Here is a 57,020-nt window from a genome sequence, read left to right on the forward strand (position 1 = left end):
ACGCTGACGTACACCAAGGGCAGCGATCCAGCGCACGGCACGGTGACCGTCAACGCCGATGGCACCTACACCTACGTCCCCGGCGCGAACTTCAACGGTACCGACAGCTTCACGGTCACGGTGAGCGATGGCCACGGTGGCACGACCACCAGCACGGTGAACCTGACCGTCAACCCGGTCAACGACGCACCGACGGCGCCCAACTACACCGAGACCACGAACGAAGACACGCCGGTCAGTGGCCAGGTCGTCGGCAGCGACGTCGACGGCGATACGTTGACCTACACGAAGGGCAGCGACCCGGCACATGGCACCGTCACGGTCAACGCCGATGGCACATACACCTACGTCCCCGGCGCCAACTTCAACGGCACCGACACGTTCACCGTCACAGTGAGCGACGGCCACGGCGGCACGACCACCAGCACCGTGACGGTCACGATAGACCCGGTGAACGACGCCCCCACGGTGCCCAACTACGCTCAGACCACGGACGAAGACACCCCCGTCAGCGGCCAAGTGATCGGCAGCGACGTGGACGGCGACGCGCTGACGTATGCACTGGGCAACGGCCCTGCGCATGGCAGCGTCACGGTCAACGCCGACGGCACCTACACCTACGTCCCCAGCGCGAACTTCAACGGCACCGACACGTTCACCGTCACCGTGAGCGACGGCCATGGCGGCACGACCACCAGCACCGTGACGGTCACGATCGACCCGGTGAACGACGCGCCCACGGTGCCCAACTACGCCCAAACGACGGACGAAGACACACCCGTCAGCGGGCAGATCGTCGGCAGCGACGTCGATGGCGACACGCTGACCTACGTGAAGGGAAGCGATCCCGCGAACGGCACGGTCACGGTCAACGCGGACGGCACCTATACCTACACCCCGAATGCCAACTTCAACGGCACCGACAGCTTCACCGTCACGGTCAGCGACGGCCACGGCGGCACCACCACCAGCACGGTGAACGTGACCATCAACCCCGTCAACGACGCCCCCGTGTTCGTCGACGGCGGCGGCACGCCGGTCGACACGGCCGCCGGCTACGTCTTCGGCTACGACGAGAACCGCCCCGCAGGCACCGTGCTCGGCACAGTCCAGGCCACCGACATCGACAGCGCAACCGTCACCTACAGCATCCTCTCGGGCAACGACCAGGGCTACTTCGCCATCGACCCGGTCACCGGCGAGATCAGCCTCACGCCGGCAGGCGCAGCAGCCTTCGTCAACGACTACGAAGCAGGCGCCAACGCGCACGCGCTGGTGATCGGTGCGACCGATGGCACGGCCACGACCACCATCCCCGTCACGCTCAACGAGCAGAACATCAACGACGCACCGACGGTGCCCGACTACGCCAAGACCACGGACGAAGACACACCCGTCAGTGGCAGCGTGGTCGGCAGCGACGTCGACGGCGACACGCTGACCTACGCCAAAGGCAGCGACCCATCGCACGGCACGGTCACCGTCAACGCCGACGGCACCTACACCTACACGCCCAGCGCCGACTTCAACGGCACCGACAGCTTCACCGTCACGGTGAGCGACGGCCACGGCGGCACCACCACCAGCACCGTCACCGTGACCATCAACCCCGTCAACGACGCCCCGGTGTTCGTCGACGGCGGCGGCACGCCGGTCGACAGTGCCACCGGCTACGTCTTCGGCTACGACGAGAACCGCACTGCGGGCACCGTGCTCGGCACGGTCCACGCCACCGACATCGACAGCGCGAACGTCACCTACAGCATCCTCTCGGGCAACGACAACGGCTACTTCGCCATCGATCCGCTCACGGGCGCGATCAGCCTCACGCCGGCAGGCGCAGCAGCCTTCGTCAACGACTACGAAGCAGGCGCCAACGCGCACTCGCTGGTGGTCGGTGCGAGCGACGGCACCATCACGACAAACATCCCCGTCACGCTCAACGAGCAGAACGTCAACGAGGCGCCAGAGGCTCCCGACGACACCAAGACCACGGACGAAGACACGCCGGTCAGCGGCCAGATCGTCGGCAGCGACGTCGACGGCGACACGCTCACCTACGTGAAGGGCAGCAACCCGTCGAACGGCACGGTGACGGTGAACCCCAACGGCACCTACACCTACGTTCCCAACGCCAACTTCAACGGCACCGACAGCTTCACCGTCACGGTGAGCGACGGCCATGGCGGCACGACCACCAGCACGGTGACCGTGACCGTCAACCCGGTGAACGACGCGCCGACGGCCACGGCGACCGACGCCGGCATCGTCTCCGAAGGCAGCCTGCCCGGCGGCATTGCGGCGGCGGACGAGCCGTCGGTGCAATCGACCGGCAAGATCTCCATCGCGGACCCCGACAGCCTGGCGGGCGACCTGTCGGTGTCGCTCAGCGGCCCGACCGGCGTCACCTCCGGCGGCCAGCCGGTGTCGTGGACCTGGGACGCGGGCACGCACACGCTCACGGGCAGCGTCACCGTCGACGGCGTCACCACCCAGGTGATGACCGTGGCCGTGGGCAATGTCAGCGCCACCGGCGCGGGGCAGTTCGAGGCGGGCTACACCGTCACGCTGAAGGCGCCGATCGACCACCCGGCGGGCAACGGCGAGGGCGTGTCGAACCTGCACTTCGAGGCCGTGGTGAGCGATGGCCAGCTCAGCGGCGCGCCGGTGGGCTTCAACGTGCCGGTCAAGGACGATGTGCCGGCGCTCGTGAACGGCGAGCAGGCGGTCGACGTGGCACCGATCAACACGAACCTGATGGTGATCCTGGACCTCTCCGGGAGCATGGGCGAGGAGAACCCGACGCGGCTCTCGCGTGCGAAGGAGGCCATCAAGAACCTGATCGACGGCTACGACATGTACGGCGATGTGCGGGTGCAACTCGTCACCTTCAGCACGACCGGGCAGGCACAACAGGCCTGGATGACGGCGGCCCAAGCCAAGACGCTGGTGCAGAGCCTGGAGGACGGGGGCAGCACCAACTACGACGCCGCCCTGGCTACGGCGATGACCGGCTTCGAGGCCAATGGCAAGCTGCAGGGCGCCCAAAACGTGTCCTACTTCCTCACGGACGGCGAGCCGACCCGGGGGGACGGCAACACCGGCCAGCTCGGGAACAACAGCAACGGCAGCAACGCGGCCGACTTCGGCATCCAGGCGGCGGAAGAAGCGCTCTGGAAGACCTTCCTCACCAACAACAAGATCAACTCGTTCGCACTGGGCCTAGGTTCCAGCCTGGGCCCGACGGAGCAGGCCTACATCGACCCCATCGCCTACAACGGCAACACCGGCACGAACACCAACGGCAAGATCGTCACCGACACGAGCCAGCTGAACGACATGCTGCAAGGCACGATCAGCGTGCCGCCCACCGTCAGCAACCTGCTGACCGGCGGCCTCGGCGGCTCGTCGGGCTTCGGTGCCGACGGTGGCCATGTGTCCACGCTGACCATCGACGGCACCACCTACGCCTTCAACAGCGTCACGGGCTTGATGACGAAGACTGGCCCGGCCACCAGCAGCGACTACAGCTACAACCAGGCGACGCACCAGGTCACCATTGCCACCGACAAGGGCGGCAAGCTGGTCGTGGACTTCGACTCGGGCGAATTCAGCTACCAGGTGGCACCGCGTACCACCACCTCGCAAAACTACGACGAGACCATCAGCTACCAGGTGGTCGACCGCGACGGCGATGCGAGCAACGCGGCCACGCAGACGCTGCACGTCAACTACACGCCAGCAGCGGGGGCGGCAGCGCTCTTCACCTCGGCCGACTCGCTGGGCCTGGCCGGCGTCGACGAAGTGACGGTGTCGATCGAGCAGCAACAGCAACCGCACGATGCGCCGCATTTCCCCTTCGGCGACGGTCCGGCATGGGGAGGGCTGCAGCTGTCCGACATGCTGCAGGGCTTCGGCGCCGCCGAGTCGCTGCATGCGCTGCTGCAGGCCGCGTTCCCGCCGGCCTTCGGTGGCACGCAGGCGTCTCCCACGGTGCTGTCGCTGGCGTCCTCGGCCGATTCGCTCGCGGCCTACGCACCGCCGGTGGCGCCTTCGCTCGACGACGAGCTTCACATGGGCCTCGCGCTTCACCACTGACCGACCGGCGTGCCGGCGCCGCTTGCGGCGTCGGCACCTGGTGGTCTGCACGTCTTCACGCATGCTTGCTTCCCGTCATCTTTCGTCTGCTGCCGCGGGCCTTTTTTTCCTGCTCGCCGGATCGGCGGCGCTTGCGCAAGCGAGCACCGCCGCCCCGTTGGGCATGGCCGAGGCCGTGCGCCTGGCCGCCACCTCGCACCCGACCGTGCGCAACGCCGTCGGCCAGGCGCTGCAGGCGGGCGAGGGCATTGCGGCCGCGCGCTCGGGCTACTACCCGCAGGTCAGCGCCGGCGTCAGCGCACGCACGGGCAACCGCCAGCTGCAGGCCGACGGTCGCCGCCAGGTGCACCAGGCCTCGTTGTCGGTGACCCAGCTGCTGTACGACTTCGGCAAGGTGTCGAGCGCCGTGAGCGAGGCCGAAGCCTCGGCCACGGCCGCGCGCGCCAAGCTGCTCGTGGCGGTCGACGACGTGGTGCGCGACACCGCGCAGGCATGGATCGAAGTGCATCGCCAGCAGGCGCTCGGCGAGATCGCGCAGGCCCAGGTGAAGGGCGTGCAGTCGCTGGCCGGCCTCGTGGGCGAGCGCCAGGCCAAGGGCGCCACCAGCCAGTCCGACGTGGCGCAGGCCCAGTCGCGCCTGGAGGCCGCGCGCGCCCAGCAACTCAACACCGCGTCGCAGGCCGAGCGCTGGCGCCTCAACCTCATGCACCTGACCCAGGGCCGCGCGCCGGCCGACATCGCCGGCGAAGCGCCTGCGCCGCTCGCGAGCGCCTGCGCCGCGTTGCCGCAGACAGCCTTGCCCGCACCGACCGTGCAGATGGCGCAGGCCGAGCGCGACATGGCGCAGGCCGCGCTGCGCGGTGCCGATGCGCAGCTGCTGCCCACGCTGTCGCTCAACGCCGCCGTCAACCGGGGGCTCGAATCGGGCGCGCGGCCTGCCGGCCAGTCGGCCAACGAAAGCACGTTCACCGTCAACTTCACCGCGCCGCTGTACGAAGGCGGGCGCAGCCAGGCCCGCCAGCGCGCCGCCGCGCACGCCGTCGAGGCGGCCGAGGCCGCGCTGGGTTATGCCGAACTCAGCGTGCGCCAGCGCCTCGAAGACGCGCGCGTGCAGTCGCAAGGCCACGCGCTGCGCCTGCCCGTGCTTGCCGCGCGCGTGCACAGCACGCAGCGCACGCGCGACCTGTACCGCGAGCAGTACCTGCAGCTGGGCACGCGCTCGCTGCTCGACCTGCTCAATGCCGAGCAGGAGTTCCACGGCGCGCGCTTCGAGCAGGCCGAGAGTGCGCACGAAGTGCAGCGGCTCGCGGTCGAGTGCCTGTACCAGTCGGGCCGCCTGCGCGAGGCCTTCGGGCTGGTCGATGCGGGCGAGCTCGTCGCCGGAGGCCAGCCATGACCGCCACCACCCTGCCCGAACTGTCCGCCGCGCGCGGCCCCGAGCTGCTCGCCGGCTGGGTCGATGCCGTGCTGGCCGTGGCCGCCCACTACCACCTCGACACCTCGCGCGAGCGCATCCGCGGCGCCGCCGCGTGGAGCGACCACGAAGACATCGGCGAGCGCGTGCGCCAGATGGCCCGCCAGGCCGGGCTCACCGTGCGCCAGGTCGCGCCGCGCCTGGACACCTTGAGCCCCTGGCGCCTGCCCGTGGTGCTGCAACTGCGCGACGGGCAGGTGGCCGTGGTCACCGCCATCTCGGCGCAGGGCCTGCGCGTGATGCTCGGTGGCGACCAGGGCGCGGAAACCGTCTGCACCGTGGACGAGCTGCAACCCGCGCTCGAAGCCATGGCCGTACTGCGGCCCGCGCAATCGGCGCCCGACTCGCGCGTCGACGCCTACATCCGCCCGGTGGAGCCGCACTGGCTGCGCCAGATCGTGCTGGCCGACTGGCGGCCCTACGCGCACATCCTCGTTGCGTCGCTGGCCTACAACCTCATGGCGCTGGCCGGCACGCTGTTCTCGATGCAGGTGTACGACCGCGTCGTGCCCGCGCAGTCGCTGCCCACGCTGCATGTGCTGTTCGGCGGCGTGCTGCTGTCGATCGCGTTCAGCTGGGTCATGCGCGGCGCGCGCATGCGCATCACCGACGTGGTGGGCAAGCGCGCCGACCTGCGCATTTCGGACCGCGTGTTCGGCCACGCGCTGCGCGTGCGCGGCTCGGCGCGCCCGCGCGCCACCGGCACCTTCATCTCGCAGCTGCGCGAGCTGGAGCCCGTGCGCGAAATGCTCACGTCGACCACCGTGGCGGCCGTGGCCGACCTGCCGTTCTTCTTCGTGTTCTGCGTGCTCTTCTGGTTCATTGCCGGCTGGCTCGTGCTCGTGCCGCTGGTCGCGTGCGTGCTGCTGATCGTGCCCAGCCTGCTGGCGCAACCGCGCCTGCGCGCGCTGGCCCAGACGGGCATGCGCGAGTCGTCGCTGCGCAACGCCATGCTGGTCGAGGCCGTGCAGGGCATCGACGACATCAAGGGGCTGCAGGCCGAGCCGCGCTTCCAGAACCAGTGGAACCACTACAACGCCGTCAACGCCGACTCGGGCCTGCAACTGCGCGCGCTGCTCAACACCCTGAGCAACTGGACCCAGACCGTGCAGGGCGCCGCCTTCGCCTTCGTCGTGTTCTTCGGCGCGCCGCTCGTCATGGACGGCCACATGAGCACCGGCGTGCTCGTGGCCGCATCGATCCTGTCGACCCGCATGCTCACGCCGCTGGCCGGCGTGACGCAGGTGCTCAACCGCTGGCAGCAGGCCAAGGTGGCCGGCGAAGCGCTCGACCAGCTCATGAAGCTCCCGGTCGACCATCCGCCCCACGAAACCCGCGTGCACAGGCCCGCCGTGCAGGGCGACTACACGCTGCGCGACGCCGTCTTCAGCCACGACGGCCAGACCACCGCGCTGCACGTGAAGGCGCTGCACATCGGCGCCGGCGAACGCATTGCCGTGCTCGGGCGCAACGGCGCGGGCAAGTCGACGCTGCTGCAGGCGCTGTCGGGCCTCATCGAGCCGCGCGCGGGCAGCGTGCTGCTCGACGGCGTGTCGATGGCCCACATCGACCCCGCCGATGTGCGCCGCGACGTCGGCCTGCTCGCGCAGGACGCGCGCCTGTTCCACGGCACCCTGCGCGAGAACCTGCAGATGGGCACGCCCCACGCCACCGACGCCGAACTGGTGGCGGCCCTGCAGGTCACCGGCGCCTGGGCCTTCGTGCGCCGCCTGCCCACCGGGCTGGACCATCCACTGCTCGAAGGCGGGCGCGGCCTTTCGGGCGGACAGCGCCAGAGCCTGCTGCTCGCGCGGCTCCTGCTGCGCCGCCCCGGCGTGCTGCTGCTCGACGAGCCCACCGCCTCGCTCGACGAAGTGGCCGAGCGCGAAGTGATCGAACACCTGCGTGCGCTGCCCGCCGGCCGCACGCTGGTGGTGGCCACGCACCGCCCGGCCGTGCTCGAGGCGGTCGACCGCATCCTCGTGGTGGACGGCGGCGCCGTCGTGCTCGACGGGCCGCGCGACCAGGTGATGGCGCGGCTGCGCCAGGGCGCGGTCGCCTCGCGCGAGGCGATGGCCTCCGCAGGCCGCAGCAAGGAGGGGCAGGCATGAACGCCGTGACATTGACCAAGGCGCAGGTGCAAGCACAGGCACAGACACAAGCGCAGGCACCGGCCGTCTCCACCGCCACCGTGTGGGGCCCCGGCGGCGCCGACGATTTCGACGAAGCCCGCGCCAGCGGCTCCGCGCGCGTCGTGTGGTTCATCGCGCTCTTTCTGCTCGCCTTCTTCGTGTGGGCCTGGGTCTTCGAGATCGACGAGGTGTCCAGCGGCATGGGCAAGGTGATTCCCAGCTCGCGCGAGCAGCGCATCCAGTCGCTCGAAGGCGGCATCCTCGCCGAGCTGCGCGTGCAAGAAGGCCAGATCGTCGAGAAGGGCCAGGTGCTCGCGCAGCTCGACCCCACGCGCGGCGAATCGAACGTGGAAGAAACCGCCGCGCGCTACCGCGCCGCGCTGGCCAGCAGCGTGCGCCTGCGCGCCGAGGTGCAAGGGCAGGGCAGCCTGCAGTTCCCCGCCGAGCTGAAGGCCTACGCCCAACTGGTCGATTCCGAAAGCGCGCTCTTCCGTTCGCGCCAGGGCAGCCTGCGCGACACCGTGTCCGGCCTGGGCCAGGCGCTTTCGCTCGTGCGCAAAGAGCTCGACATCACCCGCTCGCTGCAGGTGAGCGGCGCGGCCAGCAACGTCGAGCTCATCCGCCTGCAACGCCAGGCCGCCGACCTGGAGCTGAAGATTGCCGAGGCGCGCGCCAACTACATGGTGCGCAGCCGCGAAGAGCTGGCCAAGGCCGATGCCGAGGTGAAGTCGTTGTCGTCCGTGGTGCGCGGGCGCGCCGACTCGCTCGAGCGGCTCACCCTGAACTCGCCCGTGCGCGGCATCGTCAAGAGCCTGCAGGTCACCACCATCGGCGGCGTCGTGCCGCCCAACGGGTCGCTGCTGACGCTCGTGCCGCTGGACGACCAGTTGCTGGTCGAGGCGCGCATCTCGCCGCGCGACATCGCCTTCATGCGGCCCGGGCAGGAGGCGCAGATCAAGATCACCGCCTACGACTACGCCGTGTACGGCGGCCTCAAGGGCCGCGTGGTGACCATCGCGCCCGACACCCAGCGCGACGAGGTCAAGCCCGAGATCGTGTACTACCCCGTGCTCGTGCGCACCGACTCCGACGCACTCACCGACAAGGCCGGCCGCCGCATGCCCATCGTGCCCGGCATGGTGACCACCGCCGACATCCGCACCGGCCGCAAGACCGTGTGGGACTACCTGACCAAGCCGCTGAACAAGGCGCGCGAAGCCATGCGCGAGCGCTGACCCGCGCGCGCTCATTTCCCCACGAAACCCATCCGACACCCATCCGACCCAAGAGGACGCTAGCCATGAAAACCACCCCGCACGCATCCCCCGCCGCTGCCGCCTTCGTGCTCGCCGCCGCGCTGCTCGGCGCCGCCGCTCCTGCGGTGGCCCGCGACAACCCCGTGGACCCCGTGAGCAACCCCGACAAGCTGGATTACCGCGACGTCGAGGCGCGCCGCCCCGACTTCAAGGAGCCCTTTCTGCGCGATGGCGTCGTGTCGCGGCCCGAGCGCTTTCGCGAGATCAAGCCCGGCCTCAACCAGGCCCAGGTGCTCGCCGTGCTCGGACAGGCCCTGAAGCAACAGCGCGGCGCACTCGGCACCGAGTGGGACTACCACTTCAAGTTCCAGATGCCCCAGTCGGCCAACTACCTCGTGTGCCAGTACAAGGTCGTGTTCGACGACAGCCAGGCCGTGCGCAGCGCCGTGTGGCGCCGCCGCCAATGCCTGGACCTGCTGCCGCGCTGAGCCGCGACGCCGGCCCGCAGCCCATGCCTCGCGATTCCACGCGCGCGCCCCGTCCCTACGAGGCCTTCGTGTACGGCAACTCCGCCGACGAGCCCACGCGGCTGGCCGAGCGTTGCCTGGAGGTGATCGAGGGCACGCTGAAAAGCGTCGACCGCGTCGTGGCCTGCCTGCGCGCGGCCGAACTGGAACACGGCATCGGCATCGCGGCCATGACCCGCGCGCAGATCGCCGACGCCGCCGAGTGGCACCGCGCCAAGCTGCAGGGCCTGCTGGCCGTGAAGCTGCAGCTCACCAACCGCGGTGGCGACCTCCATCTGGTGGACGACCTGCACCTGGTCGTGCGGCTCAAGTCGCGCCTCACCGCGCCCGGCGGGTTTCTGCCGGAGCTGTACCACCTCATGCCCCATGGCTGAGGTGGACGACGCGGCCCTCGCGGTGGATGCGGTCCGCTGCATGGGGCTTTGCCTTCTTCCGGCGTTGAACGACGACGCCTGCGCGGTCGTCCTAGGAGCCGCGCCGTGATCCGCCGCACCAAGCGCTTTCGCAAGACCCTCTACCGGTTGAGCGACGTGGCGCTGTGGCTGCTCCTTGCGCTCTTCCTTGCGCTGGCGGCCGACGCGCTGCCGGCGCGAGGCGTCAGCCAGGACCACCACGACAGCGAAGCCGAGCGCGCCACGCACGCGCACTAGCTAGCGGCCGGCTCCGAGCCCTCCTTCGCCTCCGGCGAAGCAGAAAAACCGGGGCACCTCAGATATCTCGTCGATTCGAGAAATCGTCGACGAATTCTTTTCTCTTGCGCGGCTTCGCTTCTCTACAGTGAATGCCCCCGCGACAAGACGGCCCGCTGTAGCGGCCGACGAACCCCGTGAAAGGAACGCCTTCTTCCCAGACATTCACTGATTGATCGAGCGATTGATTCGTGCGAGCGAATGAACCGCCTTGCCTCACGGCGGGTGTCGATGCCTCTTTGTGAAGCGGCGACACGAATGTGAGGCACAAAAGGCGACGGCCAGGGTGCGTGAACACCCTGACCGTCTGACCAAGAGACGTGCTGAACTTTTGAAAGGGCACACCAAATGGCTGATCGAATTATGGCCGGGCGTTCCACGCCCAAATCTGCCCGTCGCACACGCGGCGCGACCCCTTCGTCCACCCCCACAGGCGAAGACGCCCGAGACCTCCTCGAAATCAAACTGGCCCAGCTGAACTCCCTGCTGTGGTGCTGCTACGGCGACGGCAATGGGTGGTTCGAGGAAGCCGGGGAGAAACACCGGGATCACATGTTGTGGATTGCTGCGGATCTGGCTAGGGAGGCGGAGAGGTTGTTGGGGGAGAGTGGGAGGGGGTAGTAGAGATTGGTGCTCGGCCGCCGTGTCTTTGTGACCGGCGGCGGTTCACTTTCCTGCCTCCGCCAATGTGGCAAGGGGTGGGTGTCGTCGGTTCTTCGATCGAGGGTTGCCCGCTTTGCAGCGATCGCTGCTGTCGTCGCTGCGCGATCGGTCGATCGATCGATTTTCGCCATTGAACGGCCGCTGGCGAGTGGCTGCTCTGTACTCAGCTGCAGCCTCAGTAACGGTCTTTTCTAAATGGATACTAGGGGTACGCCGGAACTCAATCGCATCAGCGATCTGAACTCCAAGAAGACCTGAAGCAGCGCCAAGCGAGGGAGAAGATATGCCGCTTAAATTTATTTCCGCCGTCAACCACCGCGACGAGGCGGTTGCGTTCGGGCCAATGACCGTGCTCGTTGGTCCAAACAATAGCGGCAAGTCACAAACCCTGCGAGACCTGCGAGACTTCGCTTTAGGAGGTCCAGAGAGCGCTCTCACGCTTTTCAAGAGCATTGACGTGACGATGCCCTCCAAGGAGGACTTTCGGAATCACTTCCACATCCTGCCTTCCAAGCACTCGCCGACGAACGAGAACGTCGTCGGCATAAGCGAGAGCCTTGTCAAGATTCACAGCGTCGAGAGTCATGTCGGCTGGTCGAAAACCGTGACCGAACACACCGACCTGAAGCATCAGCGTCAGTCACTGGGGAGGTTCTTGATCAGCCATCTCCATGCGGGCACGCGGTTCGAGTTGACCGCTCCGCAAGAGGCCTACGATCTAGAGACAGAGGGACCCACACACGCGTTGCAAGAGTTCTTCCGTCGGCGCCTTGAGGTGCAACCACAGCTGCGGCGAGCGTTCTCGGAAGCCTTTGGACGCGACATTGCGCTCGATTGGACGGCCATGAAGCGCTGGTACTTCAAGGTCGGCGACGCATTCGGCGACCTTTCCGAATCGCTGGATGACCTGAAACAACAACTTCGTATTGGGCGGCTGCTCAAAGAACAAGGCGACGGGTACCAGTCGTTTACTGGGATCCTCATGGCTGCGATCGTCTTCCCAGATCGCCCCCTGCTGCTGGATGAGCCCGAAGCATTCCTTCATCCCAAGCAGGCGCGCGTGCTGGGCGGATTGTTGGGGCGACTGAGCATTGATCGCCCTGCACAGATCATTGTTTCGACCCATAGCTCCGCATTCATGTGGGGCGTTGTGAGCGGGAACAACAATGCCAACGTCTTGCGACTCAATCGCACGGCCGATACGACGCGCTACACCCAGGTTCCAGCCTCAACAGTGACAGCTCTGACGCGCACACCTTTGCTCTCAAGCCAGCCGGTCCTCGACTCGCTCTTCCATCAAGGCGTGGTCGTCTGCGAAGGCGATCCCGACCGTGCGGTCTACCAGTTCGTTGCGCACCGAACGCTCATCGGCAAGGGAGGCGAAGACCTGCTTTTCATCCATACGAATGGAAAGGGCGCCGCGGACACGCCTGTCCAGTTGCTGAAAAGCGCCGGCGCTCCAGTCGCCGTCATCGTAGACATCGACATCCTCAACGCGAGCGGCCCGTTGGACAAGATCGTCAAGGCATTGACGGGCGCCGAGATTACGGCGGAGCTTGAAGAGCGACGCGCCGAAATCGGCAAATGGGTGCTCCAGATGCCGGAAGATCAGTTCCTGAAAAAGCTGCTCGACGGCGTCAACGCATGGATCACGTCTCCTCATACTGATGCTCGCTCATCCCGCAAGCGGCTCGAGAACACGCTCAAGGCGACGACGTCTAAGTGGGAAGTCGTGAAGGAGGTGGGCACTTCCTATTTCACTGGCGACCAGTTGGCTGCCGTCGAGAGCCTCATCGAAGACCTGGCCAAGATCGGTGTGTTCGTCGTTCCCTGTGGAGAGCTCGAGCAATGGATCGATACCGGCGTGAGCAAGGGCAGAGAGTGGAACCGCAAGGCGCTTGAGAAGCTTCAGACGGAAGACTGCCCAACGGAGCTCGAAGCCTTCGTGCAGCGGGTGATCGACTTTTTACCGGGTTCCGTCGCCGCAGCTGCCAGCACCTGACGCCGGTAAGCGCGGCGCGACACCTTCATCCAATCACCACAGGCGAAGACGCCCGAGATCTCATCGAAATCAAACTGGCCCAGCTGAACTCCTTGCGTTGGTGCTGCTACGGCGACGGTAACGACAACGGCTGGTTTGAGGAAGCCGGAGAGAAACACCAGGATCACATGCGGTGGATCGCGGCTGATCTGGCGAGGGACGCGAAGAGGTTGTTGGGGAGGAGTCGAAGGTAGAGGCCCCCCCTTCCTATGCCTTTGAGCGCACACAAGAGGCGGGCGCCGGTTCGTACGGACGGCACGATGTCGAATCGGATCGCTGACGCGCCGTCTCATCTGAACGCAGTTTGCGGCCGCCTTGTTTCACCAAGGATTGAGCCGCATCCGTTGGATGTTGGGCGTGGCAGGAAATCTTTGCGTTTTTCAAAGGTCGCATTGAGTCCTGTCTATGCATGGCGGGAAATATCCTCTCCTAGTTCCTGAACTTCAGCTAACGTGCCGTGTCCGCTACCTCGGGTGAAACCGAAGATACTGAGGACGTGGCGCACAAATTGCGGAATCGATATCGTGAAACGATTCATCGACCACTTCTAAAAGAGCGGTCTTTGCGCTGAAAACCCGTCACCCTGAGAAGAAAATTGGCTGGACGCAAGCAACACTACCTGCCGCAGCATCTGCTTCGAGGCTTTGAAGCTTCGAAAGTCGGAAAGAAGACCCAAGTGGTCGTCTACAAAAAGGGCGCACGCCCGTACGTTACCTCTACCGAAGGGGTCGCATCCCAACGCGATTTCTATTCAAAACCGGGCGATGGAGTCACAGATACGTTGGACGACTTGATCACTGCTTTTGAAGGCAGCACGTTCAACCCGTTTCTCGATCAAGCCAGATTAGTGACGCCCGATGAGTTACTTAGTGCGGAGAGTGCAGCCACTGCCGTCGTTCACTTAACCGTCAGAGCCTCGCATCTGCGGGGGGCCTTTGCCCTTCTCATGCAGAAGATGCTTACACAGCTTGATGATCTCCTGAGTGATCCAGAAGTTGTCCGGAAGCTTGTAGATATTGACTCTACAAACCCTCAGTCACCTTTGTCCGAGGAAATTAAGAAGGTGTTTGATGCGCTGCCCATCGAGGTATTCCCCGAGAAGGAGAGGGCAATCCTCGAGAAGATGGCGCGCTTCAAGGCTCGTGAGAAGTTCGATGTACAGATGCGGGAGTTCACCCCAGTACTGCGCGAGCAGCTGTCAATTCTTGGGGGCGAGCTTCCAAGGATGGTCGTACGGGGTCACACCAAAGTTTTGGAGCAGTCCTTGGTGCCCGCCCCGCGACTAGAGGCGCTGCGAAGATTGCATTGGAGAGTCTTTTCCGCGGAGTCGCCGAGTCATTTCGTTCTGCCTGATTGCGCCGCCATCGCTTCCACCGTTTCGGGTCGAATTCAACCTGTTGCAATGAGTTCGGATGAGGAAATTTCTTGGGTTGCGATGCCCATCAGTGCGAGGCAGGTGCTGATCGGATACACGGGAAGTGAGCCGCCGGTGGTGTCGAATCTGAACGAGCATTTCGTCAAGTGCTCACTCGAGTTTTTTGTGAGTTCGATCTTCCATGCCGATCTGGAAGTAGCCACCTCGCATATGGGCGAACTACTGGAAGCTCTGACAGTTGATCTCATGGAAGAGAGTTTTGTCTCCGCCCGTCTCGGATACGGAGAATCGGCCACTGAGGCCAGTACCTCCAGCATTCGGATCGTTCCCGTGATCATCCATTCGAACGAGGGCAAGTCGACGGATATCAGTCAATTGATCCAGCGAATAGTCGCGCAGCAGTGTGATGTACGTGAAGCCAATCGTCTCGAGTCGATCGTTGTTACTGACGATGTCTGTATTGAGGTCGCGCGGCTCTATGGTCGGGAGCTGTCTCCATACGAAGAAGCCGTGAAAATGGGCGGAACAATCGAGCTTGTCCCCGACACGGTTCCCTCCTCATTTCGAATGTTCTTGCCGGAGCGGGTCGTGCGGACTATGGGCGCTGCGGATGTGCGAATGAGCCAATGGGCCACCGTGCTAGTCACGCATCTCTTGGGTCAGATGAGCTACTTCATCTATTGGTTTGAGCATATCGTCCCGATGAGCGAGGGGCGCGTTTTCACGCTAAGGCAACGCATTGCGTTGGAACTAACGCACCGGTTTTCTTCGCACTATTGCGGCTCCGTCAAAACCGCCCAAGCGGCGAATGAAAGCGAACTGCGGGAGGAAGACGAGCATCTGTCAGTCCATGCTGTTACCGCCGCCTTGGGGGCAATTGAAGTGGCGCGCCAGCAGTTCATCGCGCACCAGAGCGTGGATGCACTGTTGCCCGATGTAGTTCCAGCCCTTGATATTTTGTTGGGGACGCTTGCTAAGTACTGTGGACGTTACTTGTCTGACGCAGAAAGTCGGCGGCTCTCGCGGACCACTCCAACCGCCGAGTATCTTGTCCGAGTCGGACTATGGGAATGGTTGAACCTCTTCGGACCGGAACTCCACAGACACCGCAAGTCGATGGAAAGAAAATCGTCATCGATTGAGCAGGTACTGGCCCTCTCGGAGCACGTGGAGCGTGTGCTTTGGCAGTACGGCATATTCCTGTCGGACGTCGAGGATGGCAGGCTATGGGTTGATGCGTGCGATGAGGAGCACCTGGGGGCAGTCAGATCGGTTCTGAATTCATAGCTGTCGTGTCTACGCGGCCCAAAGGGATTGGGCGCGAGCGAAATTTTGTTAGTGCGCAGGCGATATGGCGGGCAGGCAAGGCGACACCGCATTGGGGCTGCCTCCTTGAGGATTTTGTTTTATCCGATTTATCGTAGTCACACTACAACAAATCGAACAAATCAAAGCCTTGCATTGTCTTGAAATTATTCGAATAATCGTAGTGTGACTACGACAAGTCGTTCAAAACTAAACTCCCTCCTGACTCGGGTCCCCGGAGGCGCGCCCGTGACCAGCGAAGACCTGGCACTCGAGGGCATCTCTGCCGATCTGGCCGTTCACTACGTGCGAGCAGGGTGGCTCCAGCGCTTGGCGCGTGGGGTGTACTGTCGGCCAGACACTCCGTTGCAGCGTGACCCGAGCCTGCTGCTGCTTCAGCGCCAGGTCCCCGGTCTTCATGTGGGCGGCAAATCCGCGCTGGACTGGCATGGCATACGCCACTACGTCTCGCAGGCACCCAAGCTTCACCTCTACGGTCTGAAGTCAGCAAAGCTGCCGGGCTGGTTCACCGACGTTTTCCCCTCGGAGTACCACCGCAAGCAGCTCTTCAGCAGTGACGCGACAGGTATGCGATACACCGGCCCCTTCGAGGGGCGTGCAGACGCGCCGAACGTTTCTGCCCCTGAGCGTGCCTTTCTGGAAATGCTGAGCGAAGTGGGCGTGCGCCAGCCGCTGGCAGAGGCACGCGAACTGGCGGAGAGCACGTATGGGTTGCGGTCTTCGGTCCTTGGTGAACTGCTGCGCCAATGCACCAACGTGAAAACGGTGCGGCTGTGCCTTCAACTCGGGCGCGATCTGTCATTGCCGTGGGCGAAGAAGCTCGACCCGGCCGACCTGCCCACGGGTGGCAATCGCCCATGGGTGGCCAAAACCAACGAGGGTCTGCTGATCCTCAAGTCATGAACAACAACTATCTCAAGACAGCGCGTCTGCTGACCCAGGTCGCTCCTTTCGTCTTTGCGGACGAAACCTTCGCGCTCAAGGGTGGCACAGCCATCAACCTTTTCGTGCGGGACATGCCGCGCCTGTCGGTCGATCTCGATCTGGTTTTTCCGGATCACACGCTGTCGCGCGATGCGGCGCTTGACCAGATCAAAGTGGCACTCGGCAAAACCGCCGATGCGCTTGGGCGCATGGGATTCCAGACGCATCTCGCAGGCGTGCCTGCAGCGGGAGAAACCAAGCTCTTTGTGAGGCGCGAGGATGCTGAGGTCAAGATCGAAGTCAACTACGTGATGCGCGGTACCGTGCGGCCGGTCGTCATGGCGGGGCTCTCGCCCAAAGCGCAGGAAGTGCTCCAGGCGGAGCTGGAGATCCCAGTGGTGTCGGTCGAGGACGTGTATGGCGGCAAGCTCGTCGCGGCCATGGACCGGCAGCACCCGCGCGATCTGTTCGACGTGATGCAACTGCTCGCAAATGAAGGCATCACAGCCGGCATCCGGCGCGCGTTCGTGGTCTACCTCGCCAGCCACAACAGGCCGATTCACGAGGTGTTGTTCCCACCGCTGCGCGACGTGACCACCGAGTTCGAAGCCAACTTTCAAGGCATGACAGCCGAGCCCGTCGAGTTGGGCGCGCTGCTCGTAGCGCGAGATCAGATGATTGCCACGCTGCACAAGGAACTCGACGCGGACGAGCGCGCCTTTCTCATGACCCTTGCGAACGGCGCTCCCGATTGGGACCGCATGGGCATCGCGCATCTCAGCGCGATGCCGGCGATTCAATGGAAGCTGAGGAACCTGGCTTCTCTGAAAGAAAAGAACCCGGCCAAGTTCGAGGAGCAGTCGCGAATGCTGGCCGAAAGATTCTCAGATCTGGCTGGCTGAGAAATCTTCGATCCAGCGCGAAGCTCAGCGCTGCGGCATATCTTTCACCGAATACCCAAGGCTCACAGTCGCATCCTCCGGAATCCCCGGCATCGTCGAATTCCAAGCCTGCCACTGCGCCCGCATCGCCTCCAGCCGCTGCGGCTCCTTCTTCCCCAGGTTCGCGCGTTCGCGCTCATCGGCCGGAATGTTGAACAGGTACTCGTTGCCGTCGACCTTCAGGTACTTCCAGTCGCCGTCGCGCATGGCTTCCTGGCCGCGGTGGTTCATGCGCCAGTGCAGAGGGCGGCGGAAGGTGTGGGTGGCGTCTTTCAGCACGGGCATGAGCGACACGCCATCGAGCGGGTACGCCGCGTCGGCCTTCACGCCGGCGGCGTCGAGCATGGTGGCCGACCAGTCCATGGTCATGCACAGCTGGGTGCTCTCGCCGCCCTTGGCGATCACCTTGGGCCAGTGCGCAATCCATGGCACGCGGATGCCGCCTTCGGTCAGGTCCATCTTGCCGCCGACGAGCGGCCAGTTGTCCGAGAAGCGCTCGCCGCCGTTGTCGCTGGTGAACACGACGAGGGTGTTGTCGGCCATGCCGTGCTTTTCGAGCGCGGCCATGATCCAGCCGATGCCCTCGTCCATGTGATGGATCATGCGGCGGTACACGTGGATGTTGCCGCCCGACAGGTCGAACAGGTTGTCCTTCACGAGCGGCGCCTTGTCGGCGTCGTCGCGGGTTTCCCACGGCCAGTGGGGGGCGGTGTAGTGCAGGCTCAGGAAGAAGGGCGCCTCTTGCGTGGCCATGCGTTCGACGTAGTCGACGGCGCGCTTGGACAGTACGTCGGTCAGGTAGCCCTCGTCGTCCTTGTGCTCTTCTTCGCCGTACCAGAGGTCGTGGCGGCCGGCCGAGTCGCAGTGGGTGAAGTAGTCGACACCGCCCGACATGGGGCCGAAGAATTCTTCATACCCCGAGCGCAGCGGGCCGAAGCTGGGCGGGTAGCCCAGGTGCCACTTGCCGATGAGCGCGGTCTTGTAGCCGCTGTCTTTCAGCAGCGAGGGCAGGGTGGGGTGCTCGGTCGGCAGGCCCAGCGTGGTGCTGCCGCGGCTGCGGCTGTTGATGGGCTCTTCGGCCGCGCCGCGCAGGCGGTACTGATACCGCGCGGTGATCATCGCGAAGCGCGTGGGCGAGCACACGGGCGAGTTCGAGTAGCCCTGCGTTAGCTTCAAACCGTTGGCGGCCAGGCCGTCGAGCACGGGCGACACGCGGCCAAAAGGCGCCTCGCGGCCACCGTAGCAGCCGAGGTCGGCATAGCCGAGGTCGTCGGCCACGATGAAGATGATGTTGGGGCGGGTGCTGCGTGTCGTCATAGATCGCTGGAGGATTTCAATCAGGGTTGGTAGCCGGACTTCTGCACGACCGGGGCCCATTGCGCCTTGTAGGCCTTGAGCATCGCGGCGGTCTGCGCCTGGGTGCTCACCACCGGCGTCATGCCGGCGTCCTTGAACTTGCGTTGGGTGTCGGGGTCTTGCATCACGGCGTGGATGGTGGTGGCCAGGCGTTCGACTTTCTCCTTGGGCATGCTGGCCGGCGCGAAGAAGGTGTTCCAGCCGGTGGCGGCGAGGTCGAGGCCGGCTTCCTTGAAGGTGGGAATATTCGGTGCGAAGGGCGAGCGCTTTTCGCCCGACAGCGCCAGGATGCGCAGCTTGCCGGCGGTGTGCTGCGGCAGCACGACGTCTTCGGTGTCGACGGCAATGGGCACCTGGCCGCCGATCAAGTCGTTCAGCAGCGGGGCGGAGCCGCGGTAGCCAATCACCTGGGTCTGCACCTTGGCCTTCTCGCCCACCATGAGGCCGAAGAAGTGCGGCAGGCTGCCGGTGGCGGGCACGCCCACGTTGGCCTGCTGCGGGTTGGCGCGCATCCATGCAAGCAAATGGTTCAGCTCGCGCACGGGCAGGGTGGGCGACACGGCCAGCGCAAAGTCGTAAGCGTTGACGTGCGACACGGGCACGAAGTCGCGCTCGGCGTCGTAGCCGTTGTCCTTGAAGACGAGGGGCGCCACCACCATCACGGCGGGGTTGGCGAGCATCAGCACGTTCTGGTTGGCGGGCGTGGCCTTGGCCTGCTGCGCGGCCAGGCGGCCGCCCGCGCCGGGCTTGTTGTCGACGATCACGGGCACGCCGAGCTGGGCCGCGAGCTTGTCGCCCACGATGCGCGCCACGCGGTCGGTGGCGCCGCCGGGCGCGTAGCCGACGACGATGCGCAGCGGGCTGTCGAGTGCGGCTTGGGCGGCCTGTGCGCGCGCGAGCGTGGGGGCGGCGATGGCCGCCACGAGGCCGGCCATGGCCAGCACGGTGGCGAGACGGCGGCGGGCCGGGTTGAAGGAAGAAGCGAAAGCGGGGAGGGCGCGCGGGGTCATGAAGGGTGTGTCCTTGGTGTCGATCGGTCGGTCAGTCATTGGCCTGGAAGTTCACGGCCTTCATGATGCCGGCCCAGCGGGCAATGTCTTCGCGCATGGTCTTCACGAGCGCCTCGGGGCCGTCGGCCACGGGGTACATGCCGTTCTGCAGCAGCAGCTGGCGCACGTCGCGGCTGTTCACGGCGCGGATGATTTCGGTGCGCAGTTTCTCGGCGGTGGCGGGCGGCGTTTTCAGCGGCGCGTAGTAGGCGAACCAGGCGGTGGCCACCACGTCCTTGTAGCCGCTCTCGACGAAGCTGGGCAGTTGCGGCATGAGCGGCGAGCGCTTGTCGCCGCTGGTGGCCAGCACCTTCACGCGGCCGGTGGGCAGCATCTGCTGCGCACCGCCGATGGTGTCGAAGTACACGGGCACGGTGCCGCCCATGACGTCCTGGCGCGCGGGTGTGGAGCCGCGGTAGGGCACGTGCACCATCTTCAGGCCGGCCGCGCGGTTGAGCATTTCGCCCAGGAAGTGCGAGGGCGTGCCGGCGCCGTACGAGCCGAAGCTCACCTTGTCGCCCTGCGCCTTGGCCCAGGTGATGAACTCGGCCAGCGTGTTGGCGGGCACGTCCTTGTGCACGGTGAGCGCCAGCTCGAAGCGCGCGGCGTTCACCAGCGGCACGAAGTCCTTGATGGGGTCGTACGACAGGTTGCGGTAGGCGCTGGGGAACATGGTCATCATGCTCGCGGTGCCCAGCAGCAGGGTGTGGCCGTCGGGCGGCGCGGTCTTCACGGCGTCCACGGCAATGCGGCCGGCCGCGCCCGAGCGGTTGTCGATGATGAGCGGGCCGAGCGAATCGCGCACCTGGTGGGCAATGGCGCGGGTCAGCACGTCCTGCGTGCCGCCGGCGGGCACGCCGATGAGCACCTTGATCGGCTGGCCGGGGGTGAAGGGAGCGGGCTGCTGCTGCGCGAACGCAAGCGGTGCGAAGGATGCAAGGGGGGCAAGGGCCAGCCCGCCAAGGGTGGTCAGGGTGCGGCGGCGGGTCGGGTCGGGAAGCTGGGGCATCGTCAATCTCTCCGGGGTCTCGTTCGGCGTTCGGCAGGGTCTGTGCGTGGCCGGGGCGGGTGGCCGCGGCTGCGGACGATTCTGGAGACGCTACATTCGATTGATCAAATCAACCATCGCCCGGATTTACCCGGCCTTTCGAGACCCCGCCCCATGACTGCCGAAGACGCCGCCACCCCGCCGCGCCGCCCGCTGGACGACCTGCTGCTGTACCGGCTGTCGCGCCTGCTCGCGGTGGCGGGCAGCATGGTCATCCGGCTGTGCGAGGGCCGCTTCGGCATCACGCGGCGCGAGTGGCGGCTGATCGCGGTGCTGGCCAGTCGGGGCGAGCTGGGTTCGTCGCAACTGGCCGAGGCTGCCCAGCTCGACCGGGCGCGCACCTCGAAGGCGGTGGGTTCGCTGGTGGCCAAGCGGCTGGTGTCGCGCACGGCGCTGGCGGGCGACCGGCGGCAGGTGCGGCTGGGCCTCACGGCGGCGGGGCAGGCGCTGTACGACGAACTCTTTCCGCTGGTGACGCGCATCAACGCCGAGCTGATGGGCACGCTCGACGCAGACGATGCCGCGCGCTTCGACGACGCGCTGCACCGGCTGCAGGCGCACGCCGAAACCATGGTGGCGCAGGCGGTGCTGCCCAAGGCCGACCGGGGGCGCCACGCGGCGGCGGCTGCGGCAGCTGCTGCAGGCAACGGCAAGAAGAACAGCACGGCGCGCAGCGGCAAGGCCGTCAGTCCACCTTCATCCCGGTCGCCTTGACGATGCGGCCGTAGCGCGCCTGCGCCGTGGCCAGGCGCGTGGTGGCGGCGGCATCGGTTTCGGCCAGCGGCACCATGTCGAGCGAGGCCAGGCGGGCCTTCAGTTCGGGCAGGGCCAGCGCCTTGTGCAGCGCCTGGCGCAGGGTCTGCATCACGGGCTCGGGCGTGGCGGCCGGCACCATGGCGAGGTAGAGCACTTCGAACTCCAGGTCTTTCAGGCCCAGCTCGCCCACGGTGGGCACCTCGGGCAGCAGCGGCGCGCGCTGGCGGCCGGTGACGGCCAGGGCCCGCAGCTTGCCGCCCTGAATCTGCGGCAGCACGCCGGGCGTGGCGACGATGCCGGCCTGCACCTCGTTGCCGAGCATGGCCATCACGGCCGGGGCGTTGCCCTTGTAGGGCACATGCACGATCTTCGCGCCCGTTGCGCTCGCGAAGATCTCGGCGGCAATGTGGCCCGGGCTGCCGTTGCCGGCCGAGCTGAAGGTGGCGGGCTCGGCCTTGGCCTGCGCGATGAAGTCGGGCAGCGTCTTGGCCTTCACCGAGGCGGCGGTGGTGAAACTCAGGCCCGACGAGCTGAAGATCATCAGCGGCTTGAGGTCCTTGGCCGCGAAGGGCATCGAGGCGTACAGGTGCGGGTTGACGGTGAAGGTGCTGTCGATGCCCAGCAGCACGGTGTAGCCGTCGGCCGCGCTCTTGGCCACGGCGTCGGCGCCGATGTTGCCGCCCGCGCCGGGGCGGTTGTCGACCACGAAGGGCTGCTTCAGGTCTTTCTGCAGCGCGTCGGCCAGCGCGCGCCCGAGGATGTCGATGGGGCCGCCGGCCGGGAAGTTGACGAGGAACTTCACGGGCTTGGCGGGGTAGCTCGCCTGGGCCTGCGCGGCCGGGGCGGCGAGGCCGAGGGTCAGCGCGGCGCAGGCGGCGGCGAGCGTGAGGCGGCGGCGCGTGCCAAAGGAAGAGGAAGGCTTCGAGGAAAAGGTCGTGGTCATGGGCTGCTTTGTCTGTCTCCGTATCCACGGCACTCTAGAAGGCTGCGCGGCGCGGCACAACTGAAGTCTCTTCCGCCAGCTATTCCCTCTGGTTATATTTGAAAGCGCGTCGCCCCAATGGCTTCGAGGAGAACCGCATGTCAGCCATGAACTTTGAGCGCCTGAAGATGCGCCACCTGCAATGCCTGGTCATGGTGGCGCAGGAGCGCAACCTGGTGCGCGCGGCCGAGGCGCTGTCGCTCACGCAGCCGGCGGTGTCGAAGACGGTGGCCGAGCTGGAAGAGATCGTGGGCCGCCAGTTGCTGCTGCGCCGCCGCCGCGGCGTGGAGCTCACACCGGCCGCCGAGGTGCTGGTGCGCCACGCGGTGTCGGCGCTGCGCGGCCTGCGCGAAGGCCTGGGCCTGGCGATGGACCAGCCCGAGGCCGACCAGCTGCGCGTGGCGGTCGGCGCCTTGCCCAACATGGCGGCGCACCTGCTGCCCGAGGCGGTCGCGCGGCTGCATGCGGCGCACCCGGCGATGCGCGTGCGCGTGGTGAGCGGCACCAATGCGCAGCTCATGACGCAGCTGCGCCAGGGCGAAATCGACCTCGTGCTCGGCCGGCTGGCGCAGGCCTCGGCCATGGCCGACCTGGCCTTCGAGCAGCTGTACAGCGAAGTGCTGCTGCTGGTGGTGCGCCCCGGCCATCCACTGGCGTCGCGGCGCAAGCCCACGCTCGACGCGCTGGCCGCCTACCCGCTGGTGCTGCCGGTGTCGGGCACGCTGATTCGGCACACGGCCGACGCCTTTCTCATCGCGCAGGGGCTGGCGCTGCCGGCCCGGCTGGTGGAGGCGACCGACACCAGCTTTGCGGTGGGCCTGCTGCAGCGCTCCGACGCGGTGTGGTTTGCGCCGCAGGGCGCGGTGGAAGGCTTCGTGGCACGCGGCGAACTCAAGCGCGTGGCCATCGACACGGCGAGCACCGAAGGCCCGGTGGGCGTGACCGTGCGGCGCGGCAGCGAGACGGGCGAGGGCGCGCGCCTGCTGCTGGACACTATCCGGGGCATTGCGGCCACACGCGCTGCCTGAAGGGTTTCTTCAGGCTTCCTTCAGAATAGATCGAGCGCTCGGTCTAATAATTTGGGCATGACCGAATTCCGCGAGAACCACCGTGCGCAAAGTTGACCCCGAACGCCAGCAGGCCAAGCGCCGCCAGATCCTGGAGGCCGCGGGCGACTGCTTTGCGCGGCGCGGCTTTCATGCCACCACCACCGCCGAGATCTGCGCCGCCGCGGGCATGAGCCCGGGCAATCTCTTTCATTACTTTCCCAGCAAGAACGCGATCATCGAGGCCCTGGCCGAAGAGGAGTGGCGCGACACGGCCGCGTACTTCGCCGCGATCGACGACGACCCGGCCGACCCGCTGGAGGTGGTGCTGTCTTTCCTCGACGTGGTGATGGTCTTTGCCTCCGACCGCAGCTACTCGCGGCTGGCGCTGGAGGTGGCCGCCGAGACCCTGCGCAACCCCGTGGTCTGCGCCAGCGTGGCCGCGGGCGACACCGAAATGCGCGACGGCCTCGCGGCCCTGCTGCGCAAGGCCGCCGCGCGCGGGCAGATCGACCCCGAGCTCGACCCCGTGCAATCGGCCAACTGGATCGCCGCGCTCATCGACGGCGTGTTCTCGCGCCTGGCACTCGACACGGGCTTCGACCCCGCGCGCGAGGCACCGATGCTGCGGCGCGTGGTGGGCCGCTTTCTCGCGAAACCGGGGCGGGGCGCATGAACCCCACTCCAGTAGCGGGCGAGCGCCAGTCGCTCGTCGATGCATTGCGCGGCTTTGCGCTCTTGGGCATCCTGGTCGTGAACATCGCGGCCTTTGCCTCGCCGTACTACGGCCAGCCGCTGCCCGATCCGATGATGCGATCGGGGCTGGACCGCGTGGCGGCCTTTGCCGTTGCCTTCCTGTTCGAGACCAAGTTCTACCTGCTGTTCTCGTTCCTGTTCGGCTACAGCTTCACGCTGCAGATGCAGTCGGCGCAGCGCAGCGGCAAGCCCTTCGTGCCGCGCCTGGCGCGCCGGCTGGTGGCGCTGTGGTGCATCGGCGCGCTGCATGCGGTGCTGCTGTTCCATGGCGACATCCTCACGACCTACGCGGTGCTCGGCGCCGTGCTGCTGGCGCTGCGCCACCAGAGCGACACCGTGCTCGCTCGGTGGGCGCTGCGGCTGGTGCTGGCGACCGCGCTGGTGTGGGGCGCCATCGGCATGCTCGCGATGCTGGGCGGCCCGGCGACCGAAGACGTTCTTCGCACCGCGAGGGCCGACGCGGCCTCGGCGCTCGCGGCCTACCGCGGCACGGCGGCGACGGTCATCCGCCAGCACCTGCGCGAGCTGTCGCAGGTGTGGATCGTGCTCGGGCTGGTGCAGGCGCCGATGGCGCTGGCGATGTTCTTCGCGGGCGTCATCGAGGGCCGCCGCAACCTGTTCGCACGGGCCGACCGCTACCGCCCGCTGTTCAAGCGCCTGCTGGTACCCGGGCTGGTGCTGGGGCTGCCGGGCGCGGCCGTGTATGCGTGGACCGCGTCCGTCGTGCCGGGCTCGCGCTGGGACGTGCTCGGCCTGGCGGTCGGCGTCTTCACCTCGCCGCTGCTCACGGCGACGTACGTGGGCGCGATGATGCTGCTGTTCCAGTCGCGCTGGGGCGGCTGGCTGGCGCAGGCGCTCGCACCGGCGGGGCGCATGGCGCTGTCGAACTACCTGCTGCAGTCGGCGGTGTGTGCGTGGCTCTTCCTGGCGTACGGGCTGCGGCTCATCGGCGAGCTCGGGCCGTTCATGAGCCTGCTGGTCGCCTTCGGCATTTTCGGCGCGCAGATGCTGGTCAGCCGCTGGTGGCTGGCACGCTTTGCGTACGGACCGGTGGAATGGGTGCTGCGCGCCTTCACCAACCTCGAATGGCCCGCCCTGCGGCGTATGCAAGGGTCACGTTGAGCGACGAGAATGCCCTCGTTCCAACGAGGAGGATGCGCCGATGAGTTCCATGGAAGACGTGTGGGCCTACCGCGAGGAGACGCTCTACCCGCGCCTGTTCGGCCCCGAGCGCACCGGCATCTACGTGCTGGATTTCGACGACTTCAAGGCGCTGGGCGCCGAAGACGTCGACCCGCGCTGGCTGCACCTGGGCGTGTTCGAGTTCGCGCCCACGCCCGTGCGCAACACCTGGCTGTACGTGACCTCGGGCGGCTCCACGCCGTGGGAAACGGAGCCGGCCGACTACGACCCCGAGGACTATTCGTGGATCGGCTCCGAACTGGTCATCGAAGTGCCCTCGCAGCCGCAGGACCAATGGGCCATCAAGCTCCTGCGCCGCCTGCTCGCCTACAACGTGCTGCTCGCGCACTCGCACTTCGGTGAAGACAAGCAGCCCTTCGACTACGGCGACCGCATTCCCGTCGGTGAAGCGATCCGCGAGAAGGGCACCGTGGCCCTGCGCCATGTGGTGCTGATGGAGCCCAAGCACTACCCCGCGACGGCGCAGCTCGATTCGGGCCGCTTCGACTTCCTGCACCTCGTCGGCATCAACGATTCCGAACGCGACTGGGCCAAGGCCCACAGCTCCGAGGCGCTGCTGCGCCTGCTCGAAGTGCATGGCGGCGCGCCTGTGACCGACGCGCGGCGCAAGGCGGTCGCTTGAGCCGCGCGAAAGGTGCGGCCACCGCCGGCGGTGCCGAGCGTTCGCACGGGCGAGCGCTCGAGCTGGCCGAGTCGCTCGGCGCGATGGGCCCCATCGAGGTCAAGCGCTTCTTCGGCGGCTTCGGCCTCGTGCAGGCCGGCGTGCAGTTCGCCTTCGTGATGAAGGGCACGCTGTACCTGCGCGTCGACGACGCCACCCGGCCGGACTTCGAGCGCCTGGGCGCGGTGCCGTTCTCGTACGCGACCAGCGCCTCGACCGTGAAGGTCGCGAGCTACTACGAGGCGCCGGTCGATGCGCTCGAAGACCCGCACGCCTTGCGCGACTGGGCGACGAAGGCGCTGGCGAGCGCGCTGGGTGCGCGCAAGCCTGCGCGCCGCAAGCCGGCCAGTTGATTCGTCAGCGCGACAACAGCGTCGACAGCTGAAACACCGCAAACCCCAGCAGCAACGCACCCGACAGCTTGTTGATGCCCTGCAGCACGCGCGCGCCGAGCTTGTGCCGCACCATCGACACGATGCTCGACAGCCCCAGCCACCACAGCGCCGAGCCGAGGAACACGCCTGCCACCATCGTGAGCGCCGCACCGCTGCCGCTGCCCACATGGCCGCTGCCGAGCGAGGCGAACACCGCGACGAACGACAGGATCGTCATCGGGTTGGCCAGCGTGAGCACGAACACCGACAGCAGCGCCCTCACCGGCGTGGCCGCGTCTTCCGCGGCCCGAGCCTGCGTGGCCGCCGGCGCGCGCAGCAGCTGCACGCCTATCCACGCAAGAAACGCCGCGCCACCGAGCGCCAGCGGCACGCGCGCCGCGACCATCGTCGACACCACGGCCGACACGCCGAAGGCACCGATCGCGCCGTAGCAGGCATCGGCCAGCGCGGCGCCCAGGCCGCTGAGAAAGCCGATCGTGCGGCCATGCGCGAGCGTGCGTTGGATGCACAGCAGGCCGATGGGGCCCACGGGTGCGGCGATCGAGAGCCCGATGACGAGGGCCTTGAGAAAGAGAGGGAAGTCCATGCCATCGATTGTTCGGCGAGGCGTGCATGGCGAGAATGGCGAAATTCAGGCGCGCGGCATGCCTTGCCTGAAATCGGAAGCGAAATTCTCAATCGGGCCTGAAATCCATGGAAATCGACGCCAAGAACTGGCAGATCCTCGACGTGTTGCAGCAGGACGCGCGCACCTCGCTCACGGCGCTCGCGCGGCAGGTGGCGCTGTCGGTGCCGTCCACCTCCGAGCGCGTGAAGCGCCTCGAAGAGGCCGGCGTCATCGAGGGCTACCGCGCGGTGGTGCCGCCGCGCAAGGCAGGCTACACCGTCACCGCGCTCGTCGGCATCACCACCGCGCAACCCGACAAGGCCCGGCTGCTGAAGCTGCTCGGCAGCCGGCGCGAAGTGCTCGAATGTTTTCACGTCACGGGGCAGGACTCGTACGTGCTGAAGGTGGTCGCGCGCGACATCGAACACCTCGAGTCGTTCGTGAGCAGCATCAACCACCTGGGCGAGACGCGCACCTCGATCGTGATGTCGGTGCCGATCGCGGCGCGCGCGGTGGCGGCGCCGGCGGGCACCGTGCCTGACTGAGGCGCGCTTCTCTCGCCCCAAAAAAATGGTCCGCACAAAGGCGGACCGAATGGACCCGCCTGACGGGCTCCTGGAGAAACGGAACATCCGCGGGCGCAGGGCCGCCCGCGGTCATTCACTCACTTGCTTGCTTCTTTGCGCGTGACAGTCTTCCCTGATCAGAACGAGTGGCGCAGCCCGACGTCGTAGCCCGTCGAGGTCTTGGGCACGAACACCCCAGTGTTCACGAAGGCGGGGCCGCCGACCGTGAGCGCCGCGCCGTTCTTGTTGCTGATGCGCGCGACGGTGGCGTACAGGGCGGTGCGCTTGGACAGGTTGTGGATGTAGCCGATGGCCAGCTTGTTGGCCTTGGGGTCGGCGACCGACGGCGTGAACGGCAGGTTGACGGTGTTGAGGTCGTACTTGACCTGCGAGTACGAGGCGCGGATCAGGCCCGGGCCGACGGGCGCAGTCACGCCGATCAGGTAGCCCGTGAGGTCGACGTCCGGCACGCCACCGGCCAGCGGCGTGACCGCGTAATCGCGCGTTTTCTTGATTCGCGACAATTCGCCGAACAGCTTGACTACGCCGAAATCGTAGGAGCTGCCGAGATTGAAGGTCTTGACGTTGTCGGTGGTGCCCGCATAGAAATTGTCGGCCGCCGTGCTGTTGCCATACGACACGGCCACGTCGAACGGGCCATTGGCATAACCGACACGCCCTCCCAAGTAACGCCCCGCGCGCGATGCGACCGAATTGCCAGAATTGAGCGCGCCCGCCGCATTGACGCCGGGCGGCGTTGCCGTGCCTGGGTCGTATTTGGTGTTTTCATGCAGCGCGTACATGAATTGGCCATAAAAGCCGCCGAGATTCTTCGGCAGGAAATAGCCGATCGAATTGCTGGCGCGGTTGTAATTGAGGTCGCCGCCGAAACCGCCCGAGCCGCCGCCGGCATTCGTGTTGGCGGCGGTGAAGATCAGGCTGCGGCCCACGCCGACGATGCCGAAGGGGTCGAACACGATGTCGTTCCAGGCGGTGGGCACGTAGTCGCGGCCCAGGCGCAGTTCACCGAAGCCGCCCGACAGGCTGACCGTGGAACGGCGCTGGAAGGTGGTGATGCCGGTCTTGCCGTCGTCGGGGCTGATCGGCGCCTCGAGCCAGAAGCTGGCCGCGAGCCCGCCGCCCAGGTCCTCGGTGCCGCGAAAACCCAGTCGGCTCGTGGAATAGCCGCCCGAGCTCAGCGCGGTCTGGCTCGCGGTGCGCGTGCCCTGGTTCACGTAGAACGGGTTGAACAGCGTGGCGCCGTTCATGTCCTGCGATTTGGACGAGTAATTGCTGATGCCCGTGTCCACCACGCCGAACAGCGTGACGGAAGACTGCGCATTGGCGAACCCGACACCGAACAGTGCGGCGGCCGTGAGGAATTGTCTTTTCATTGTTGCCCTTGAATTGAATATGAAATTCATCGCTCCCACGCACCGCGTGGGAGCTCCGGTTCGGCATGCGGAAATAAATTCAATTGATTTCTTCTGCCTTCCGCATGGTTCATGCGTCTGGGCAAATCATATCGATCGATTGCGACAGGAAAAGACCGAAACCGCCTTTTTCAATTACGTTTTCCGTGCAGCCGGGTTACGAATTGGAAAGCTCCGCTTGCCGCTTGCAGGGAATTGATGAATTGGTCTTCATCCTGTCGTTTTTGTAATTGAACCGTTCGCGCGGCGACGGTCCGAATTTCTAGCGTGTCGGCATGGCGAAGCAAAACCGCCATCGCCGAAGCGGGTGGTCCTCTTCGGCGTTCAACGAAGGAGATGACACATGACGAACAGGAAGATGGCCTTTGCGCTGGCGGCGATGGCCGCCGCAGCGCTCCCGCTGATGGCCGGCGCGCAAACCAGCCAGCAGCACGTCGAGGGGCCGGCGCATTTCGCGGCGACCGAAGCCGGCATCAAGGAGCACCCCGAAAACGCCGGCCCGGGCAAGACCGACGCCCAGGTGGTGGCCGAACTGCGCGCCGCGCAGCAAAGCCCCGAGTGGGCCGGCGTGCTGCGCTGGGGCGCCCCGATCCCCGTGAAGGCCACGCAACCGCGCACGCGCGCGGAGGTGGTGGCCGAGCTGGAACGCGCGCAGTCGCAACCGGGCTGGGAGCGCGCCTCGCGGCTGGGGGCGCCGATGGTGCTGCCTGCGGCGGCGCCTGCGCGGTAGGGGAGAAGAAAGAAGACGGCGGCGGGAGCTTCAGCCCGCCGTCGCGCCCTGCATCACCGCCGGCTGCCCCATCGCCGGATCGTTGCCCTCGAAGCGCATCTTCGGCAGGAACTGCGGGTACTCGCGCTGCATGAAGTCGATGACGCCTTCGCGCACGTAGCAGCGCAGGTCGAAGGCCAGGCCGGAGGTGGCGGCGGTGCAGAGCACGCGGACCTGCATGGTGCGTTCGGTGGCGTCGGTCACGCGCAGGTTGAAGAAGCGGCCGTCCCACTCGGGCGCGGCCTTCACGAGGCGCTCGACCTCGGCGCGCAGCGGCGCCAGCGGCGTGCCGTAGTCCAGGTAGAAGAAGACCGAGCCGAGCAGTTCGGCCGAGTGGCGGGTCCAGTTCTGGAACGGCTTCTCGATGAAGTAGGTGAGCGGCAGGATGAGGCGCCGGTCGTCCCAGATGCGCACGACCACGAAGGTGCCGGTGATTTCCTCGACGCGGCCCCATTCGCCCTCGACCACGAGCACGTCGTCGATGCGGATCGGCTGCGACAGCGCGATCTGCAGGCCGGCGATGAGGTTGCTGAAGACGGGCTTGGCCGCCAGGCCCGCCACGATGCCGATCACGCCGGCCGAGGCCAGCAGGCTGGCGCCGACCTGGCGCGCGCCCGGGAAGGTCATGAGCATCATGGCGCCGCCGGCCACGACGACGACCGACATGGCGGTGCGCGCGAGCACGCGGGTCTGCGTGAGCACGCGGCGCGCCTGCAGGTTGTCGGAGATGTCCGAAGGGTGCTGCGCGAGCACGCCGTCGGCAAAGCCGCTGATGGCCTTGAGCACGAACCAGGTGCTGGCCGCGATGAGCAGCAGCCCCGTGAGATGCCGCACGCTGCCGATGAAGCGCAGGTCGTCCGGCGCCGCCTGCCACACCATCATGAGCGCCGCCAGCGGCAGCACCAGCCGCGCGGGGGCGGTGCAGTTGACCACCATCGCATGCACGGCGGGCGCCGGGCGGGTGATCCGCCTGAGGACCATGCCCCCGATGCGGTGGGCGAGAAGGGCGAGGGGCGCGGCGATCAGGGCGGCAATCCAGGTGCCGAACCAGGGGTGTGCGAGGAGCTCTTGGGTCATCAGGCGGGGGTGGTCTTTGCTTCTGGGGTGTTGTCGTTCAGTGGTTGAAGAATGCGCGCTGCGTCGTCGCGCAGCTGCGTGGCGAGCGCCGTGGCCAGGTCGAGCCGGCGCACCAGCCAGGGGCTGATGTCGTTGTCGAACGGGTCAGGCAGTGGAATGGGGCCGCCGACGGTGGTGGCCCCCGTGCTCTCGGGGTGAGAGGGCCCTGCGATCGGAATGGTTCCCAGGGCGGCCTCGATGCGTTGCGCGGTGCGCACGAGCGGGCCTTCGATGTCGCCCGGCGTGAGGCGGTCGCGCCGCAGCACGAGCATCGACTTCACGGCGCTGAGCTGCGCGAGCAGCTGGTAGCTGTGGGCCTGCAGATGCTCCAGCGGTTCGAGTGGCGGCTGCACGGCGCGCGGTTCGGAGAGCGAACGCTGCGTGGCCTGCACCAGCGCCGAGAGGCTGTCGTAGGCCTCGCGGCGCGCGAGCCGCCACTCGAGCTCGGGGCTGCTCTGGATGGCCTGCAACTGGCCCAGGCCGAGTGCGAGCCGCGCATGGCGCGCCTGCGCGGTGAGCACGCGCGCCACCAGCGCCGGAATCTGCGTGCGCTCCCACGAGGGCAGCACATAGCAGAAGCCCCAGGCCAGCGCGGCGCCGATGAGCGTGTCGGCGATGCGCTCGAACAGCGCAAAGATGGGCGCGGTGCCGGTGTTCAGCATGTGGGCCTGCAGCAGGCCCAGCACGGTGGCGGCCACGGCGGTGACGAGGTAGCGCCGCACCGCGAAGCTGTGGGCGATGGCCTGCGCGATGGTCACGGTCACGAGCAGCATCAGCGGCGAGGGGTGTGCCGACAGCAGGCCCACCGCGAGCACGCAGCCCAGCAGCGTGCCGGCGACGCGGCTGTTGCGCCGCTCCAGCGTCTGCGAGAGGCTGCCGCGCAGCACGACCACGATGGTCAGCAGGATCCAGTAGTCGTGCGAGCCCCAGGGCATCGACACCGCGATGCCGTAGCCGGCCGCGATGGCCAGCGCCGCGCGAATGGCGTGGCGCAGCGGCGGCGCGTCCCAGCGCCACAGCGCGAGGAAGGGGCGCAGCGACCAGTCGGTCGGGCTCACGAAGAGCTGCCAGTTGGCGCGCACCACGGCCAGGTTGGGCTCGGCGTCGCCGCGCGCCATGGCCGCCAGGCGCAGCACCTCGTCGTTGATGTGGCCGATGCGGCTGGCCAGCCCGCGCGCGAGCATGGCGGCCGAGGGGCCCATCTGACCGTGCGTGTCCTCGTCGTCCGCCGTCACGTGGATGGCGGCCAGGCGCGGCCGGCGGTCGGCCACGGCGGCGGGGTGGCGACGCATGAGCAGCGCATCGGCCAGGCCGGTCGTTTCGTCGGCCAGCTCTTCGAGGATGCGGCGCATCTCGACCAGCGCCTGCGCGTGCGACGGATGGGCGCGCAGGGCGTCGAGGTCGAGCTCGCTGGCGAGCAGCTGGTCGCGCATCTCGAGCACGATGACGAGCATGCCGGCCAGGCGCTGGCGGCGCGGCGTGCGCGGCGACTCGAGCACGATGTCGCGCGTGGCCTGCAGCTGGTCGGCCAGCGCGGCCTGCTCGCGCAGCAGCTGGCCCAGCAGCGAGGCGGGGGTGTCGCGGATGTCGCGGGTCTCGTCCTGCGGCGTGAACTGGCTGGCCTCGGTGCGCATGAGCGCGGCCAGCGAAAACAGCACGTCGGCGATCGACTGCGTGCGAAAGCGCCCGTTGAGCAGCAGGTTGGCCAGCGTGGCCCACACCACGTACAGGCCGGCGCCCAGGCCGAATTCGGTGGTGCGCGCGATGGCGTCCGACAGCCCGGCGGGCGCGGGCGTGGCCATGGAGAAGACCATCGAGAACATCACTGCGATGGCGATGGGAATGCCGCGCTTGCCCCAGGCCATGGCCACGAAGGCCATGAAGGTGGCGGGCACCAGCAGCAGCCCGAGGCGGATCGGTGCGCCGTGCAGCATCTGCACCGCGAAGAACAGCGGCAGGCCGATGAGCGGCGCCGGCAGCATCTGCAAAAACTTGCCGCGGCGCGGGCCGGGCAGGTCGGGCGGCGCCGTGACGATCACGCCGGTGGCGGCGGCCGAAGCGGCCAGGGTGCCCAGCCACAGGTGCACCCCGCCCGAGATCACGAGCAGGCCGAGCGCGACGGTGAGCCCGCTCGCGACGTAGTGGCTCAGCGCAATGCGCAACGCCGCGCGAACCCGCGAGGCGGCGCCCGGCCCCGTCATCACTTGGCGGAGGCGTCGCCCTCGGCGGGCGCCTCGCGCTTGATGCGGGTGAGCTTGCGCGGGGCGGCCGGCGCGGCGGGGGCTGCGGCGGCCGGGGCTTCGGCGCTGCCGTCGAGCGGGGCGGCCGTGGCTTCGGTCACGGTGCTGCGGGCGTACAGGTCGACCGAGGCGTCGGCGGGGCTCGACCTGGTCGAGGCCGACACGGCGCGCACGCGGTCGCTGGCGCGCAGCTTGTCGTCCACGTTGGCGAACTTGGAGTACTTGGCGAGCAGCGGCACCAGCTGGCCGTACACGCGCGGGGCGCCGGCCAGGCATTCGCGCTGGTCGAGGAACTCGGGCTCGCCGGTGAAGTTGCCAATGAGGCCGCCGGCCTCGGTCACCAGCAGCGAGCCGGCGGCCACGTCCCAGGGGTTCAGGCCGGTTTCGAAGAAGCCGTCGGTGAAGCCGGCGGCCACGTAAGCCAGGTCGAGCGCGGCGGCACCGGGGCGGCGCAGGCCGGCCATGCGGGGCATCATGTCGGCCATGATGGCCAGGTACTGCTTGAAGTTGTCGCCGGTGCGGAACGGGAAGCCGGTGGAAATGAGGCACTCGCTGAGCTTCACGCGCTTGGACACGCGGATGCGGCGCTCGTTCATGTAGGCGCCGCGGCCCTTGGTGGCCGTGAACAGGTCGTTGCGCGACGGGTCGAAAACGACCGCCTGCTCGATCTTGCCGCGCACCGACAGCGCGATCGACACGCAGTAGACCGGGAAGCCGTGGATGAAGTTGGTGGTGCCGTCGAGCGGATCGATGATCCAGACGAATTCGGAGTCTTTGGCACCGTATTCGGTGCCCGATTCTTCGGCCAGGATGCCGTGCCCCGGGTACGCGCCCAGCAAGGTCTCGATGATGACCTTCTCGCTGGCGTGATCGACTTCGGTGACGAAGTCGTTGACCTGCTTCTGGGAGATGCGCACGGCCTCGACGTCGAGGGCGGCGCGATTGATGATGGCGCCGGCGGCGCGTGCGGCCTTGACGGCCACATTGAGCATGGGATGCAGGTTGGGGGACGACATTCTGGATTGTGAGAAGAACGGGTGGGAGAGGTCCCCAAGAATGCAATCTGGGCGACCCTGCGGTCCGGCGATGCGGGCGGCGAGAATCGGGCATTTTACCGGCTCAGCCCGTTTGTGTCTTCCCCACCCGTCATGCGCACCCGTTTCATCCTCATCCAGACCAGCCACGCCGGCAATGTGGGCGCCGCCGCCCGCGCCATGAAGACCATGGGTTTCGACGACCTGGTGCTGGTCGCGCCGCGCTGGGCCAACGTGCTGCGGCGCGAGGAAACCATCCAGCGCGCCAGCGGCGCCCTGGACGTGCTGAACAACGCCCGCATCGTCGAAACGCTGGACGAAGCCCTCGACGGCGTGACCCACCTGTGCGCCACAGCCATGATCCCGCGCGACTTCGGCCCGCCCACGCGCACGCCGCGCGAGCACCTGGAACCGCTGGGCAAGCAGGGCGACCAGCACGTGGCCTTCCTGTTCGGCTCCGAGCGCTTCGGCATGCGCAACGAGGACGTCTACCGCTGCAACGTGGCGCTGAGCATCCCGACCGATCCGAAGTTCGGCTCGCTGAACCTGGGCGCGGCCATCCAGGTGGTGGCCTACGAATGGCGCCTGGCGCTGGGCGGCTACGGTGTGCGCGAGGCCATCGCCCCGGTGCAGGCGGCCGACGCGCAGGCCGTGGCCGGCATGCTCGACCACTGGGAACGCTCGCTGGTGGACATCGGCTTTCTCGACCCGGCGGCGCCCAAGAAGCTCATGCCGCGGCTGCAGCAGCTGTTCAACCGCGCGCAGCCCACGCCCGAGGAAATCCACATCCTGCGCGGCATTGCCAAGGCCATGAGCGACGCCACCCGCGAGCCGCGCGGCAGTTGAACCGTCACAAAACCCCATCGCGCGTAAGCGAAGACGCCCGGCTTTAGACTGCCCGGCCCCTATCGATATAACGACAACAAAGGCAGCGATGTTCTCTCGACTGCGCGCCGACATCCGGTGCATCCTCGAACGCGACCCGGCCGCCCGCAGCGCCTGGGAAGTGATCACGGTCTACCCCGGCTTCCATGCCGTGGTGCTGCACCGCTGGGCGCACGCCTGTTGGACCCACGGTTTCAAGTGGCCGGCCCGCTTCATCGCGCACTGCGCGCGCGCGTTCACGGGCATCGAGATCCACCCGGCCGCCAAGATCGGCGAGCGCGTGTTTTTCGACCACGCCATGGGCGTGGTGGTCGGCGAAACCGCCGAGATCGGCGACGGCTGCACCATCTACCAGGGCGTGACGCTGGGCGGCACCTCGCTCTACAAGGGCACCAAGCGCCACCCGACGCTGGGAAAGAACGTGGTGGTGAGCGCGGGTGCCAAGGTGCTGGGCGGCTTCGTCGTGGGCGACGGCGCCAAGATCGGCTCCAACGCGGTGGTCATCAAGCCGGTGCCGGCCGGGGCGACCGCGGTGGGCATTCCGGCGCGCATCATCCCCTCGAAAGAGGGCGAGAGCGCCGACGTGGCCGCGCCGCAGAAGTTCTCGGCCTACGGCATCACGCAGGACGACGACCCGCTGAGCCAGGCCATGCGCGGCCTGATCGACAACGCCTCGAGCCAGGAGCACCAGATCGCGCTCCTGTGGCAGGCCATCGAGAAGCTGTCGGCGCAGCCGGGAACGAAGGACTGCGTGCCGGGCGACGCGGCGCGTGGCGAGTCGTTCGAGGCCGACAAGCTGACGCAGCTGATCGGCAAGTAGAAGCGGGGCAGAGGGCGCTGTCGCCGTTCAGGCGGGCGACGCCCTGTCTCGCCGCAGGTTGTCTTCCAGCTGGTCGAGCGCGTCGCCGTGGTCCAGCGCCCAGCCATAGAGCGCGCGCAAGGGCTCGACGAAGACCTCGCCCAGCGGCGTCAAGGCGTACTCCACGCGCGGCGGCACGACCTGGAACACCTCGCGGTGGACCAGGCCGCCTGCCTCCACTTCGCGCAGGGTCAGGGTCAGCATCTTCTTGGAGATGCCCGGCAGGGCGCGTTCCAGTTGCCCGGTGCGCATCGCGCCGTGGCTGAGGGCATACAGCACCATGGACGTCCACTTGCCGTTCAGGACGTAGTGGATGCGCCGCTGCGCACAGTCCTCGCGCAGAACGAACGGCGTGTCGCCGGGCGGCGCCGCGACGCGCGGGGCACGGCCCGCGCGGTTCATCCGGTTCTTCATGGGCACTTTTTTATCCCTATCGCACTTTTAAGTCACTACTTCCGGGTTGGTGACGTGAAATCTACCATTCCTGTTTCGTTGCGAGGCATGGTGCCCGCCACACGACAGGAGCAGATTTTCATGAAAGCAGCCGTCATCCGATCCTTCGGCGACCCCGATCAGATCCAGCTCGAAGAGGTCGCCACGCCGGCGCCGGGACCGGGCGAAGTCCTGGTCAAGGTGCTGGCCGTCGGCGTCAACCGACTGGATCACTACGTGCGCCTGGGGCAGATCGCCCCGGCCTTGCCGTTCCCGCACATCCTGGGTTCGGATGCGGTGGGCGAGGTCGCGGCACTGGGGGCCGGCGCTTCGCGCTTCGCGGTGGGCGAGCGCGTGATCGCCATGCCCGGCTACCCGACCGACCCCGCGCAGTGGGACACCCGCCCGGTCACGGCGGCGGCCAGCTACGCGATCCCAGGCATTCACATGCCGGGCACCTATGCCCAGTACATCGTGGTGCCGGAGCACTGGCTGTTGCGCGACACCACCGGCCTGCCGGCCGAGCAGATGGCCGCACTGCCGGTCTCCTTGCTGATCGCGATCCGCGCGGTGCAGGTCGTCGGCGAGGTCAAGGCCGGCGACCGGGTGCTGGTGCATGCCGGCGCGTCGAGCACCGGCATGATCAGCATCCAGGTGGCCCGCGCGCTGGGGGCGCGCGTCGTCACCACGGTGCAGAACGCAGCCTCCGCCGAACTGGCCCTGCGCCTGGGCGCCGAGCTGGCGATCGACACCGGGACGCAGGATTTCGTCGAGCCCGTGCGCGCCTGGAGCGGCGGGCAGGGGGTCGATGTCGCGATCGACAACCTCGGCGGCGATGTGCTGTCGAAGACCCTCGAGGCCGTGAAGCCCATGGGCATCGTGGTGGCGATGGGGTTCATGGCGGGTACCGACGTGCGCTTCGACATCCGGCGCTTCTTCTTCGCGCAGCAGCAGCTGCGCGGCACGCTGGTGGGCGACATCGAGGACTTCGCTGCCTGGCTCGACGCGATACGGCTGGGCCAGATTCGTCCGCAGATCGACAGCGTGCTGCCGCTTTCTCAGGCTGGCGAAGCGCACCGGCGCATCGCGGCCAACGAGGCGCGGGGCAGCATCGTGCTGCAGCCGTGGGCGAGCTGAAGCGGGGCGCGCCATGGCCATGGACCCTTCGCTCGCCACGCAGGGCGACGCGGTGCTTCAACGCCTCGAGGCCCTGGGACTCGCACTGCCCGAACCGCCGCCGCCGCTCGGGGCCTACCGCGCGGCGATCGAGGCGGCCGGCCTGCTGCATGTCTCCATGCAGGGGCCCGTGGTCGCGGGGCATCCGCTGCCGCGTGGGCTGCTCGGCGCCGAGCTGACGCTGGAAGAAGGCCGCCAGGCGGCCCGGCTGGCGGTGCTCAATGCGCTGGCCCAGGTGCGCCTGCACCTGGGCGGTTTTCAACGGGTGCGGCAGATCGTGCGGCTCGAAGGCCATGTCGCCTGCGTGCAGTCGTTCACCCAGCACCCGCAGGTGCTCGACGCCGCCTCCGAACTGCTGGCCCGCCTGTTCGACACGCGCGCGGGCCATGCGCGGTCGGTGTGCGGGGTGCGCAACCTGCCGGGCAACCTGCCGGTGGCCGTGACCCTGACCCTTGAAGTGGAACCCTCACGTCGCTGAGGTTGCCGACACCGCTGACGCAGCCCCGGCGTTCAGCGGTGCTCATTCCCACCCCGCCTCACTCATTGAAGCGGTGCCGAGCGGCCCGTCGCCGACGTGTTCAGTTCGCTGAGCATGTGCACCAGGCGCGCCGTCGAGCGCGTGCCGAGCTTCTCGCGGATGCTGCGCAGCTGGTGGTCGATCGTGGAGAGCGAACGGTCCAGCTGGCGCGCGATTTCCTTGTAGCTCAGGCCGCCGGCCGCCAGCTTCGCCACCTTCAACTCCGCCGGCGTCAGCGCCGCGAGGTTCGCCGGGGCCCGCTCGCTCTGCGCCTGCGCGAACCGATGGGCGGCGCTCAGCAGCGGGCCCAGCGCGGTGCGGGCCAGGCCCGGCAACTCGTCGCAAACGGCGTGCTTCCAGCGCGGCGCCCTGTGGTGCCAGTCGGCGCAGATCATGCCCACCGGCCGGTCTTCGTCGTGCACGGGAACCGCCAGCTTCGAGGCCGTGCCGGCCTGCATCAGCGTGGCGCGCAACTCCTGCGTGAAGCTGCGCTCCTGCGACACGTCGATGATGGGGGCGATGCCGCTGCCGCTCCAGACCGCGCGGATGCCCGGGTTGGCGGCGCTGAAGCGCAGGCCGATCACCGCAGGCAGTGGTTGCGACGGGCGCTGCACCTCGGCCGCGACCACGTAGTCATGCAGGCGGCCGCTGGCGTCGACATAGCCGCCGAAGCCGGCGTCGACGCGGTCGGCGTCGAGCGTGTCGCGCAGCCATTGCACCGAGATGCGCCAGCAGGCCTGCGGGTCGTCCAGGTACAGCAGCAGCTGCGCAGCCAGCTCGCGGCCCGGTCGCCAGGTGATCGCGCGCTCGCCTTCGAACAGGCGCCGCCGGAGCTGGCGTTGAAGCACAAGGATGTCGTGGTCTTCGAGCATGGATGCCGGGCTGCAGTGCGGAAGTCGAATGCTACGGCCCGGCGTCCCCGGGCGGAAGGGGCCTGCGTCCGATACCACGCCGGTGTGGCCCCGCGACGCTGCCGCCGGTCAGGCGAAGGCGCCGGGGCGCGTCAGCCCTGCGGCCGTCACGCCGCACCGCTGGCCGTCAGCGGGTCGTAGTCCGGCGAGCGCAGCAGCTCGTGCAGCTGGCGTCGGCGCACACCCATGTTGCCGCCGTCGAACAGCGGGAGCACCAACGCGTCCTGGAGCATGCCGGCCAGCGGCAGGTCGTGGTCGTAGCTGTCGATGCCCACCACGCGCATCAGGTCGGTGATCACGCGCACCGCGGTCTCGGAGCCGTAGATCTTGGCCTGCAGCGCCAGCTCCAGCGCCGCGGGCGATTGCGTGTCCAGCGCGTGGCACGCGCGCCAGTTGAGGTAGCGCGAGGCTTCGATGGCGGTCTTGGCATCGGCCAGCGCATACCCCACGGCCTGGTGCTCGATGATCGGAAGGGCGCCGCCGCGGCATTGGGTCTTGGCGAAGTGCAACGAGAAATCGAAGGCCCCCTGCATCAGGGCCGTGCCGAACACGCCGACCAGCGCCGCCGTCGCCGAGAAGCTGGTGGCCACCAGGCCCTTGCCGCTGCCTACCGGGCCCAGCACGTTGGCTTGCGCGGTGCGCACGCCCTCGAGGCGAAAGCGGGGCGTGAGGTGCGCGCGGTGGCCCATCGAATCGTGATAACGCTCCACCACGATGCCGCCCTCGGGCCGCGGAACGACCAGCACCGACAGCCCGCTGTCGGGCGGCGCGTCCGCGTCGGTGCGGCACACCACGCACAGCAGGTCGGCGCCTTGCTCGTCCCATCCGGTCGCGCTCGAAATCCACTGCTTGGTGCCGTCGATGACCCACTGCTCGCCCTCGAGCCGGGCGCGGGTGCGCGTGCCTTCGCCGGGGGCTGCGGCATCGAAGTTGGCGCTGCCGCCGGGCTCGCTGTTGCACAGGGCGGCCAATGGCGTGCCGGAGCCTTCCAGGAACGGCCCGAGAAACGCCTTCTGCTGCTCGGGCGAGCCGCCGATCGTCACGGGCAGCAGGCCCAGCAGCGTGGCGAACATCGTGAGCGACACGTTGGGGTCGACGCGATAGAACTCCTCGGCCACCACGGCCATGTCCAGCATGCCCGTGCCTTCGCCGCCGAACGGCATCGGGATGATGCGCCGCAGGAACCCGGCCTTCACCAGCTGTGCATAGAACGGACGCGTGGCGACGAAGCGCGCCAGCGGCGTGGGCAGGTGGCGCGTGGCCGGAGCGACCTCGGTCAGTACGCTGCGCGCGAAACGGCGAGCCGAGAGTTGCAACTCGCGCTGCGCGGGGGTGAGGGTGAAGTCGATCGGCATGGTGTCTCCGTTGTAGGTCTGTCCGGCTCGCAGCCCCAAGGTCGCAGGGCGGATGCGCCGGGTCGGCGGAATTGTCTGCCGGGGTCGGCCGCACCGCCTTCGCGAACATTCGCGATGCCGGTGGGCGCGTCAGGCCCTGTCTGAGGGAGAAAAAGAGGCCGTGCGGCACGCATGCGCATCGGCGCGGAGCCCGGCCACACAGCCTCCACACGAACCATTGAAGTTCGATCGACGGCGGCGAAGCACGACCCCCGCATCGCCCAGCGTGGCGCTGGGCCCGACGTCAGGAGCGCTTGGCGGAGGCGCCGTGCAGCGTGCCGTGCACGTGCCCCGCGTGCTGGCCGAAGGTCTCGGGTGCGAGCGCGGCCGTGTCCAGCTCCTGCAGGATGCCGCAGGCGCTCGCCGATTCGGGACCGCCGCACTGCAGGCGCAGCGCCTTCAGCTGCTTTTCGAGCGTCTTCAGCTCGGCGATGCGCGAGGCCACGTGGCCGATGTGGTCGTCCAGCAGCTGGTTCACCTCGCCGCAGTCGTCCTGCGGCGCGTCGCGGAATTTCAGCAGGCTGCGGATCTCGTCGAGCGTCATGTCCAGCGAGCGGCAGCGGCGGATGAAGCCCAGGCGCTGGGCATGCTCCTCGTCGTAGATGCGGTAGTTGCCGTCGGTGCGCGCGGGCGCGGGCAGCAGCTGTTCGCGCTCGTAGTACCGGATGGTTTCGACCGGCGTGTTCGTGGCCTTGGCCAGCTCACCGATTTTCATGATGCGGCATCTCAAGGAAGTGGCAATCAACGGTTGACTCTACACCTGCTTCAGGGTTTCCAATGAATGCATGACGAATCAGAACACCCTGAATCAGCCGGTGCCGCGCGCTGCGCCGCATGACCACGCCCATGACCACGGGCCCAGCCACGGACATGACCACGGGCACGACCACGGGCACGACCATGCACACGATCACGCCCCCGCCGCACCGGCAACGGCCTGCTGCGGCAGCGCGGTGTGCGGCAGTGCCCCGGCGTCGGCCGAACCTGCCGACCTGCCGAAGGGCGCCGTGCTGTTTCGCATTCCCACCATGGACTGCGCGGTCGAAGAGTCCGAGATCCGCCGCGCCCTCGAGCCCGTCGCGGGCGTGAAGGCCCTGCGCTTTCGTTTAAGCGAACGCACGCTGGCCCTCACCACCGAAGACGGCGCGCTGCCCGCCGCGCTCGACGCCATCCGCCAGGCCGGCTTCAAGCCCGAGCCGGTGGCCACCACGGGCGCACAGAAGGCCGAGACCGCGCGCTTCGCCGGCATGTCGACCGGCCTGGCGCGCCTTGTCGCCGCGCTGGTGCTGGCCATCGCGGCCGAGACCGTGTCCTTCCTGGCGCTCGACGGCGTGGGCTTCATGGCCGCCGAGATGGGGCTCGCGCTCGCGGCCATCGCGCTGGCCGGCCTGGACACCTACAAGAAGGGCTTTGCCGCGCTGGTGCGCGGGCGCCTCAACATCAACGCGCTGATGGCCGTCGCCGTCACGGGCGCCTTCATCATCGGCCAGTGGCCCGAGGCCGCGATGGTGATGGCGCTGTACGCCATCGCCGAGCTCATCGAGGCCCGTGCCGTCGATCGCGCGCGCAACGCCATCCAGAGCCTGCTCGCGCTCGCGCCCGAACAGGCCGAGGTGCGGCAGCCCGACGGCAGCTGGCTGACCGTGCGCGCCGACGCGGTGGCGCTCGATGCCGTGGCCCGCATCCGCCCCGGCGAGCGCGTGCCGCTGGACGGCGTGGTGCTCGAGGGCACCAGCGCCATCGACCAGGCCCCGGTCACGGGCGAGAGCATCCCGGTCGACAAGGCCGCGGGTGACGCGGTGTTCGCCGGCACCATCAACCAGACCGGCGCGCTGGTGTTCCGCGTGACGGCCGTGGCGGCCAACACCACGCTCGCGCGCATCATCCACGCGGTCGAAGAGGCGCAGGGTTCGCGCGCGCCCACGCAGCGCTTCGTCGACCGATTCGCCGCCATCTACACGCCCACCGTCTTCGTGCTGGCGCTGGCCATCGCGGTGCTCACGCCGTGGCTGCTGGGCTGGACCTGGGTGCAGGCCGTCTACAAGGCCCTGGTGCTGCTGGTCATCGCCTGCCCGTGCGCGCTGGTCATCTCCACGCCGGTGACGGTCGTGAGCGCGCTGGCCTCGGCCGCGCGGCGCGGCATTCTCATCAAGGGCGGCACCTACCTCGAAGAGGCGCGCAACCTCAAGGCCGTGGCGCTCGACAAGACCGGCACCATCACCGAAGGCAAGCCCAAGCTGGTCGAGTCGGTGTTGATCGACAAGGCCGGTGGCGATGAAGGCGCGGTGTACGCGCTGGCCGCCAACATTGCGGGCCGCTCCGACCATCCGGTGTCGAAGGCCATCGCCCAAGGCCTGGGCGGGCCGGTCGAAGAGGTCGGCGACTTCACCGCGTTGCCCGGTCGCGGCGTGCAGGCCACGCACGCCGGCCAGACCTACGTGCTGGGCAACCACCGGTTGATCGAAGAGCGCGGCCTGTGCTCCCCGGCACTGGAAGCCGAGCTGAAGCGCCACGAAGAAGCCGGCCGCACGGTGACGCTGCTGGCATCTGAAAAGTCGGTGCTGGCGCTGTTCGCGGTGGCCGACACCATCAAGCCTTCGTCGCAGGCCGCCGTGGCCGAGCTGCGCGCGCTGGGCGTGACGCCCGTCATGCTCACCGGCGACAACACCGCCACCGCGAAGACCATCGGCGCGCACGCCGGCATCGACGACGTGCGCGGCAACCTGCTGCCCGAAGAAAAGCTCGATGCCATCCAGGCGATGCAGCAACGCTACGGCGCCGTCGCGATGACCGGCGACGGCATCAACGACGCCCCTGCGCTCGCCAGGGCCGACATCGGCTTCGCCATGGGCGGCGCCGGCACCGACACCGCGATGGAAGCGGCCGACGTGGTCATCATGAACGACGACCTGCGCCGCATCCCCGAGACCATCCGCCTGTCGCGCCGCGCGCACGCGGTGCTGTGGCAGAACATCACCCTCGCGCTCGGCATCAAGGGCGTGTTCTTCGTGCTCGCGGTGTTCGGCAGCGCGACCATGTGGATGGCGGTGTTCGCCGACATGGGCGCGAGCCTGCTGGTGGTGGCGAACGGGTTGCGGTTGATGCGGACCGAAAAGCAGGAATAGCGCAGCGCGGAGGAGGCGGCCTCGGAGAAGAGGGCTGAAGCGAGCGCCTGCCGGTCAACGCCTCACTCGGCACGCCAGACGAGGTGCAGGTCGCCATCTACGAATCCCAGAGAGACCGCGCGAGCAGCCTTCAGGCGCGAAGCGCCCGCAGACGCGGCGTCCAGGTAGCGAAGAATCATCTGCGAGATGGCCTGCAGGCCTGCCTCCCAGTCTGGCCCCACCGCTTCGCTCGCGATCTCGAAACGTGGCAATGAGGACATGAAGATGTCGTCGCACGCCCAGTCGGAATCTTCCGGGTCGTAGGTTGGAGCACCCACGAGTTCGAGGTCGTAGGTCGTCGAACTGTCGTAGAGGTTGAAGTGAAAAGCGGCGATGCCTTCAGGCAGCGGCGCAGACAAGACGGAATCGATCCAGGTGGCCAGATCGGCGAACAGAGGGGTGTTCATGAGGCTGAAGTGGCTGAGTTTTGGATCATGCGCATTCGGATTTTTAGCACGGCCTTGAGGCGTCTGGGCTCACCTGCGCGCCGCCCACGTCTCCAACGGCCCCCGCGCCGCGTTGCACATCTGGATCGAGCCGGGCGCGCCGAACTAACATCGGGCGAGTTTTTTCCCCAGGCCTCACGACCGTTCCGCCCATGTCCGTCACCACCCTCCTGCTGCAACTCGTCGTCATCCTCACCACCGCGCGCCTGTGCGGCTGGGTGCTGCGCCATGTGGGGCAGCCGAGCGTGGTGGGCGAGATGGCGGCGGGGCTGATGCTCGGGCCGGCGGTCATGGGACTGCTGTTCCCGTCGCTGCACGCGCAGCTGTTCGCCAAGGAGTCGCTGCAGGGGCTGTCGTCGCTGGCGACGGTGGGGCTGGTGCTGTTCATGTTCGTGGTGGGCCTGGAGCTGCGGGCCACGCGCAACATGCGCGCGCAGCTGCAGGCGGCCGGCGCGGTGGGCGTGCTCAGCGTGCTGGTGCCGCTGGTGCTGGGCCTGGCGATCTCGCCGGCGCTGCACCCCACGCTCGCGCCGGCCGGCGTGGGCTTCTGGCCCTTCGCGCTGTTCATGGCGGCGGCGCTGTCGATCACGGCCTTCCCGGTGATGGCGCGCATCCTCAAGGACCGCGGCATGACGCGCACGCCCTTCGGCCAGCTCTCGCTGAGCGCGGCGGCGGTGGTCGACGTGTTCGCGTGGATCCTGCTGGCCTTCGTGGTCGCGCTGGTGGGCACCAGCGACGGCTACGCGGGCCTGATCAAGATCACGGTCGGCGTGGTGGTGATGCTCACGGTGCTGTTCCTCGGGCTGAAGCCGGCCTTTGCGTGGCTGTTGCGCGTGAAGGCGCCCGACGGCGAGCCGTCGACCACGCTGATGGCCGCGCTCATGATCGGCCTGCTGGTCACGGCGCTGCTGACCGAGTGGCTGCACCTGCACGCGGTGTTCGGCGCCTTCCTGTTCGGCGCCTGCCTGCCGCGCGACGACCGCCTGCTGCGCTCGCTGAGCGAGCGCATCGAGCCGATCTCCATCGTGGTGCTGATGCCGCTGTTCTTCGCGCTCGCGGGGCTGGGCACCACGGCCAACGCGTTCTCGGGCGCCAGCCTGGGCGCGATGCTGCTGATCGTGGGCGTGGCCACCGTGGGCAAGATCGCGGGCGGCGCGGCGGGCGCGCGCATCGCCGGCTACAGCTGGCGCGACAGCCTGGCCACCGGCTCGCTCATGAATGCGCGCGGGCTGATGGAGCTCATCGTCATCAAGATCGGCCTGGACGTCGGCCTGATCGGCCCCGAGCTCTTCACGATGCTGCTGGTGATGGCGCTGGCCACCACCGCGATGACCGGGCCGCTGATGACGCTGTGCGTCGGCCGCAAGCCGAAGCCCGCCGAGACGGCGGCGCACGCCGAGCCCTGAACCCCTTCAGCCGCCGCGGCGCACGCTGAACCCGATGCGCGTCTGGCCGCCATGGCTCGACGCGAACACCTGCCCGCCGTGCATGCGCGCGATCGCCTCGACGATCGACAGCCCCAGTCCGTGGTGGCGCGTGGAGCCGTCGCGCGCCTGGGCTGCGCGGTAGAAGCGCTCGAACAGGCGCGGCAGGGCCTCCGGGTCGATCGGCGCGCCGCGGTTGATCACGGTGATGGTGTGGTGTTCTCCGCCAGGAGCGGCCGCGATCTCGATGCGCAGCGTCGAGGCCGGTTCGGCAAAGCGGATCGCATTGCCCAGCAGGTTGAAGAGGGCGCGCCGGATCAGCCCCGCGTCCACCTCGGCCACGGCCTCGCCGTGCACCTCGGCACGCAGGCCGGCCTCGTCGAGCATGGCGTCGTAGAAATCGATCACGTCGCGCGCCTGCTCCGCCAGGCTCACCGGGGCCATCGAGCGCGCCGAGGTGCCGCGGTCGGCCTTCGAAAGAAACAGCATGTCGGTCACGATGCCCGACAGCCGCCCCATCTCCTCGAGGTTGGAGGCCAGCACGGCCTGCAGTTCCTCGTTGCTGCGCGGGCGCGTGAGCGCCACCTCGGTCGAGCCCAGCAGGTTGGCCAGCGGCGTACGCAGCTCGTGCGCCACGTCGGCGTTGAACGACTCCAGCTGCACGTAGGCGCGCTGCACCCGCGCCAGCAGCGCGTTGAACTGCGTGATCCAGGGCCGCAGTTCCTGCGCGAAGGCGCCGGGGTCGATCGACTGGTGGACGTGGTCGGGCGTGATGGCCGCCGTGCGCTCGGCCAGCGCCTTCAGCGGCCGCAGCCCGCGCCGCACCAGCCACATGCCGGTGAGCGACACCAGCGCTGTGCCCAGCACCACCGCGCCCAGCAGCGTCCAGGCCAGGCGTTCGAGCAGCCGGGAGTCCTGCGCGATGTTCACGCCGACCTGCACCGACAGGTCGGTGTGGAAGTCGCCGTTCTGCCAGGGCACGACGATGGCGCGCCGCAGCCAGCGGCCCTGCGGCGGCGGCGTGGACTGGAACAGCGGCTTGCCGGCGTTGGCGATCGACAGGGTCACGTCGTCCTGCATCGAGAAGAAGTCGTCGAGCTTGTGCCGCAGAAAGACGAGGTCGCCGCCTTTCTCGGCCTCCTTGAGCAGGTGCTCGACGAGCACCGTCTTCTGGTCGAGCGCGTCGCGCTGCTTGGCGCCGAAGCTCCAGGCGGTCACGAGGTAGATGGCCAGGCAGATGATGCTCAGGCCGGACAGCGTCTGCGCGGCGAACCAGAACGAGAGCCGGCTCTGGATCGAATGCGGCTTCGGGCTCATGCCCAGGAGCGGTCTTCGAGTACGTAGCCCATGCCGCGCACCGTGTGCAGCAGCTTCACGTCGAAGGGGTCGTCGATCTTGCTGCGCAGGCGGCGGATGGCCACCTCGACCACGTTGGTGTCGCTGTCGAAGTTCATGTCCCACACCTGCTCGGCGAGCGTGGAGCGCGACAGAATCTGCCCGCGCCGGCGCAGCAGCACCACCAGCAGCGTGAACTCCTTGGCCGTGAGGTCCAGCCGCGTGCGGTTGCGCATGCACTTGCGGCTCACCAGGTCCAGCTCCAGGTCGGCCAGGCGCAGCACCGTGGGCTCCTGTGTCTTGCCGCGCCGCAGCAGCGCCTGCACGCGCGCCAGCAGCTCCGAGAAGGAGAAGGGCTTCACCAGGTAGTCGTCGGCGCCTTGCTGCAGGCCCTGCACGCGGTCTTCGACCTTGTCGCGCGCGGTGAGCACCAGCACGGGCACGTTCTTCGTGCGGCGAATGGCCTGCAGCACGGCAAAGCCGTCGATGCCCGGCAGCATCACGTCCAGCAGCACGAGCGCGTAGTCGCCCTCGGTGGCGAGGTAGCGGCCTTCGATGCCATCGCGGGCGATGTCGACCACGTAGCCGTTCTCTTCCAGCCCCTTTTTCAGGTAATCGCCCAGTTTGGGTTCGTCTTCGATGACAAGAATTCGCATGGTACGGATCGTACCCAAGGCCTTTCGAGACGCTGGTTACGATTTAGTAATCCTATTGAAGGACAAAGCGCCGACACGCTGTCGTACAGTGGGCCGGGCCCTCGGTTCGCAGGGCTTTTCTTGGTCGGCGCGCCACGCCCCGTCGATATACTTTTGTCAACAATGCGCCGCTGGCTCCTGATTTTCCTGCTGTTTCTCTTGCCTTTCCAGTACAGCTGGGCGGTGTCGGCCGCCTATTGCCTGCACGAAGGCGACAAGAGCAGCGGCCACTGGGGCCACCACGAGGACGAGCCGCGCGGCACCGACCGCACCCACGCGGGCGACGGCGCCAAGAAAGACAGCACCCGCCAGCCCAACGCGGCGGTCGGCCATTGCATCGTTGCCCACTTCGGGCAGGCCCAGCATGCGGACACCGCCGCCGCGCTGCCGGCCGAATCGCCCATCGCCTCGCAGGCGCTGCGCGCCGTTTCCACCGAACGCTTCGCCTCGCACATCGCCGAAGTGCCGGTGCGCCCCGACTGGTTGCTCTCTGCCTGATTCGGCGAGAGCACAGCCCCTTTTCTTTTTCTGATCTCACTCATCAGCTGAGCGCTCCTCGCCGAATTCGTCCGTCCGTTGTTTCGCAACCCAGGAGAATTCGATGCGCACGCTTTTCGTGCCGCTGGCCGTGTTGGCCTTGGCGGTACCCCCGGCCTTTTCACAACAGACCCCGCAGGCGGCCGGTCCCTCGTCGTCCCTGTCGGCACCCGCCCGCACGCTGGAGCCCGAAGGCCCGCTGACCCTGCGCGCCGCCGTGGCGCTGGCGCTGCAGGCCAACCCGGGCCTGTCGGCCGCGCGCCATGAGCAGGCCGCCGCCGACGGCGCCGTGGTGCAGGCCGGCGCCTGGCCCAATCCCACGCTCGACACGCAGCTGGAAGACCTGCGCCGCAACAACCGCACGACCACGCTGCAGCTGAGCCAGCCCCTGGAGCTGGGCGGCAAGCGCGCCGCGCGCGTCACGGCGGCCGAGCGTGCGCGCGACCAGGCGGCGTCGGCGCTGTCGGCGCGGCGCGCCGAGCTGCGCGCCGCGGCCGTCACGGCCTTCTTCGACGTACTGACCGCGCAGGAGCGCCTGCGCCTGGCGCAAGACTCGGTGGGGCTCGCGCAGATCGCCACCCGCGCCGCGGCCAACCGCGTGGCGGCCGGCAAGGTGTCGCCGCTCGAGGAAACCAAGGCGCGCGTGGCCGAGGCCGGCATCCGTGTCGAACTGCTGCAGGCCGAAGGCACGCTGCGCGCGTCGCGCCAGTTGCTGGCCGCGCTGTGGGGCAACCCGGCGCCGCGCTTCACGCAGGTGGACGGCGCGGTCGACCAGCTGCCCACCCAGGCCGCCGCGCCCGAGGTGGCGCGCCGCCTGCCCGATGCGCCCGTGCTGCGCCAGGCCCGGCTCGAGGTCGAGCGCCGCCGCGCATTGAGCGACCTGGAGCAGGCCAAACGCATTCCCGACGTGACCGTGTCGCTCGGCGTCAAGCGCGTGCCCGCGTCCGAAGGCGAGGGCGGTGAGGCCGTGAGCAGCAGCCGGCGCAACCAGGTGGTGGTGGGCCTGTCGGTGCCGCTGCCGATCTTCGACACCAACCGCGGCAACATCGCCGAGGCACTGAGCCGCGAAGACAAGGCGCGCGACGAACTCGCCGCCGCCGAGCTGCAACTGGGCGCCGACGTGGCCCAGGCCAGCGAGCGCCTGCGCTCGGCGCGCGCCACGGCCGAGACGCTGCAGCGCGACGCACTGCCCGGCGCCGAGACCGCCTACCGCGCCGCCACCAAGGGCTTCGAGCTGGGCAAGTTCAGCTTTCTCGAGGCGCTCGACGCGCAGCGCACGCTGTTCCAGGTGCGCAACCAGTACCTCGTCGCGCTGGCCGAGGCGCACCGCGCGGCCGGCGAGCTCGAGCGCCTGCTGGGCACCGGGGGCGATGACATCGCCTCGAACGCGACGCCGAACGCGGCGCCGAACGTGCCGCCGATCGCGCGCTGAAGAAGAACACCGAACCGATTCCGACCATGACCACACCACACAACCGCACCACGTCTTCCGGCCGCAAGCAGTGGATCGCCATTGCCGCCGTCCTGCTCGCCGGCCTCATTGCCGGCGCGCTCATCCTGCGCACCGCGCCGTCCAAGCCCGAGGCGGGCGGGCACTCGGAGTCCGCCGGCCACGCCGACGGCGAGCACCACGAGGAAGACAAGGGCCACGCCAAGGGCAAGGAAGACGACCACGGCCATTCGCATGACGAAGGCCATGGCGACAAGGAGCACCACGCGGAAGAAGGCAAGGACGCCGGCAAGGAGGCGGGCAAGGAAGCGCCTGCAGCCGCAGAGCCGCAGAAGGCCGCCGCCAACGCCCACAAGGAAGACGAGGAAAAGATCCCCTTCACCGACGAGCAGGTCAAGGCCGCCGGCATTGCGATCGACAGCGTCGGCCCGGCGCGCATCAAGACGTCGCTGCAACTGCCCGGCGAGATCAAGTTCAACGAAGACCGCACGGCCCACGTGGTGCCGCGCGTGGCGGGCGTGGTCGACAGCGTGTCGGCCAACCTGGGCCAGGAGGTGAAGCGCGGCCAGGTGCTGGCCGTGATCTCCAGCCCCGCGCTCTCGGAGCAGCGCAGCGAGCTGCAGACCGCGCAGCGCCGGCTGGCGCTGGCACGCACCACCCACGACCGCGAGAAGAAGCTGTGGGAAGAAAAGATCTCGCCGCAGCAGGACTTCCTGCAGGCCGAGCAGGCCATGCAGGAGGCGCAGATTGCCGTGGCCAACGCCAACCAGAAGCTGCTGGCGCTGGGCGCCACGCCCGGCTCGTCGGCGCTGGGCCGCTACGAGCTGCGCGCACCCTTCGACGGCATGGTGGTCGAGAAGCACATCTCGCTGGGCGAATCGGTGGGCGAGACGGTCAACGTGTTCACCATTTCCGACCTCTCGACCGTGTGGGCCGAGATCAGCGTGCCCGCCAGCAGCCTGAACCTCGTGCGCGTCGGCGAGGCCGTGACCATCCGCGCCGGTTCCTTCGAGCAGGCCGCGCGCGGCACCGTGTCGTACGTGGGCTCGCTGCTGGGGGCGCAGACGCGCACCGCCACCGCGCGCGTCACGCTCACCAACCCGCAGCGCACCTGGCGTCCGGGCCTGTTCGTGAACGTGGAGCTGGTGGCGTCGCAGGCCGACGCACCCGTCACCGTGTCGGCCGAAGCCGTGCAGACGGTGGACGACCAGCCCACGGTGTTCCTGCGCGTGCCCGGCGGCTTTGTGCCGCAGCACGTGAAGACCGGCCGCAGCGACGGCCAGCGCATCGAGATCGTGGGCGGCCTGAAGCCCGGCGCGGCCTATGCGGCCAGCGGCAGCTTCGTCGTGAAGTCGCAGCAGGGCAAGAGCTCGGCCACGCACACCCACTGAGGACGACCGCATGTTCGAACGCATCATCCGCTTCTCCATCGAGCAGCGCTGGCTGATCCTGCTGGCCGTGCTCGGCATGGCGGCGCTCGGCGTCTTCAGCTACCAGAAGCTGCCCATCGACGCCGTGCCCGACATCACCAACGTGCAGGTGCAGATCAACACCTCCGCGCCCGGCTACTCGCCGCTCGAAGCCGAGCAGCGCGTCACGTACCCCATCGAGACCGTCATGGCCGGCCTGCCGGGCCTGCAGCAAACCCGCTCGCTATCGCGCTACGGCCTGTCGCAAGTGACGGTGATCTTCAAGGACGGCACCGACATCTACTTTGCGCGCCAGCTCGTGAACGAGCGCATCCAGTCGGCGCGCGAGAGCATGCCGCCCGGCGTGTCGCCGGTGATCGGGCCCATCTCGACCGGCCTGGGCGAGATCTACCTGTGGACCGTCGAGACCGAAGAGGGCGCGAAGAAGGCCGACGGCAGGCCCTACACGCCCACCGACCTGCGAGAAATTCAGGACTGGATCATCAAGCCGCAGCTGCGCAACGTGCCGGGCGTGACCGAGATCAACTCCATCGGCGGCTACGCCAAGGAGTTCCAGATCGCCCCCGACCCTGCCAAGCTCCTGGCGCACGGCCTCACGATGACCGACCTGGTCACCGCGCTGGAGCGCAACAACGCCAACGTGGGCGCGGGCTACATCGAGAAGCGCGGCGAGCAGTACCTCATTCGCGCGCCGGGGCAGGTGAAGTCGGTGGAGGACATCGGCAACGTGATATTGGGCAACGCCGGCGGCATTCCGCTGCGCGTGTCCGACGTGGCCGAGGTCGGCATCGGCCAGGAGCTGCGCACCGGCGCCGCCACCGACAACGGCCGCGAGGTCGTGCTGGGCACGGTGTTCATGCTCATCGGCGAGAACAGCCGCACCGTCTCGCAGGCGGTCGACAAGAAGATGCAGGAGATCAACCGCACGCTGCCCGCGGGCGTGAAGGCCGTGACGGTGTACGACCGTACGGTGCTCGTCGACAAGGCCATCGCCACCGTGAAGAAGAACCTCTTCGAGGGCGCGGTGCTGGTGGTGGCGATCCTGTTCCTGTTTTTGGGCAACATCCGCGCGGCCATCATCACGGCGACGGTGATCCCGCTGTCGATGCTCTTCACCTTCACCGGCATGGTGAACCAGAAGGTCAGCGCCAACCTCATGAGCCTGGGCGCGCTCGACTTCGGCATCATCATCGACGGCGCCGTGGTGATCGTGGAGAACTGCGTGCGGCGCCTGGCGCATGCGCAGGAAAAACACGGCAGGGCGCTCACGCGCAGCGAGCGTTTCCATGAAGTGTTCGCGGCCTCGCAGGAGGCGCGCCGGCCGCTGCTGTTCGGCCAGCTCATCATCATGATCGTGTACCTGCCGATCTTTGCGCTCACCGGCGTCGAGGGCAAGCTGTTCCACCCGATGGCCTTCACCGTGGTGATTGCGCTGCTGGGCGCAATGATTTTGTCGATCACCTTCATCCCGGCCGCCGTGGCGCTGTTCATCGGCAACAAGGTCGCCGAGAAGGAAAACCGCCTCATGCTGTGGGCCAAGCGCGGCTACGCGCCGCTGCTGTCGCGCGCGATGAATGCCAAGCCGCTGGTCATCACCACGGCCGTGGTGGCCGTGGTGCTCTCGGGCCTGCTGGCCACGCGCCTGGGCACCGAGTTCGTGCCCAGCCTGAGCGAGGGCGACTTCGCCATCCAGGCGCTGCGCATTCCGGGCACCAGCCTCACGCAGTCGGTCGAGATGCAAAAGCAGCTCGAACGCACGCTGAAAGACAAGTTCCCCGAGATCGAGCGCGTGTTCGCGCGCACCGGCACGGCCGAGATCGCGTCCGACCCGATGCCGCCGAACATCTCCGACGGCTACATCATGCTCAAGCCCGAGAGCGAATGGCCCAAGCCCAAGCGCACGCGGCCCGAGCTGCTGGCCGCCGTGCAGGAAGAGGTCGAGAAGCTGCCGGGCAACAACTACGAGTTCTCGCAACCGATCCAGCTGCGCTTCAACGAGCTGATCTCGGGCGTGCGCAGCGACGTGGCCGTGAAGATCTTCGGCGACGACATGGACGTGCTCAACCAGACGGCCGCGCAGGTGTCGAACGCGCTGGGCAAGGTGCCCGGCGCCGCCGAGGTGAAGGTGGAGCAGACCACCGGCCTGCCGATGCTCACCGTGAACATCGACCGCCAGAAGACCGCGCGCTACGGCCTCAACGTGGGCGACGTGCAGGACGCCATCTCGACCGCCGTGGGCGGGCGCGAGGCCGGCACGCTGTTCGACGGCGACCGCCGCTTCGACATCCTCGTGCGGCTGCCCGAGACGTTGCGCACCGACCTGGAGGCCATCCGCCGCCTGCCGATCGCACTGCCGAAGGGCGCGGGCGGCGAGGGCCTGCGCACCAGCTTCATCCCGCTGGGCGAAGTGGCCACGCTCGACCTGGCGCCCGGCCCCAACCAGGTCAGCCGCGAAGACGGCAAGCGCCGCATCGTGGTGAGTGCCAACGTGCGCGGGCGCGACCTCGGCTCCTTCGTGGCCGAGGCCGAGGAGGCCATGCGCGCCGTGCGCATTCCGCCGGGCTACTGGACCGTGTGGGGCGGCCAGTACGAGAACCTGGCCTCCGCCACGCAGCGCCTGCAGGTGGTGGTGCCCGTGTCGCTGCTGCTGGTGTTCACGCTGCTGTTCGCCATGTTCGGCAACCTGAAGGACGGACTGCTGGTGTTCACCGGCATTCCGTTCGCGCTCACGGGCGGCATCGTCGCGCTGTGGCTGCGCGGCATTCCGTTGTCGATCTCGGCGGCGGTGGGCTTCATTGCACTGTCGGGCGTGGCCGTGCTCAATGGGCTGGTGATGATCTCGTTCATCCGCAACCTGCGCGAGGGCGGCCTGCCGCTGGACGAAGCGATTCGCGAAGGCGCGCTCACGCGGCTGCGCCCCGTGCTCATGACCGCGCTGGTCGCCTCGCTGGGCTTCGTGCCCATGGCCATCGCCACCGGCACGGGCGCCGAAGTGCAGCGCCCGCTGGCCACCGTGGTCATCGGCGGTATCCTGTCGTCGACCGCGCTGACGCTGCTGGTGTTGCCGCTGCTGTACCGCATCGCGCACCGGCGCGATGAAGACGAGGTGCAGGAAGCCAACGCCGAGCAGCAACACGGCGCACCTCTCGACCCCGCACTGCAAGGTTCCCATGGCCCATGAGCATTCACACGCCACAGCGGTTGCTGGTGGCAACGAGAAGGCGCTGCGCTGGGCGCTGGCGCTGACCTCGACCTACCTCGTCGCCGAGGTGATCGGCGGGCTGGTGTCGGGCAGCCTGGCGCTGCTGTCCGACGCGGCCCACATGGCCACCGACACCGTGGCGCTGGCCATCTCGCTGGCCGCCATCTGGCTGGGCAAGCGGCCGGCGGACAAGCGCCGCACCTTCGGCTACTACCGCTTCGAGATCCTGGCGGCCGTGGTCAATGCCGTGCTGCTGTTCTTCGTGGCGATCTACGTGCTCTACGAGGCCTGGCGGCGCATCTCGCAGCCGGCCGAGATCCAGTCGACCATGATGCTGCTCGTGGCCATCGGCGGCCTGGTGGTCAACCTCATCGGCATGCGCCTGCTGGCCAGCGGCAAGGACGAGAGCCTCAACGTGAAGGGCGCGTACCTGGAAGTGTGGGCCGACATGCTCGGCTCGGTCGGCGTGATCGTGGGCGCACTCGTCATCCGTTTCACCGGCTGGGCCTGGGTCGACTCGGTGATCGCCGTCGCCATCGGCCTGTGGGTGCTGCCGCGCACCTGGCGCCTCTTGCGCGAGAGCCTCAACGTGCTGCTCGAAGGCGTGCCCGACGACGTCGACCTGCCCGAGGTCGAGCGCGCGCTGCAGGCGCAGCCGGGCGTGGCCGGCCTGCACGACCTGCATGTGTGGGCGCTGTCCAGCGGCAAGGTGAGCCTGAGCGTGCACGTGGTGTGCACGCCCGACGTGGTCGACCTGGCGCCGCTGATGCTGCAGCTGCGCGGCCTGCTGGCCGAGAAGTTCGACATCCACCACTCGACCGTGCAGGTGGAGCGCGTGCCGTGCGAGCAGGCGGGAGAGGCCCATGGGTTCGGGCCTGCGGTGACGGCGGGCTGACGCAAGGGCGGGGCACAACGACAAAAAAACGCGACAGTCGCGCGGGGCAACTGTCGCGTTGGGGGCGGCGCCGATGGGGCGCCGCGTGGCCTGCCTGCAGGCTTAGAGGATGGTCACGTGGACCTTGTCCTCGACCAGCAGTTCGGCGGTGCCTGCGAGGTTGGTGTAGACGCTGTAGGTCACGCCGCCGACGGTGGCTGCATTGCCCAGGGTCCAGCCGTCGTCATCGCCGCCGAGCAGGTTCACATCGCCGTTGGCGCCGTTGACCAGCATCTGCACCTTGCCGTCAGCCGTGACCATGTCGCGCATGCCACCGGCGAGCACGTCGCTGGCGTGCAGTGCCAGCGTGTTGCCGCCTGCACCCAGGTCGAACTTCTCGATGCCCTGGATCTTCAAACCGAAGGCGCTCAGGTCGATGTGCATGGCCTTGCCGTCCATGACCAGGGTGTCGATGCCAAGACCGCCTTCAACGCGCTCGAAGTCGCCGCTGTTGATGCGGATCGTGTCGTCGCCCGCGCCACCGTGCACCGTGTCGCCCGTGCCGACGTTGGTGACGGTGTCGTTGCCGGCGCCGCCGCTCAGGCGATCGGCGAAACCGAGCTTGGCGATGATCGTGTCGTCGCCTTGGGTGTAGCCCTGGGTCGAGTTGATCAGCACCTCGTCATCGGCAAGCTCGCCTGCCACGGAATCCGACGCCGCCTGGAAAGTAGCAGGCAAGCCGACCAGCTTCGAGTTGGTGACCGTGACGGTCACGCCTTGCTGCACCAGCAGCTCGGCGCCGAGCGACGAGTGCTGGTAGCCGTCGTAAACAATGCCGCCCAGCGTCACGATGCCGACCTTCTTCACCCAGTCGCCCTGGTCGATGCCGCCGGACAGCAGGTCGCTCAGCTTCACGATGTCGTCGGCATTGCCCTTGACCATCATCTGCACGCGGCTCTTGTCGCCCTTGTAGAACAGGTCGACGCCGCCGTTGTTCAGTACTTCCGACAGTGACAGGGTGAACGTGTTGTTGCCTGTGCCCGTGAGGTCGACAATTTCCATGGAGCTGAGTTTGCTGCCGGCCTTGGTCAGGTTGAGCACGTGCGCGGCACCCTCCAGCTTCAGCGTGTCGATCCCGTTGCCACCATGAACGGCCGCATTGGTCCGATTGAAGTAAGTCCCGGCGCTGATCGACAGCGACACCACGTCATCTTCCGCACTGCCGTAGAAGGTCTCGGGTGCGTAGTCGATCAGGTTCGGGTCGCGTGTTTCCGCCACGTGGTTCACCACGTTCTGGCTGAACGCGTCCAGCGTCACGCTCGTGCTCAGCGAGATGACCTTGAACGAACCGATATCCACCAGTTCCGCCGAGGTGTAGGTGAACACCTTGGTGTGGCGCGCGTCGGTGCCGCCGATGAAGTTCTCGGTATGGATCAGGTTGCCCTTCACGTCGAACACCTGGATCTGTGCGCCCGTGGCGTTGTCGATGCCGGTCAGGCGCAGAGTGAAGTAGTTGGCGGGCTTGTCCAGGGTGAACAGGGCGTTCGCCTGTGCGCCGTCGCTCAGCGTCAGGCCGGCCAGCGTTGTTGGGGTCTGCAGTGTCTTGGCTAGGGTGCCCGTGGTGGTCACGGTGAAGCCAGTGCCGGCATAGACATCGCCCACCGGCTCCTTGCGCAAGGTGTCGGCCACTGTCGAGACGGTGAAGGTTCCCACTACTTCATAGGGGTTGGACACTGCGCCGAGCGCGCCGTTCTGACTGACGATCTGCGCAGTGACCATGAAGTCCGTACTCACGCCCTGGTAAGTGGCGGTCACGGCTGCCGATA

47 protein-coding genes (1 of these 47 only partly in view) are annotated in these 57,020 nt (G+C 67.8%); 30 read left to right on the plus strand and 17 right to left on the minus strand.

The features are described from left to right. The 11 genes from AC1RLW_RS15510 to AC1RLW_RS15560 form a co-directional block, all read left to right on the plus strand. Window positions 1-4,098, plus strand: a 4,098-nt coding sequence (locus AC1RLW_RS15510) for a tandem-95 repeat protein (RefSeq protein WP_493193782.1), incomplete at its 5' end; no start/stop codon positions are given. Window positions 4,099-4,261: 163 nt separating this feature from the next. Beyond that, window positions 4,262-5,494: a TolC family outer membrane protein gene (locus AC1RLW_RS15515; protein WP_493193784.1), complete on the plus strand. Its 1,233-nt coding sequence runs from the start codon at window positions 4,262-4,264 to the stop codon at window positions 5,492-5,494. After that, window positions 5,491-7,683, plus strand: a complete 2,193-nt coding sequence (locus AC1RLW_RS15520) for a type I secretion system permease/ATPase (RefSeq protein ID WP_493193786.1) — start codon at window positions 5,491-5,493, stop codon at window positions 7,681-7,683. The genes AC1RLW_RS15515 and AC1RLW_RS15520 overlap by 4 nt, the downstream gene beginning before the upstream one ends. Then, the gene (locus AC1RLW_RS15525; RefSeq protein ID WP_493193788.1) at window positions 7,680-8,939 is read left to right on the plus strand and encodes a beta-barrel domain-containing protein; all 1,260 of its coding nucleotides are present in this window, start codon (window positions 7,680-7,682) and stop codon (window positions 8,937-8,939) included. Before AC1RLW_RS15520 ends, AC1RLW_RS15525 begins: the two co-directional genes overlap by 4 nt. Before the next feature lie 65 nt (window positions 8,940-9,004). Continuing rightward, window positions 9,005-9,448, plus strand: coding sequence for an outer membrane protein assembly factor BamE domain-containing protein (gene bamE, locus AC1RLW_RS15530; protein WP_062479197.1), 444 nt, complete (start codon window positions 9,005-9,007; stop codon window positions 9,446-9,448). Window positions 9,449-9,471: 23 nt separating this feature from the next. Continuing rightward, on the plus strand, window positions 9,472-9,861 hold the full coding sequence (locus tag AC1RLW_RS15535) for a hypothetical protein (protein ID WP_369646371.1): 390 nt from the start codon (window positions 9,472-9,474) through the stop codon (window positions 9,859-9,861). A 105-nt stretch (window positions 9,862-9,966) separates the two neighbouring features. Beyond that, complete coding sequence (locus tag AC1RLW_RS15540) at window positions 9,967-10,137, plus strand: hypothetical protein (protein WP_185993549.1); 171 nt, start codon at window positions 9,967-9,969, stop codon at window positions 10,135-10,137. Window positions 10,138-11,122: 985 nt separating this feature from the next. After that, window positions 11,123-12,841: an ATP-dependent nuclease gene (locus tag AC1RLW_RS15545; RefSeq protein WP_493193789.1), complete on the plus strand. Its 1,719-nt coding sequence runs from the start codon at window positions 11,123-11,125 to the stop codon at window positions 12,839-12,841. Window positions 12,842-13,475: 634 nt separating this feature from the next. Then, a complete protein-coding gene (locus AC1RLW_RS15550) occupies window positions 13,476-15,542 on the plus strand; it encodes a DUF4238 domain-containing protein (RefSeq protein WP_493193790.1) in 2,067 nt (688 codons plus the stop codon). Window positions 15,543-15,746: 204 nt separating this feature from the next. Beyond that, window positions 15,747-16,484: a type IV toxin-antitoxin system AbiEi family antitoxin domain-containing protein gene (locus AC1RLW_RS15555; RefSeq protein ID WP_493193791.1), complete on the plus strand. Its 738-nt coding sequence runs from the start codon at window positions 15,747-15,749 to the stop codon at window positions 16,482-16,484. Further along, window positions 16,481-17,407 carry a nucleotidyl transferase AbiEii/AbiGii toxin family protein gene (locus AC1RLW_RS15560; RefSeq protein WP_493193792.1) on the plus strand — a complete coding sequence of 309 codons (927 nt, stop codon included), beginning with the start codon at window positions 16,481-16,483 and terminating at the stop codon, window positions 17,405-17,407. The genes AC1RLW_RS15555 and AC1RLW_RS15560 overlap by 4 nt, the downstream gene beginning before the upstream one ends. Window positions 17,408-17,431: 24 nt before the next feature. Here the strand turns inward: AC1RLW_RS15560 and AC1RLW_RS15565 are convergent, their stop codons facing one another. From AC1RLW_RS15565 to AC1RLW_RS15575, 3 genes are all read right to left on the minus strand, one after another. Then, complete coding sequence (locus AC1RLW_RS15565) at window positions 17,432-18,763, minus strand: sulfatase family protein (RefSeq protein ID WP_493193793.1); 1,332 nt, start codon at window positions 18,761-18,763, stop codon at window positions 17,432-17,434. A 20-nt stretch (window positions 18,764-18,783) separates the two neighbouring features. Next, entirely contained in the window at window positions 18,784-19,737 is a 954-nt protein-coding gene (locus AC1RLW_RS15570) for a Bug family tripartite tricarboxylate transporter substrate binding protein (RefSeq protein WP_307589085.1), read from the minus strand. A gap of 106 nt (window positions 19,738-19,843) precedes the next feature. After that, entirely contained in the window at window positions 19,844-20,860 is a 1,017-nt protein-coding gene (locus AC1RLW_RS15575; protein ID WP_493193795.1) for a Bug family tripartite tricarboxylate transporter substrate binding protein, read from the minus strand. A 153-nt stretch (window positions 20,861-21,013) separates the two neighbouring features. On the opposite strand from AC1RLW_RS15575, the gene AC1RLW_RS15580 reads away from it, so the two are divergent. Then, on the plus strand, window positions 21,014-21,613 hold the full coding sequence (locus AC1RLW_RS15580) for a MarR family winged helix-turn-helix transcriptional regulator (RefSeq protein ID WP_493193797.1): 600 nt from the start codon (window positions 21,014-21,016) through the stop codon (window positions 21,611-21,613). Here the strand turns inward: AC1RLW_RS15580 and AC1RLW_RS15585 are convergent. Then, window positions 21,585-22,598 carry a tripartite tricarboxylate transporter substrate binding protein gene (locus tag AC1RLW_RS15585; protein WP_493193798.1) on the minus strand — a complete coding sequence of 338 codons (1,014 nt, stop codon included), beginning with the start codon at window positions 22,596-22,598 and terminating at the stop codon, window positions 21,585-21,587. The genes AC1RLW_RS15580 and AC1RLW_RS15585 overlap by 29 nt on opposite strands. 137 nt (window positions 22,599-22,735) lie before the next feature. Here AC1RLW_RS15585 and pcaQ point away from each other — a divergent pair, with 137 nt between their 5' ends. From pcaQ to AC1RLW_RS15610, 5 genes are all read left to right on the plus strand, one after another. Beyond that, the gene (pcaQ, locus tag AC1RLW_RS15590) at window positions 22,736-23,665 is read left to right on the plus strand and encodes a pca operon transcription factor PcaQ (RefSeq protein ID WP_062479169.1); all 930 of its coding nucleotides are present in this window, start codon (window positions 22,736-22,738) and stop codon (window positions 23,663-23,665) included. 82 nt (window positions 23,666-23,747) lie between these two features. Continuing rightward, a complete protein-coding gene (locus tag AC1RLW_RS15595; RefSeq protein WP_307638635.1) occupies window positions 23,748-24,359 on the plus strand; it encodes a TetR/AcrR family transcriptional regulator in 612 nt (203 codons plus the stop codon). After that, entirely contained in the window at window positions 24,356-25,561 is a 1,206-nt protein-coding gene (locus tag AC1RLW_RS15600) for a DUF418 domain-containing protein (protein ID WP_493193800.1), read from the plus strand. Before AC1RLW_RS15595 ends, AC1RLW_RS15600 begins: the two co-directional genes overlap by 4 nt. A gap of 40 nt (window positions 25,562-25,601) precedes the next feature. Continuing rightward, window positions 25,602-26,264 (plus strand): suppressor of fused domain protein, encoded by a 663-nt coding sequence (locus tag AC1RLW_RS15605; protein WP_492736423.1) that lies wholly within the window; start codon window positions 25,602-25,604, stop codon window positions 26,262-26,264. Window positions 26,265-26,347: 83 nt separating this feature from the next. Beyond that, window positions 26,348-26,656, plus strand: a complete 309-nt coding sequence (locus tag AC1RLW_RS15610) for a TfoX/Sxy family protein (RefSeq protein ID WP_447748789.1) — start codon at window positions 26,348-26,350, stop codon at window positions 26,654-26,656. 4 nt (window positions 26,657-26,660) lie between these two features. Here the strand turns inward: AC1RLW_RS15610 and AC1RLW_RS15615 are convergent, their stop codons facing one another. Further along, window positions 26,661-27,284, minus strand: coding sequence for a LysE family translocator (locus tag AC1RLW_RS15615; protein ID WP_493193802.1), 624 nt, complete (start codon window positions 27,282-27,284; stop codon window positions 26,661-26,663). Between the two features lie 107 nt (window positions 27,285-27,391). Between AC1RLW_RS15615 and AC1RLW_RS15620 the strand changes: the two genes are divergently transcribed. After that, entirely contained in the window at window positions 27,392-27,850 is a 459-nt protein-coding gene (locus AC1RLW_RS15620) for an Lrp/AsnC family transcriptional regulator (protein ID WP_095746119.1), read from the plus strand. 158 nt (window positions 27,851-28,008) lie between these two features. Here AC1RLW_RS15620 and AC1RLW_RS15625 read toward each other — a convergent pair whose 3' ends face one another. Beyond that, the gene (locus AC1RLW_RS15625; RefSeq protein WP_493193803.1) at window positions 28,009-29,265 is read right to left on the minus strand and encodes a porin; all 1,257 of its coding nucleotides are present in this window, start codon (window positions 29,263-29,265) and stop codon (window positions 28,009-28,011) included. A gap of 382 nt (window positions 29,266-29,647) precedes the next feature. Between AC1RLW_RS15625 and AC1RLW_RS15630 the strand changes: the two genes are divergently transcribed. Next, a complete protein-coding gene (locus AC1RLW_RS15630; protein ID WP_062479149.1) occupies window positions 29,648-30,034 on the plus strand; it encodes a hypothetical protein in 387 nt (128 codons plus the stop codon). A 30-nt stretch (window positions 30,035-30,064) separates the two neighbouring features. Here the strand turns inward: AC1RLW_RS15630 and AC1RLW_RS15635 are convergent, their stop codons facing one another. From AC1RLW_RS15635 to AC1RLW_RS15645, 3 genes are read right to left on the minus strand one after another with little or no spacing between them, the layout of a single operon-like run. Then, window positions 30,065-31,150: a mechanosensitive ion channel family protein gene (locus AC1RLW_RS15635; protein WP_447745915.1), complete on the minus strand. Its 1,086-nt coding sequence runs from the start codon at window positions 31,148-31,150 to the stop codon at window positions 30,065-30,067. After that, on the minus strand, window positions 31,150-33,390 hold the full coding sequence (locus AC1RLW_RS15640; RefSeq protein WP_095746115.1) for an FUSC family protein: 2,241 nt from the start codon (window positions 33,388-33,390) through the stop codon (window positions 31,150-31,152). Before AC1RLW_RS15640 ends, AC1RLW_RS15635 begins: the two co-directional genes overlap by 1 nt. Continuing rightward, the gene (locus tag AC1RLW_RS15645) at window positions 33,390-34,445 is read right to left on the minus strand and encodes an inositol monophosphatase family protein (RefSeq protein WP_095746114.1); all 1,056 of its coding nucleotides are present in this window, start codon (window positions 34,443-34,445) and stop codon (window positions 33,390-33,392) included. Before AC1RLW_RS15645 ends, AC1RLW_RS15640 begins: the two co-directional genes overlap by 1 nt. 132 nt (window positions 34,446-34,577) lie before the next feature. On the opposite strand from AC1RLW_RS15645, the gene AC1RLW_RS15650 reads away from it, so the two are divergent. Beyond that, window positions 34,578-35,309 carry an RNA methyltransferase gene (locus tag AC1RLW_RS15650; RefSeq protein WP_369646385.1) on the plus strand — a complete coding sequence of 244 codons (732 nt, stop codon included), beginning with the start codon at window positions 34,578-34,580 and terminating at the stop codon, window positions 35,307-35,309. Between the two features lie 67 nt (window positions 35,310-35,376). Beyond that, a complete protein-coding gene (gene cysE / locus AC1RLW_RS15655) occupies window positions 35,377-36,168 on the plus strand; it encodes a serine O-acetyltransferase (protein ID WP_223301446.1) in 792 nt (263 codons plus the stop codon). Between the two features lie 27 nt (window positions 36,169-36,195). Here the strand turns inward: cysE and AC1RLW_RS15660 are convergent, their stop codons facing one another. Continuing rightward, the gene (locus AC1RLW_RS15660) at window positions 36,196-36,621 is read right to left on the minus strand and encodes a winged helix-turn-helix transcriptional regulator (protein WP_253252482.1); all 426 of its coding nucleotides are present in this window, start codon (window positions 36,619-36,621) and stop codon (window positions 36,196-36,198) included. Window positions 36,622-36,741: 120 nt separating this feature from the next. Between AC1RLW_RS15660 and AC1RLW_RS15665 the strand changes: the two genes are divergently transcribed. Together AC1RLW_RS15665 and AC1RLW_RS15670 are read left to right on the plus strand one after the other, a co-directional pair. Further along, window positions 36,742-37,776, plus strand: a complete 1,035-nt coding sequence (locus tag AC1RLW_RS15665; protein WP_493193806.1) for a quinone oxidoreductase family protein — start codon at window positions 36,742-36,744, stop codon at window positions 37,774-37,776. Between the two features lie 13 nt (window positions 37,777-37,789). Beyond that, entirely contained in the window at window positions 37,790-38,293 is a 504-nt protein-coding gene (locus AC1RLW_RS15670; RefSeq protein WP_493193808.1) for a RidA family protein, read from the plus strand. Between the two features lie 62 nt (window positions 38,294-38,355). On the opposite strand, the gene AC1RLW_RS15675 is transcribed toward AC1RLW_RS15670, so the two are convergent. The 3 genes from AC1RLW_RS15675 to cadR form a co-directional block, all read right to left on the minus strand. Beyond that, the gene (locus AC1RLW_RS15675) at window positions 38,356-39,204 is read right to left on the minus strand and encodes a helix-turn-helix transcriptional regulator (RefSeq protein WP_493193809.1); all 849 of its coding nucleotides are present in this window, start codon (window positions 39,202-39,204) and stop codon (window positions 38,356-38,358) included. A 146-nt stretch (window positions 39,205-39,350) separates the two neighbouring features. Beyond that, window positions 39,351-40,598: an acyl-CoA dehydrogenase family protein gene (locus tag AC1RLW_RS15680; RefSeq protein WP_493193810.1), complete on the minus strand. Its 1,248-nt coding sequence runs from the start codon at window positions 40,596-40,598 to the stop codon at window positions 39,351-39,353. Window positions 40,599-40,881: 283 nt separating this feature from the next. Next, window positions 40,882-41,352 (minus strand): Cd(II)/Pb(II)-responsive transcriptional regulator, encoded by a 471-nt coding sequence (gene cadR, locus AC1RLW_RS15685; protein WP_307638624.1) that lies wholly within the window; start codon window positions 41,350-41,352, stop codon window positions 40,882-40,884. Between the two features lie 70 nt (window positions 41,353-41,422). Here cadR and AC1RLW_RS15690 point away from each other — a divergent pair, with 70 nt between their 5' ends. Beyond that, window positions 41,423-43,762, plus strand: coding sequence for a heavy metal translocating P-type ATPase (locus AC1RLW_RS15690; protein WP_493193812.1), 2,340 nt, complete (start codon window positions 41,423-41,425; stop codon window positions 43,760-43,762). A 62-nt stretch (window positions 43,763-43,824) separates the two neighbouring features. Here AC1RLW_RS15690 and AC1RLW_RS15695 read toward each other — a convergent pair whose 3' ends face one another. Then, entirely contained in the window at window positions 43,825-44,208 is a 384-nt protein-coding gene (locus tag AC1RLW_RS15695; protein WP_493193813.1) for a hypothetical protein, read from the minus strand. A gap of 191 nt (window positions 44,209-44,399) precedes the next feature. Here AC1RLW_RS15695 and AC1RLW_RS15700 point away from each other — a divergent pair, with 191 nt between their 5' ends. Then, window positions 44,400-45,653 (plus strand): cation:proton antiporter, encoded by a 1,254-nt coding sequence (locus AC1RLW_RS15700; protein WP_070063158.1) that lies wholly within the window; start codon window positions 44,400-44,402, stop codon window positions 45,651-45,653. Window positions 45,654-45,659: 6 nt separating this feature from the next. Here the strand turns inward: AC1RLW_RS15700 and AC1RLW_RS15705 are convergent, their stop codons facing one another. Continuing rightward, window positions 45,660-46,988: a heavy metal sensor histidine kinase gene (locus AC1RLW_RS15705; protein WP_493193815.1), complete on the minus strand. Its 1,329-nt coding sequence runs from the start codon at window positions 46,986-46,988 to the stop codon at window positions 45,660-45,662. Next, window positions 46,985-47,662, minus strand: coding sequence for a heavy metal response regulator transcription factor (locus AC1RLW_RS15710; protein ID WP_062481258.1), 678 nt, complete (start codon window positions 47,660-47,662; stop codon window positions 46,985-46,987). The genes AC1RLW_RS15705 and AC1RLW_RS15710 overlap by 4 nt, the downstream gene beginning before the upstream one ends. A 162-nt stretch (window positions 47,663-47,824) precedes the next feature. On the opposite strand from AC1RLW_RS15710, the gene AC1RLW_RS15715 reads away from it, so the two are divergent. From AC1RLW_RS15715 to AC1RLW_RS15735, 5 genes are all read left to right on the plus strand, one after another. Further along, the gene (locus AC1RLW_RS15715) at window positions 47,825-48,199 is read left to right on the plus strand and encodes a hypothetical protein (RefSeq protein WP_307638620.1); all 375 of its coding nucleotides are present in this window, start codon (window positions 47,825-47,827) and stop codon (window positions 48,197-48,199) included. A gap of 103 nt (window positions 48,200-48,302) precedes the next feature. After that, on the plus strand, window positions 48,303-49,670 hold the full coding sequence (locus AC1RLW_RS15720; protein WP_493193816.1) for a TolC family protein: 1,368 nt from the start codon (window positions 48,303-48,305) through the stop codon (window positions 49,668-49,670). A 26-nt stretch (window positions 49,671-49,696) separates the two neighbouring features. Further along, window positions 49,697-51,079, plus strand: a complete 1,383-nt coding sequence (locus tag AC1RLW_RS15725; RefSeq protein WP_493193818.1) for an efflux RND transporter periplasmic adaptor subunit — start codon at window positions 49,697-49,699, stop codon at window positions 51,077-51,079. Window positions 51,080-51,089: 10 nt separating this feature from the next. Continuing rightward, window positions 51,090-54,299, plus strand: coding sequence for a CusA/CzcA family heavy metal efflux RND transporter (locus AC1RLW_RS15730; protein WP_493193819.1), 3,210 nt, complete (start codon window positions 51,090-51,092; stop codon window positions 54,297-54,299). Further along, the gene (locus tag AC1RLW_RS15735) at window positions 54,289-55,215 is read left to right on the plus strand and encodes a cation diffusion facilitator family transporter (protein ID WP_493193821.1); all 927 of its coding nucleotides are present in this window, start codon (window positions 54,289-54,291) and stop codon (window positions 55,213-55,215) included. The genes AC1RLW_RS15730 and AC1RLW_RS15735 overlap by 11 nt, the downstream gene beginning before the upstream one ends. Before the next feature lie 102 nt (window positions 55,216-55,317). Here the strand turns inward: AC1RLW_RS15735 and AC1RLW_RS15740 are convergent, their stop codons facing one another. After that, a protein-coding gene (locus AC1RLW_RS15740; RefSeq protein WP_493193822.1) for an Ig-like domain-containing protein crosses the window boundary here: on the minus strand, window positions 55,318-57,020 show its 3' end. It continues 3,013 nt past the right edge of the window; only the last 1,703 of its 4,716 coding nucleotides appear in the window; the start codon falls outside the window, past its right edge; its stop codon occupies window positions 55,318-55,320.

It is taken from the genome of Variovorax sp. GW822-FHT04A09, from assembly GCF_058801005.1.

What these genes read in the sequence shown, in the direction of transcription:
- AC1RLW_RS15515 (WP_493193784.1), top strand. Translation starts at nt 4,262, where the DNA reads ATGGCCGAGGCCGTGCGCCTGGCCGCCACCTCGCACCCGACCGTGCGC.
- AC1RLW_RS15520 (WP_493193786.1), top strand. Translation starts at nt 5,491, where the DNA reads ATGACCGCCACCACCCTGCCCGAACTGTCCGCCGCGCGCGGCCCCGAG.
- AC1RLW_RS15525 (WP_493193788.1), top strand. Translation starts at nt 7,680, where the DNA reads ATGAACGCCGTGACATTGACCAAGGCGCAGGTGCAAGCACAGGCACAG.
- bamE (WP_062479197.1), top strand. Translation starts at nt 9,005, where the DNA reads ATGAAAACCACCCCGCACGCATCCCCCGCCGCTGCCGCCTTCGTGCTC.
- AC1RLW_RS15535 (WP_369646371.1), top strand. Translation starts at nt 9,472, where the DNA reads ATGCCTCGCGATTCCACGCGCGCGCCCCGTCCCTACGAGGCCTTCGTG.
- AC1RLW_RS15545 (WP_493193789.1), top strand. Translation starts at nt 11,123, where the DNA reads ATGCCGCTTAAATTTATTTCCGCCGTCAACCACCGCGACGAGGCGGTT.
- AC1RLW_RS15560 (WP_493193792.1), top strand. Translation starts at nt 16,481, where the DNA reads ATGAACAACAACTATCTCAAGACAGCGCGTCTGCTGACCCAGGTCGCT.
- AC1RLW_RS15565 (WP_493193793.1), bottom strand. Translation starts at nt 18,763, where the DNA reads ATGACGACACGCAGCACCCGCCCCAACATCATCTTCATCGTGGCCGAC.
- AC1RLW_RS15570 (WP_307589085.1), bottom strand. Translation starts at nt 19,737, where the DNA reads ATGGCCGGCCTCGTGGCGGCCATCGCCGCCCCCACGCTCGCGCGCGCA.
- AC1RLW_RS15575 (WP_493193795.1), bottom strand. Translation starts at nt 20,860, where the DNA reads ATGCCCCAGCTTCCCGACCCGACCCGCCGCCGCACCCTGACCACCCTT.
- AC1RLW_RS15580 (WP_493193797.1), top strand. Translation starts at nt 21,014, where the DNA reads ATGACTGCCGAAGACGCCGCCACCCCGCCGCGCCGCCCGCTGGACGAC.
- AC1RLW_RS15585 (WP_493193798.1), bottom strand. Translation starts at nt 22,598, where the DNA reads ATGACCACGACCTTTTCCTCGAAGCCTTCCTCTTCCTTTGGCACGCGC.
- pcaQ (WP_062479169.1), top strand. Translation starts at nt 22,736, where the DNA reads ATGTCAGCCATGAACTTTGAGCGCCTGAAGATGCGCCACCTGCAATGC.
- AC1RLW_RS15600 (WP_493193800.1), top strand. Translation starts at nt 24,356, where the DNA reads ATGAACCCCACTCCAGTAGCGGGCGAGCGCCAGTCGCTCGTCGATGCA.
- AC1RLW_RS15605 (WP_492736423.1), top strand. Translation starts at nt 25,602, where the DNA reads ATGAGTTCCATGGAAGACGTGTGGGCCTACCGCGAGGAGACGCTCTAC.
- AC1RLW_RS15610 (WP_447748789.1), top strand. Translation starts at nt 26,348, where the DNA reads ATGGGCCCCATCGAGGTCAAGCGCTTCTTCGGCGGCTTCGGCCTCGTG.
- AC1RLW_RS15615 (WP_493193802.1), bottom strand. Translation starts at nt 27,284, where the DNA reads ATGGACTTCCCTCTCTTTCTCAAGGCCCTCGTCATCGGGCTCTCGATC.
- AC1RLW_RS15620 (WP_095746119.1), top strand. Translation starts at nt 27,392, where the DNA reads ATGGAAATCGACGCCAAGAACTGGCAGATCCTCGACGTGTTGCAGCAG.
- AC1RLW_RS15625 (WP_493193803.1), bottom strand. Translation starts at nt 29,265, where the DNA reads ATGAAAAGACAATTCCTCACGGCCGCCGCACTGTTCGGTGTCGGGTTC.
- AC1RLW_RS15630 (WP_062479149.1), top strand. Translation starts at nt 29,648, where the DNA reads ATGACGAACAGGAAGATGGCCTTTGCGCTGGCGGCGATGGCCGCCGCA.
- AC1RLW_RS15635 (WP_447745915.1), bottom strand. Translation starts at nt 31,150, where the DNA reads ATGACCCAAGAGCTCCTCGCACACCCCTGGTTCGGCACCTGGATTGCC.
- AC1RLW_RS15640 (WP_095746115.1), bottom strand. Translation starts at nt 33,390, where the DNA reads ATGACGGGGCCGGGCGCCGCCTCGCGGGTTCGCGCGGCGTTGCGCATT.
- AC1RLW_RS15645 (WP_095746114.1), bottom strand. Translation starts at nt 34,445, where the DNA reads ATGTCGTCCCCCAACCTGCATCCCATGCTCAATGTGGCCGTCAAGGCC.
- AC1RLW_RS15650 (WP_369646385.1), top strand. Translation starts at nt 34,578, where the DNA reads ATGCGCACCCGTTTCATCCTCATCCAGACCAGCCACGCCGGCAATGTG.
- AC1RLW_RS15660 (WP_253252482.1), bottom strand. Translation starts at nt 36,621, where the DNA reads ATGAAGAACCGGATGAACCGCGCGGGCCGTGCCCCGCGCGTCGCGGCG.
- AC1RLW_RS15665 (WP_493193806.1), top strand. Translation starts at nt 36,742, where the DNA reads ATGAAAGCAGCCGTCATCCGATCCTTCGGCGACCCCGATCAGATCCAG.
- AC1RLW_RS15670 (WP_493193808.1), top strand. Translation starts at nt 37,790, where the DNA reads ATGGCCATGGACCCTTCGCTCGCCACGCAGGGCGACGCGGTGCTTCAA.
- AC1RLW_RS15675 (WP_493193809.1), bottom strand. Translation starts at nt 39,204, where the DNA reads ATGCTCGAAGACCACGACATCCTTGTGCTTCAACGCCAGCTCCGGCGG.
- AC1RLW_RS15680 (WP_493193810.1), bottom strand. Translation starts at nt 40,598, where the DNA reads ATGCCGATCGACTTCACCCTCACCCCCGCGCAGCGCGAGTTGCAACTC.
- cadR (WP_307638624.1), bottom strand. Translation starts at nt 41,352, where the DNA reads ATGAAAATCGGTGAGCTGGCCAAGGCCACGAACACGCCGGTCGAAACC.
- AC1RLW_RS15690 (WP_493193812.1), top strand. Translation starts at nt 41,423, where the DNA reads ATGACGAATCAGAACACCCTGAATCAGCCGGTGCCGCGCGCTGCGCCG.
- AC1RLW_RS15695 (WP_493193813.1), bottom strand. Translation starts at nt 44,208, where the DNA reads ATGAACACCCCTCTGTTCGCCGATCTGGCCACCTGGATCGATTCCGTC.
- AC1RLW_RS15700 (WP_070063158.1), top strand. Translation starts at nt 44,400, where the DNA reads ATGTCCGTCACCACCCTCCTGCTGCAACTCGTCGTCATCCTCACCACC.
- AC1RLW_RS15705 (WP_493193815.1), bottom strand. Translation starts at nt 46,988, where the DNA reads ATGAGCCCGAAGCCGCATTCGATCCAGAGCCGGCTCTCGTTCTGGTTC.
- AC1RLW_RS15710 (WP_062481258.1), bottom strand. Translation starts at nt 47,662, where the DNA reads ATGCGAATTCTTGTCATCGAAGACGAACCCAAACTGGGCGATTACCTG.
- AC1RLW_RS15715 (WP_307638620.1), top strand. Translation starts at nt 47,825, where the DNA reads ATGCGCCGCTGGCTCCTGATTTTCCTGCTGTTTCTCTTGCCTTTCCAG.
- AC1RLW_RS15720 (WP_493193816.1), top strand. Translation starts at nt 48,303, where the DNA reads ATGCGCACGCTTTTCGTGCCGCTGGCCGTGTTGGCCTTGGCGGTACCC.
- AC1RLW_RS15725 (WP_493193818.1), top strand. Translation starts at nt 49,697, where the DNA reads ATGACCACACCACACAACCGCACCACGTCTTCCGGCCGCAAGCAGTGG.
- AC1RLW_RS15730 (WP_493193819.1), top strand. Translation starts at nt 51,090, where the DNA reads ATGTTCGAACGCATCATCCGCTTCTCCATCGAGCAGCGCTGGCTGATC.
- AC1RLW_RS15735 (WP_493193821.1), top strand. Translation starts at nt 54,289, where the DNA reads ATGGCCCATGAGCATTCACACGCCACAGCGGTTGCTGGTGGCAACGAG.